The organism is Ectobacillus polymachus, from assembly GCF_048159605.1.
GTDB lineage: Bacteria > Bacillota > Bacilli > Bacillales > Bacillaceae_G > Ectobacillus > Ectobacillus polymachus.
On the sequence record NZ_JBLREB010000002.1, the window covers coordinates 576,713 to 634,383 of the forward strand.

Below are 57,671 nucleotides of genomic sequence, written 5' to 3' on the forward strand. Positions count from 1 at the left end.
CATTAAAAGCGAACCCGTGGAGGAAATTATTTTTTCTTCGTGGGTTTTTTCGCTTTTAGAAAACATACAAAAGCCCACAAAATCACTTACAATTTTGTGGGCTTTCCGTTTAACGTACTATTTATTTCTTCGCAACGATTTTGTCAATCAAACCGTATTCTAGTGCTCTTTCTGCTGTCATGAAATTATCACGCTCTGTATCACGTTGGATAACTTCTAAAGGTTGACCTGTGCGTTCTGCTAAAATGCCATTCAATTTATCACGTAAGAAAAGAATCCGTTTTGCAGCAATTTCAATTTCTGTTGCTTGACCTTGCGCACCACCAAGCGGTTGGTGAATCATAACTTCACTGTTAGGAAGTGCAAAGCGTTTGCCTTTTTCTCCTGCAGCTAATAAAAATGCACCCATAGATGCTGCCATACCGATACAAATGGTTGAAACAGGAGCTTTAATAAATTGCATCGTATCATAAATAGCCATACCAGCTGTAATGGAACCACCAGGGCTGTTAATGTATAAATGGATATCCTTTTCAGAATCCTGTGCTTCTAAGAACAAAAGCTGTGCTACAATTGAGTTTGAAACATTATCATCAATGGCACTACCAAGCATGATGATACGGTCTTTTAAAAGACGAGAGTAAATGTCATACGCGCGTTCTCCGCGGTTTGTTTGTTCAATAACTGTAGGAATTAAATTCATTCGTATTCCTCCTTTAATAGAAAAAATCTTTCATCCTTATGATACAATTATGGTCAAAAAAGGTCAAACGAAACCACTTAGAATTTAACCTTTTATAAAATATGTATCCATGTACTTGTATTCGCTACTTGGGACGGTATCCCTTCTTTTCTACTATTCATCATCATAACCGAATGAACTGATTTTAAACATTGCATTTTTGTCAAAAAGTCTTTATAATATCGTTATGACCATTTGCGCTCGTAGCTCAGTTGGATAGAGCGGTGGTTTCCGGTACCACGTCTGTCGGGGGTTCGAATCCCTTCGAGCGCGTTCAAAAAAACTCAACCTATCGTAGGTTGAGTTTTTTTATTTTAAGTAAGAGAGACTTCTACGGTCAATTTCAAGCTGGAACGGTTTTATTTGTAACCACCGCCTAGCGGCCATACATATAATGTAAGAAGATTTCAATCATTTTTGTGCGATTTTTTTGACAATTTATTGTACAATATATGGTAAGCTTTGTTATGAAGTGTATTTCCCTTTTTAAAAATTTGCCGTTCATTACATTGTAAGGGAGAGATGAGCTTGAATCTGGTCCTTTCGCAGGAACAATCATTGCGGTTCGTGATGACCCAGGAATTACGCCAGTCCATTACGATGCTCCAATACAATGCGCAAGAGCTAACAGAATTTCTGTACGAGCAGATACTAGAAAACCCATTGGTTGATCTTAGCAGCTTTCATCAGAGAAAAGAAAAACGTGTCGTGGATAACCAAATGGATATATATAGTGCGCGTCCTGTTACCCTTTTGCAACATTTACGGAGTCAATTAAGTGAGATGGCCGTGCCGAGTTATTTGCGGAAAGTAGTTGTATGTCTGATTGATAGCTTGAATGAAAGCGGATATCTAGAAGAGACTGAGGAAGAGCTTGCTGCTTTATTACAAGTATCACATGCTGAAGTAGAACAAAGTATCGAAATTTTACAAATGCTGGAACCTGCAGGGGTTGGAGCACGTTCCCTTCAGGAATGTCTTGGTTTACAATTAAAGCGTTTACAAAACCGAAATACGTTAGCGGAGCAGCTTGTTTTTCATTATTTTCAAGAGGTAGCAAGAAGGGATTGGAGACGTCTTTCGCAGGAACTACATGTGAAAATGTCAGAGCTCCAAGCGGCGGTGGATACCATATTGTCCTTGCAGCCGAAGCCAGGTCTAGCCTATAGTCAAGAACTGCCACAGTATATCATTCCTGATATACGAGTTGAAAAGGTGAAGGATACGTATGTAGTAGAATTGCAACAATCTTACATTCCAAAGGTGAAAATTCATTCTGACTATCGAGATCTTTTAGCGAAAAGTACAGAACGAGATGTTACGACCTATTTATCAGACAAATATCAACATGTGAATTGGATTCTACGAAGCTTAGAGCAGCGAGATCGTACGCTGCTGCAAGTTATGGAAGCTATTGTTCGTAGACAGGAGGATTTTTTTCAAAAGGGTCCATCCTATATTAAGCCGCTTTCATTAAAAGAAATTGCGAATGAATTACACATTCATGAATCAACCGTTAGTCGTGCTACAAGGCATAAATATGTAGCGACACCTTATGGAGTTGTTGAAATGAAATCGTTTTTTAGTTATGCTATCCATTCGGCTGCGGAAGAGATTTCGACGAAACGAGTGAAAGAACTAGTAAAGGGTTTTATTGAAACTGAAAATAAGAGGAAGCCTTACTCGGATCAGAAGCTTGCAGGGCTATTAGAATCATCGTATGGCATTTCTCTCTCGAGAAGAACAGTGGCAAAATACCGTGAACAATGTAACATTCCTTGTGCTGCCCACCGCAAGCAGATTGGATCGTGATTATCGATGAAACTTGTATTGTATGGAAAAAGAAATTGTGGTCTATGTGAAGAAGCAAAATTCATATTAAATCAATTGAAATATGCATACAAATTTGAATACGAGGAAATAGATATATACGAGGACGAAAGCTTGATTGAGCGCTATGGAATGATGATCCCGGTTATAGAAATGAACGGTGAAATAGTAGAATATGGAGAGATTCACAAATGTGTCATAAGTAAGCGCTTAACCAAAGAGTTGCGGGTTGAATAAGAGAAAAGCCCCTGTTATAATAATAACCGTAGCAGGGATATTTTTTTAGAACATGTGGGACACAATATGTCACCACGGGACGTATAGTGCCCAACTCAATGAACGATGTAAGTGAGGAGAAAAGCAATGCGTTCATGGATTGAATACGCAAACAAATTATTACCTGATCTGCTACCTGTTATGCAAACTAGAATGAAAATTTTGCAGTACATACGGCTTTCACAGCCGATTGGCCGCAGAAACTTATCAGCTAGTTTACACATGACAGAACGAGTTTTACGAAGTGAAGTTCAAGTGTTAAAAACACAAAACCTGATTCACGTTACATCTTCAGGTATGTCTGTTACAGACGAAGGTGAATCCCTTGTGCTAGCCCTTGAAGATTTTATTCGCGAAATATCCGGCTTGAAAGTGTTGGAAGAAAAGCTTAAAGAAAAGCTTGGTTTACAGGATGTTTTCGTGGTTGCTGGCGACAGCGACGAATCGAAGTGGGTGAAACAAGAAATGGGACGTGCAACTGTTTCTTGCATAAGGAAGCGTCTGGAAGCACACAATATTGTTGCTGTGACTGGTGGAACAACGCTTGCATCTGTAGCTGAAATGATGGACATTGACCTTAAAAGCTTAGACATTTTGTTTGTACCTGCACGTGGAGGTATCGGAGAAAGTGTTGAAAACGAGGCCAATACAATCTGTGCCAAGATGGCAAAGAACACGAACAGCAGCTATCGTCTACTGTATGTCCCAGATCATGTTGGTATTGAGGTATACTCATCCATTATGTCAGAGCCATCTGTGAAATCGATTTTAGAATTGATTCATTCTTCGTCGATTGTGGTTCATGGGATTGGTGATGCATTTACGATGGCACACAGACGTAAAACACCTGAAGCAAACTGGAACAAAATTGAAGATGGCAAGGCTGTTGGAGAAGCATTTGGGTATTATTTCAACGAGCAAGGCGAAGTGATTCACAAAGTATTAACGGTCGGCATGCAGCTAGAGGATTTAGAACATATTCCTCATGTCATTGCAGTTGCTGGCGGTACTTCAAAGGCGAAAGCAATTCAGGCAGTTATCAGGCAAGGGCACACTTCACTGCTTGTGACAGATGAAGGTGCAGCAAAAGAGTTACTAAGGGGAAACCCTTAATATAATATTTATTCATTTTCTTGAGGAGGAATATCAAATGGTTAAAGTTGGTATTAATGGATTTGGACGTATTGGTCGTAATGTATTCCGCGCGGCTCTAAATAATGCAAATGTAGAAATTGTAGCAATTAACGATTTAACAAACGCTGCAACATTAGCACATCTTTTACAATATGATTCAGTACATGGTTCATTAAAAGCTGAAGTTTCTGTAAACGGCGACAGCATTGTTGTTAACGGTAAAGAAATTAAGGTTATTGCTGAACGTGACCCAGCTCAACTTCCTTGGAGCGATTACGGTGTAGAAGTAGTTGTTGAATCTACTGGCCGTTTCACGAAAAAAGAAGATGCTGAAAAACACTTAGGCGGATCTGTTAAGAAAGTAGTTATCTCAGCTCCTGCTAGTGGCGAAGATATTACGATCGTAATGGGCGTTAACCAAGACAAATACGATGCAGCTAGCCACAATGTTCTTTCAAACGCTTCTTGTACTACAAACTGCTTAGCACCATTTGCTAAAGTATTAAACGAAAAATTCGGTATCAAACGCGGTATGATGACTACTATTCACTCATACACAAATGACCAACAAATTCTAGACTTACCACATAAAGATTTACGTCGTGCACGTGCAGCTGCAATGAGCATGATCCCTACAACAACTGGTGCTGCTAAAGCCGTTGCTCTTGTATTACCTGAACTTAAAGGTAAATTAAACGGTGGTGCTGTACGTGTTCCAACTCCAAACGTATCACTTGTTGACCTAGTTGCTGAACTTGACAAATCTGTAACAGTTGAAGAATTAAATGCAGCATTCAAAGAAGCAGCTGAAGGCGAATTAAAAGGAATCCTTGGATACAGCGAACAACCACTTGTATCAATTGACTACAATGGTTGCACAAACTCTTCTACAATCGATGCACTTAGCACAATGGTTATGGAAGGTAACATGGTAAAAGTACTTTCTTGGTACGATAACGAAACTGGTTACTCTAACCGTGTAGTTGACCTAGTTGCTTATATCGCTTCTAAAGGTCTTTAATTCTTAGCCAATCATATATGACTTCTTAGGGAAGAGAGGGACTGTTCCCTCTCTTTTCTTTATTTTCAATCTGGCTTACATGGAAAAGAGCGACCGTGTTTGCTTTATGTTCATGCTTTTCTAAACAAAACCCCTTCGTATTATTCAACTTTATAGAAAATTGTGATAAGCTGATGAATGGGTTTTGTAAGTCCTATTAAAGATGGAGGAAATCCAAATGAACAAAAAATCAATTCGTGATGTAGATGTAAAGGGCAAACGTGTATTTTGTCGTGTTGACTTTAACGTACCTATGAAAGACGGTCAAATTACTGACGAAACTCGTATTCGCGCTGCGCTTCCTACTATTCAGTTCTTAGTAGAAAAAGGTGCGAAAGTGATTCTTGCAAGCCATCTTGGTCGTCCAAAAGGTCAAGTGGTAGAAGAAATGCGTTTAACACCAGTTGCAAAGCGTTTAAGCGAGCTTCTTGGAAAAGAAGTGAAAAAGACTGACGAAGCGTTTGGACCTGAAGTACAAGCTGTTGTAAACGGCATGCAAGAAGGCGATATTCTTCTTCTTGAAAACGTACGTTTTTATCCTGGAGAAGAAAAGAACGATCTTACGCTTGCAAAAGAATTTGCAGCATTAGCTGACTTATTTGTAAACGATGCATTCGGTGCTGCTCACCGTGCACACGCTTCTACAGCTGGAATTGCAGAATTTTTACCTGCCGTATCTGGACTTCTAATGGAAAAAGAACTAGAAGTGTTAGGAAAAGCATTATCAAATCCAGAACGTCCTTTCACAGCAATCATTGGTGGAGCAAAAGTAAAAGACAAAATTGGTGTAATCCGCAACTTGCTTGACATGGTAGACAATTTAATTATTGGCGGCGGATTAGCTTATACTTTCGTAAAAGCACAAGGACATGAAATCGGAAAATCTCTTTGTGAAAACGATAAATTAGATCTTGCAAAAGAATTTATGCAATTGGCTAAAGAAAAAGGAGTTAACTTCTATATGCCAGTTGACGCTGTTATTGCTGATGAGTTTGGTGAAAATCCAAATACAGATGTAGTAGACATCGATGCAATTCCAAGTGAATGGCAAGCATTAGATATCGGTCCAAAAACAGAAAAGATTTATGCTGATGTTATCAAAAACAGCAAATTAGTAATTTGGAATGGACCTATGGGTGTATTCGAATTTGATAAATTTGCAAATGGTACAAAAGCAGTAGGTGTAGCTTTAGCTGAATCTAAAGATGTATATTCTGTAATTGGCGGCGGTGACTCTGCAGCAGCAGTAGAAAAATTCGGTTTAGCTGACAAAATGAGCCACATCTCTACAGGCGGCGGCGCATCTCTTGAATTCATGGAAGGAAAAGAACTTCCAGGCGTTGTTTGTTTAAACGATAAGTAATCAAAAGGATGGTGCATCTCATGCGTAAACCAATTATCGCTGGTAACTGGAAAATGAACAAAACATTATCTGAAGCAGTGAGCTTTGCCGAAGAAGTAAAAGGACAAATCCCTTCTTCAACATTAGTAGACTCTGTTGTATGCTCACCAGCTCTATTTTTAGAACGCCTAGTTGCAACTGCAGCAGGTACGGAATTAAAAGTAGGCGCTCAAAACATGCATTTTGAAGAAAGCGGTGCGTTCACAGGCGAAATTAGCCCAGTTGCATTGCAAGATTTAAAAGTAAATTATGTTATCCTTGGTCACTCAGAGCGTCGTGAAATGTTTGCAGAAACAGACGAAACAGTGAACAAGAAAACGAAAGCAGCGTTTGCTCATGGTTTAACTCCAATCGTATGTTGCGGAGAAACGCTAGAACAACGCGAAAGCGGCAAGACATTTGATCTTGTAGGAGATCAAGTGAAGAAAGCATTAGAAGGCTTAACAGAAGAACAACTTAAGGCTACTGTTATTGCTTATGAACCAATCTGGGCAATCGGTACTGGAAAATCTTCTTCGAAAGAAGATGCAAACGAAGTATGTGCTCATATCCGCAGTGTTGTTGCAGCTACATTCTCTACAGATGTTGCTGAAGCAATCCGTATCCAATACGGCGGCAGCGTGAAGCCAGGTAACATCAAAGAATATATGGCGCAACCAGATATTGACGGAGCATTAGTTGGCGGCGCAAGCTTAGATCCAGCTTCGTTCTTGCAACTATTGGAGGCTGTAAAATAATGACTAGAAAACCAACTGCATTAATTATTATGGATGGTTTTGGTTTACGTGAAGAAACATATGGTAATGCTGTTGCACAAGCAAAAAAACCAAACTTTGACCGCTTATGGGCGAAGTATCCACATACAACGCTAACAGCATGTGGAGAAGCAGTAGGTCTTCCAGAAGGCCAAATGGGTAACTCTGAAGTAGGCCACTTAAACATCGGTGCAGGCCGCATTGTTTATCAAAGCTTAACACGTGTGAACGTTGCTATTCGTGAAGGTGAATTTGAAAGAAATGAAACCTTCCTAAATGCAATTAAAAACGTGAAAGAAAAAGGTACAAGTCTTCATTTGTTCGGACTTCTATCTGATGGTGGTGTACATAGCCACATCAATCATATGTTTGCGCTAATCCGCTTAGCTGCAAAGGAAGGCGTAAAGAATGTATACGTCCATGCGTTCCTTGATGGACGTGATGTTGGTCCGCAAACAGCAAAAGGTTATATTGATGCAACATATGATGTATTCAAAGAAACAGGAGTAGGACAATTTGCTACTGTTTCTGGACGTTACTACAGCATGGACCGTGATAAGAGATGGGACCGCGTTGAAAAATGCTACCGTGCAATGGTATACGGAGAAGGCCCATCTTACAAAGATCCATACGAATGTGTAAAGGATTCTTACGAAAACGGCATCTATGATGAATTCGTATTACCTTCTGTTATGACGAAGGAAGACGGTTCACCAGTTGCGACGATTTCAAATGATGACTCAATCATCTTCTATAACTTCCGTCCTGACCGTGCCATTCAAATTTCTCGTGTATTCACGAACGAAGATTTCCGTGAATTCGATCGTGGTGAAAAAGTACCACACATTCCAGAATTCGTGTGTATGACGAAATTTAGTGAAACAGTTGGCGGGTATGTTGCATTTAAGCCAACAAACTTAGATAATACATTAGGGGAAGTTGTTTCTCAAGCCGGATTAAAACAGCTTCGCATTGCGGAAACAGAAAAGTATCCACATGTTACCTTCTTCTTTAGCGGAGGTCGTGAGGCAGAATTTCCTGGAGAGGACCGTATCCTTATCAATTCTCCGAAAGTCGCTACATACGACTTAAAACCGGAAATGAGCATCTACGAAGTAACAGATGCACTTGTTAAGGACATCGAGGCAGAAAATCACGATGTGATCATCTTGAACTTCGCAAACTGTGATATGGTAGGTCACTCCGGAATGATGGAACCTACGATCAAGGCAGTAGAAGCAACAGATGAATGCGTAGGTAAAGTTGTTGATGCCCTTCTTGCTAAGGGTGGTACTGCTCTTATTACGGCAGACCATGGTAATGCCGATGTAGAGTTAACTCCTGAAGGCAAGCCAATGACAGCTCATACAACAAACCCTGTTCCTTTCATCGTAACAGATGAATCTGTGAAGCTTCGCGATGGCGGAATTTTAGGTGATATTGCACCAACTATTCTGACTGTTTTAGGTGTAGAACAACCAAAAGAAATGACAGGTAAATCAATTATCGTAAAATAATTTTTTAATTAAAAGGAGAGATTTTTTATGCCAACAATCGTTGATGTTTATGCTCGTGAAGTACTTGATTCCCGCGGTAATCCAACTGTAGAAGTAGAAGTTTACACTGAATCTGGTTCATTTGGCCGTGCTTTAGTACCAAGTGGTGCATCTACTGGTGAATACGAAGCAGTAGAACTTCGTGACGGTGACAAATCTCGTTATGGCGGTAAAGGTGTAATCAAAGCTGTAAATAATGTAAATGAATTAATCGCTCCTGAAGTTGTAGGTCTTGACGTAACTGACCAAGCTTTAATCGACCGCGTTATGATCGAATTAGACGGAACTGAAAACAAAGGTAAATTAGGCGCTAACGCAATCCTTGGCGTATCTATGGCAGTAGCTATCGCAGCAGCTGACTATGTAGGTCTTCCATTGTACCGTTACTTTGGTGGATTCAACGCAAAACAACTTCCAACTCCAATGATGAACATCATCAACGGTGGATCTCACGCTGACAACAACGTTGACTTCCAAGAATTCATGATCCTACCAGTTGGAGCTCCAACATTCAAAGAAGCATTACGTATGGGCGCAGAAGTATTCCATACACTTGCTAAAGTACTTAAAGGCAAAGGCTTAAACACAGCAGTTGGTGACGAAGGTGGTTTCGCTCCTAACCTTGGATCTAACCGTGAAGCACTTGAAGTAATCGTAGAAGCAATCGAAAAAGCTGGCTATGTACCTGGTAAAGACGTATTCTTAGGAATGGACGTTGCATCTTCTGAATTCTACAACAGAGAAACAGGCAAATACGATCTAGCTGGCGAAGGCCGCACAGGTTTAACTTCTGAAGAAATGGTAACATTCTTCGAAGGACTAGTAGCAGAATTCCCAATCCTTTCAATCGAAGACGGCTTAGACGAAAACGACTGGGAAGGTCACAAATTATTAACAGAACGCCTAGGCAAGAAAGTTCAACTTGTTGGTGACGACTTATTCGTTACAAACACGAAGAAGCTTGCACAAGGTATCGAACAAGGCGTTGGTAACTCAATCCTTATCAAAGTTAACCAAATCGGTACACTTACAGAAACATTCGAAGCAATCGAAATGGCAAAACGCGCTGGCTACACTGCAGTTGTATCTCACCGCTCTGGTGAAACAGAAGATGCTACAATCGCTGACATCGCTGTTGCAACAAACGCTGGCCAAATCAAAACAGGTTCACTTAGCCGTACAGACCGTATCGCTAAATACAACCAATTACTTCGCATCGAAGACGAACTTGGTGACATCGCAGTATACGGTGGTTTAAAATCTTTCTATAACTTAAAGAAATAATAACTGCAGAAACCTTGTAGATAAAAACCTCCTATCATGTGCGCACATGATAGGGGGTTTTTTGTGTAATAAAACTGGAGCCATTTCATTTATTATCGAAACGCCAAGGTTTATTATCGAAATTCAAAATTTATTATCGAAACTAGCGTGTTTATTATCGAAATCGATTATTTGGCAAGCAGAATGATCGTGGCATCGAGGATCCGAGGAAAGATTCATCTACAAAGGTGAGTCTTTTTTTATAGGCTATGTAAGCACATTGTTGTTTTTACAGCTATGCCTGATTTGAGCGGAATGTGCGAGAGAAACAGGTTACAGGCGCATAGCCTCACCGCGAAAAAGCGAAATCAGACAGACAATTTTAATATATCCAGTATCAAAGATGTATGCTTGGTTGCTAGAATGAGTCTTATCAAGATTCATACTTTTTCAATAGGATTTTGACCAGAAAGGAACGAATACATATAAAAAATGAGCAAAAGGGGCTAACAATCCATGGATAAACAAACGCAAACTACTTCTACATCACCTATTAAAACGATATTTGATAACATTTTTAAACAAAAGGATGTCTCTTTAGTATACGGTGACCCGATTGTTTTAGAGAACAAACGCATTCTCCCTGTTGCAAAAGTTAGGAATTTTGGGGGCGGAGGCGGAGGTGGACGGCTTTCAAAAGAAGAAACTTCGCCTATTATACAAGGAGAGGGTGGAGGCGGCAGTGGACTTGTATCTGTAACGCCATTAGGGGTTTATGAAATTACAGAAGATGAAACAACATTCAAGCCGGTAGTAGACATAAAGTTTATCCTCGTTCTTTTATCTATGTTAACATTTGGTCTTGTGTGGATTTTTAAGAAATTACGGTGAGAAGAATTCTGCACCTCGTACAGACCGTATTGTAAAATACAACCAATTACCTCCTATCATGTGCGCACATGATAGGAGGTTTTTTCTATATGCCCTGAATCCTGAATTTGTTATAATTAGATATTAAAATTAAAAAGGGGTTATTTTTATTAGGACATCATGGATTCAACAAAATACATCGTCTACCTTACATAAAGTCGCAGTTAGCGTTTTTGGCGTTTCTGCATTTCTATCCTTTTATTCTATGATTTTTCCGGTGATCGGATTGGTAGTATTCTTTTGCTTTACTGCATTACCTAGGTTATGGAGAATGTTACTATTCTTAGCTATCACCGCTGCTATTGTAACCATCCTGCCTTTCTTGGCTCCTGTAGCAGTTATTTTGATGATCGTCTTTTTCTTTATGCGATTAAACTATATTTTTCAAAATTGGAAGGCTATCATTGGCGGAATTCTTGTATACGGTTCATTTTTCTGGATGATTTCTAACGCCTCCCATGTCTACCTTAATTTTTTGCAGGCACTAATTGCCTGTGGGTTAGGATCTGTTTTCCTTCATTTTTATATGAAAGTTCTTTACAATCATGGATATAGCGCAAGTCAGGCATTGGAAATTATGGGCGCAGTGCCAGTTGTACTACTAGCGTTACTTTTACCTTTCTTAAAGATGTTTGATTTCGCCGACCTTACTCTGTTTCATGGTCACTTTTCTGATGGCACTACACATGTAACGGGAGCACAAACAGAAGTACCTGCAGCGGGAGTTCATCATGTAAACTCTTATATGAGAACCGCCCCGGATGGAATCGTTGAAAACAATTTATCCTACCATGGCCCAGGTAAAATTCCGAATACACCCACCGTTCATGTGGATTCATATGTAAGTACAAATCCGGATGGAATCGTTGAAAATAACTTATCTTATCATGGCTCTAGCCATACAGCTGAATCGAGTGACAGCTTGACTGTATCCCCCGATGCTCACCCTAGTGGAAGTGACGTACATATAGGAACGGGTGTTATTGTTAATGAGAAGGAAAATGGGAATAAAAGGGTGTAAATGAATAAAAAGAACACGAATTCTAACGGATTACGTGTTTTTTTTATACGTGCAAAATGTGTAATGTAAGTTCATAGACGGATGATCATTTATTTTTTAAAGCTCGTAAATCCTACTTTTATTATCTCCCGTAAAGGAGAGATTCATAGAAAGAAGCAACCGTTTTGTGGTAGCCGAAGAGGGTAATTGTAAAAATTGTCTTGCTTGGCGATTTGTAATGGTAGACCCAATAAGAAGTTTGTAGTCGGTAAGTGCGTTGACATGAGCTTCTTTCCAGCTGTTTTTACATCCGGGACAAAACCATGCTCCATGAATTTTTGTTAAGGGATTGAATTGACAGGAGGGGCAGAAAACGCCGATAATCAGTTCGTTTGGGGATATTTGATATCTATCTAAAATTGAGGTATCAGCTTCCGTATGGTGTTTCTTCAGTAGGCGAACAACTTTTTTTAATTCTCTTTCTGAAAGAGTAGGTTCTTGTATTTTTTGCTCCATTTGCTTGATTGTTACGGGGAGTACATCTCGGTGAATAAGTTTTTGAGAAAGATTACGGTATTTAGATGAAGTTCGAATAATAGTTTGCGGATTACTAATTACCACTAGTGAAAAGATTGGAACGTTTTTTAGTTTTTCTCCAATCCAGTTCTTCAGTTGATGTTCTTGGCGCTGGATTTGGAGAATTGGATTTGGAAAAGCGGTCTCCTCGCCATCTTTAGTACGAATCATTTGTTGGAATAAAGGATCGAAGTATAAGGTACCAGCAATATTTTTTACTTCGATAATAAGAACAAATTTAGAAGATACCAACAATGTGTCCATTTGAAAAAAATGTGCTTGATCCTGTAGTCGAAGATCATGAAAAATAAAATAGTTGTTCTGATCAAGAAAGCTTAGCTGATAATCAATTGCACATTCCCCGTTATAGCCGGATTGTCGTTTTTTGAGTTCTTCAGTTAAAACTGGAATCTTCGGATGATGGAGAGGGGGTCTTCGAAGTAAAGCTTGTAATTGTAATAGAATAAGAGGAACTTCTCGTTTTTTAACGATCATTTCATCACTCCACAATTTGATTTATAAAAGGAATTCTTCATTAGTATGACAAATCTTTCTAAAAATGTATACTAAAAGTAGTATATTGACGAAAATTAAAATTTATCGACGAAACAAACTGTTTTATCGACGAAAATTAAAATTTATCAACGAAAATCACGTGTTTATCGACGAAAATGGGGTGTTTATCGATTTTTCGACAAAAGTACAACTGCATCATATAAAGAATCCTGTTCAAAAAAGGAGAGACAACCAATGGTAATACTTTACCTAGCAAGACATGGGGAAACACTATGGAATACACAACAAATCATGCAAGGTTGGAGTAATTCAGAGTTAACGGAAAGTGGCATTCGCCATGCTATTTCATTAGGAAATAGATTAAAAGACGTACCATTTCAAGCTGTGTACGCAAGTCCAAGTAAAAGAGCGGTACATACAGCTGAGTTAATTATGCAAAATAGAAATACACCTTCTATTATAGTGAATGACAATCTTAGAGAGTTAAAACTAGGAGAGTGGGAAGGGAAGACGCAATCTTATGTTGAAGAACATTATCCGACAGAGTACCATGATTTTTGGTATGCACCAGCTCGTTTTACTGTAGTAGGTGGAGAGAGCTTTACTGATTTTCAAAAAAGAGTGTTCCTCTTTTTAAAGCAAATGGAACAGCAAGAGGGGAATGTACTGGTTGTCACGCATACGGTTGTTATTAAATATTTATTAGCTTATTTTAAAGATATCCCGCTTGAAAAATTGTGGGATCCCCCTTATATACATGATACGAGTCTTACTGTTATAGAACGAAATGGAGAGATGAATCAAGTTATGTTAGAAGGAGATCATTCACATCGCTAACGCAGTATGACTACTTGTGACAAACCCTTCTTTGTGTTACAGTTAAGCTAACTTATTGTGTCTATATATAGGAGGTTTATCGCGTGCATACGTTTTTATCAATCTTATTGGTCATCGTATCCGTAGTGTTAATTGTACTTGTTCTGCTTCAATCTTCTAATAGTTCAGGGCTTTCAGGTGCGATTTCAGGCGGTGCAGAGCAATTATTTGGCAAGCAAAAAGCGCGTGGTATCGAAGCGGTGCTGCAACGCATAACGGTTGTATTTTCGGTATTATTTTTTGTATTAGCAGTAGCAGTGGCTTATTTTAAATTTTAAGATAAGCTACTTATCTTAAATCTTTGCTCGTGGAAAGGATTCATCTAATAAGATGGGTCTTTTTTTATTGTACGGATGTAACCTACAGTGTGTATCAAAGCGGACTATGATACACTAGAAGTAGCTAAAATGCGTCATTTTTTTAATAGAGAAAGAGGACAACGATTATGAAAATAAAGGCTCCCCAACCGTTCACGTTTGAAGGCGGCGAACGGGCCGTATTAATGCTACATGGGTTTACTGGACATTCCGGCGATGTACGTATGCTCGGAAGATATTTAGAGCAGCGAGGCTATACGTGTCATGCCCCTATTTATAAGGGACATGGTGCAGGACCCGAGCAGCTTGTACATACAGGACCAGAGGATTGGTGGAAGGATGTTAGGCAGGCCTACCAATTTCTAAAAGAGATGGGTCACGAAAAGATTGCAGTAGTCGGGCTATCATTAGGTGGTGTATTCTCGTTAAAGCTTGCTTACTCCGTTCCTGTAATTGGGGTCGTTCCGATGTGTGCTCCGATGACGATTAAAAGTGAGGAAGTAATGTATAAGGGTGTGCTAGCGTACGCAAGGGAGTATAAACGCCGTGAAGGAAAAGCGCCGCACCAGATTGAAAAAGAAATGCTAGCATTTCAAGAAACACCGATGAGTACATTAAGAGCGTTGCAGCAGTTAATTCGTGATGTGCGAAATAACGTGGATATGATCTACGCGCCAACATTCGTGGTACAAGCTCGTCATGATGAAATGATTAATCCGGAAAGTGCGACGATTATTTATAATGAAGTCGAATCGAATGTAAAACAAATTAAGTGGTATGAAGAATCCTCACACGTCATTACAATGGACAAACAAAAGAACGAGCTTCACGAGGATGTGTACCAGTTTTTAGAACGGCTTGACTGGTAAAAGCAAAGGGCCTTGCCGAGTTTCTTATACATATTGTGAAAATTGGTCAAAATAGATACTAGCTACCTCGAAAGGGAGGGATTTTTATGGAAGAAACGATTCAGAAACTACTTGTTTTTATGAAGGAAGATGCCTATAAGCCACTTACGGTACAGGAGCTGGAATTGGCATTTGGAATAGAGAGTGCAGCAGATTTTAAAGAATTTATAAAGGCACTTGTTACGATGGAAGAGAGAGGTCTCGTCGTTCGTACACGCAGCAATCGCTTCGGATTACCGGAAAAAATGAATTTGGTGCGTGGTAAGGTGATTGGACATGCACGTGGCTTTGCCTTTGTACAGCAAGAAGAAAAAGGGCTGGACGATATCTTTATTCCGCCAAATGAATTAAATAGTGCTATGCACGGTGATGTCGTGCTCGTTCGTGTGAGCACCGAGCATGGCGGCAACCGGAAAGAAGGAACAGTTGTCCGCATTCTAGAGCGGGGAATTACAGATGTAGTAGGTACATATACAGAATCGAAAAATTTCGGTTTTGTAATTCCGGATGATAAGCGGATTGGCAGTGATATCTTTATTCCTAAGGCAGCGTCAATGGGAGCTGTTGATGGACATAAGGTTGTTGTTCATATTATAAGCTATCCGCAGCACAAAAATAGTGCCGAAGGGGAAATCATTCAAATACTTGGTCACAAAAATGATCCAGGTGTTGATATTTTGTCCGTTATCCATAAGCACGGGTTGCCGCAAGAATTCCCTCCTGAAGTAATGGAACATGCAAACAGTGTACCAGATACGATTAGTGACGAAGATCGTAAGAATCGCCGAGATTTACGCGATGAAATGATTGTTACAATTGATGGTGCAGATGCAAAGGACTTAGATGATGCTGTAACAGTTACAAAGCTAGACAATGGAAATTATAAGCTTGGGGTTCATATTGCTGATGTTAGCTATTATGTAACAGAAGGTTCACCAATTGACAAAGAAGCCGCAGATCGTGCTACAAGTGTGTACCTTGTTGACCGTGTGATTCCAATGATTCCGCATCGTCTGTCGAACGGAATATGCTCGCTCAATCCGAAGGTAGATCGTCTTACTTTATCCTGTGAAATGGAAATTACGGATAGCGGGGAAGTAGTAAGTCATGAAATTTTCCAAAGTGTCATTAAAACGACGGAACGTATGACGTACTTTGATGTGAACCGCATCCTAGAGGATCATGATGAAGAGCTCATCACTCGCTATGAGCCGCTCGTACCGATGTTTCAGGATATGGCCAAGCTTGCAGAAATTCTTCGTGAAAAACGGATGAGACGTGGTGCCATTGACTTTGATTTTAAAGAAGCAAAGGTGCTCGTTGACGAAGAAGGACATCCGACAGACATTGTACTTCGCGAACGTTCCACGGCGGAAAAGCTAATTGAAGAATTTATGCTAGCAGCAAATGAAACCGTTGCTGAGCACTTTTTTTGGCTGAACGTACCGTTTATGTATCGTGTGCACGAAGATCCGAAAGAAGACAAACTCGAACGTTTTTTCCAATTCATTACAAACTTCGGTTACGCAGTAAAAGGAAAAGCAAACGATATTCATCCTAGAGCGCTTCAGCAAATATTAGAACTAGTAAAAGGTCAGCCAGAAGAAATGGTCATCTCAACTGTTATGCTTCGAAGCATGAAGCAAGCGCGCTATGATGAAAACAGTCTCGGTCACTTTGGTCTATCGACCGAGTATTATACACACTTTACATCACCAATTCGGCGTTATCCAGATACGATCGTACATCGTCTCATCCGGACGTATTTAATTAATGGGAAGATGGACAAGGCTACACTAGAGGATTGGCGAGAAAAACTGCCGAATATTGCAGAGCACTCCTCCAATATGGAGCGCCGCGCTGTTGAAGCAGAGCGAGAAACAGACGATCTTAAGAAAGCCGAATATATGCTTGATAAAATCGGAGAAGTATACGATGGTATCATTAACTCCGTTACCAATTTCGGTCTATTCGTAGAGCTTCCGAATACAGTAGAAGGTCTCGTTCATGTCAGCTATCTAACTGATGATTACTATCGTTATGATGAGCAGCACATGGCCATGATTGGAGAACGTACCGGACATGTATTCCGTATTGGCGATGAAATAACCGTTCGCGTTGTAAATGTAAATAAAGACGAACGCTCCGTTGACTTTGAAGTTGTCGGAATGAAAGGCAGCCGCAAGCGTGAATTCAAACCACGTCCAGTAGTCGTTGAGTCTGGAGGCGGAAGACGCAAGAAGAAAAATGACAATGGATCAAATCATAAAGACCACGGCCATAGCCATCGTAAAGAAGGAAAAAATAAGAAGAAGAAAGCCTTTTATGAAGGCGTCCCAGGCGTGAAACGAAAAAAGAAGAAAAAATAAAGAGGAAAGAAAAAAACGGAGGATCTCATCCTCCGTTTTTTTCTATGAATGCTGCAATCCAAGCAAATAAGTTCGTAGTAGTCGATCGAGACTTTCATCATGATCTAAAGATAAGCCAAATCCGCCTACTCGTTCAAGTGAAGCAAATCCATGAAGTAGACTTCGGACTCCTCTTATAATGTGATAGGCATCTTCAGTTGTAAGATTGTATTCTTCAAGGACTCGAAGTAATAATTGGATAATCGTATCACCTGCTGCTCCTATGTCAGGATCTACGGATGCAGAAAGAGTTGCTTCGTATAAGCCGGGATTTTCCCTAGCAAAGGCCACGTAGGCAAAACCGAGGGAATGTAACGCTTTGTCCCCTGCCTTACCGATAGAAGCTACCACCATCCGGTCATAAAGCTCCTTCATCCCATATAAAGCAAGTTGTTTTCGAAGCCCGTTCATCCCATCAATATGGTTATATAGCGAAGGTGTTTTAATGCCGAGTTCGTTAGCAAGGGCGGCAAGTGTCACATTCGCCAGTCCATTTGCATTTGCGAGCTTCACAGCTGTTTGAATAATAGTTGGTAAATCAATTGCTTTTCTTGCCATTTTGTGCCTCCAAACGTTTTATAGCTGCTGAAATAGCAGTTTCCATCTGTTGTATCGGTTCTGCTAGCATTTTCCCATGTCCAACTGCTAACAGCTTCGGGTTCTTTTGCACGAGCTTCTTAGCACTTTCGATTGCAACTTCGAAATTCCAGGTTGCAAATGCTGGGAACGGAAAGGTGAGTTTCATCTTTCCAGATACCGCAATGCCGCCGCGCGTTTGCATAGCGTCACCGGCAATTAAAAAACTGTTTCGCTCATCAAGGAACGCCATGAGTCCAGGTGTATGACCAGGCGCAGCGATTGCGATTAAAGAGCCAATACGATCCCCATCCTGCAGGAGAATATCTGGACGAGTTTGCAGAGACTTTGGTACTCCCCCTTTAATTGGTGTTTGCGGCTCATGTTCATCAAGAGATCGATCATTTTCCATTAGTCTCGCATCTCGCTTTGAAATATATACCTTTGCATTGGGAAGTGCTTTTTTTAGTACATCAAGCGATCCAACATGGTCTTCGTGAGCATGGGTTAAAACAATACGTGTAATTGGCTTACCAATGGTTGAAGCAGCTTGTAAAATAGCTTTATGACTGTATGATAAGGCTGCATCAATTAACGTTAACTCCTTATCTTCTTCTATAAGATAGCAATTCACAGGAAATACATTCGGCAAAAAAATAAGTTGGTATAAATACCCGTTTTGTATAAGACGCATGTAACCCCTCCTTGCTTATATTCTAATCTAATTAGTATTTTAACTAATATTATTAGTTTGGTAAAGACCTTTTTTTCATTTTTGTGAAAACGTATTGTTACATTGTGAATAAGCGTTGTTTTTGTTAAAATAGGATGAATAAAGGAGGGATAACCTCATGCCAAAAGGATACGGAAAAACAGTCGCACAAAACAAAAAAGGATTCCATGATTATTTCATTGAAGAAACATATGAAGCCGGTCTCGTCCTTCAAGGAACCGAAATTAAATCGATTCGTGCTGGCCGTGTGAATCTAAAGGATTCCTATGCGCGTGTGCAAAACGGAGAAGTGTGGGTGTACAGCATGCATATTAGCCCATACGAACAAGGAAATCGTTTTAACCACGATCCACTTCGTCCGCGAAAGCTGCTTTTACATAAAAAAGAAATTGCCAAGCTTATGGGTGACACAAAAGAAGTTGGATACACATTAGTGCCGCTAAAAATCTTTTTGAAAAACGGCTACGCTAAGATTAGTCTTGGACTTGGAAAAGGGAAGAAAAACTACGACAAACGTGAGGATATAAAGAAGAAAGAAGCAAAACGTGAAGTGGAACGAGCATTCCGCGAGCGTCAAAAAATCTAATACAGTATTTTACAATTGCGTCCGTAACAATCATAGGCTATAATATGAAATGTACCAAACAGCTGAACTTTGAAAAATAGCTCATAAAGCTACACTTTCTCGTAAGGCTCCCTTTTATAATGGGGACGTTACGGATTCGACAGGGGTAGTTCGAGCTTAGGTTGCGAGTCGAGGGGATCGGCCTCGTAAAAACGTCAACGCCTATAACTGGCAAAAATAATTTAGCTTTAGCTGCCTAATAAACGCAGCTGCTCCTCCCTCCATTGTCTGTGTGGTAGGGTAAGGGGCTCACTCTAAGCAGACTACGCCGGCGCCCACCGTCTGAGGGCAAAGGAAGAGAACAACCAGACTAGCGAGCCCTGCCGCCTGTCGATAGGCAAAAGAGTTCGCGAAGCGCCAATATGTCGACTACACTCGTAGAAGCTTAAGTGACGATATTTCTGGACGTGGGTTCGACTCCCACCGTCTCCACCAATACATAGTTTGGTGGTTAAACTGATACTATACGGACTTGCTGCTTGCGGCGAGTCCGTTTTATTGTGGGTATTTTCAAGAGTGCTTTTGCAAAAACAGAAGGTTTCGCATTCAGAATCCTCAAAGTATCCCTCCATACGTTTCCTCTTAAAAAACGTACGTATACCACATTTAACTTATATTACATAGAAAATACACTATATATCGTAATAAAAAATGTTTTAGCTACTGTATATTGATATTAGGGACTATGTGTGATAAGTTTAGAATGCATTTTAAAAAACGAATATATAAGTTAGGAAAGAAAAAATAGAGAATTGAGAATCAAAGGAGAGGTAATGATGCCTGTTTTATCTAAAGAAGAAATGACAATTAACGTTGACAGATTAAATAAAGATATTTCTTTATTTCCTCAAGTTCATCCCATTACATCAGATATGAACCTTACCCATAAAGGGGTATCTAGACTTGTAATGATTGACCGTTATTCTTTTAAAGATACTGAAAAAGTAACACTAGCAGCTGGGGACTTTGTTGTATTAACCATAAAAGAAGATCCTACCTTTCCAGCAAGAGGCCTTGGTTTTATTAAAAATATAGATTGGGAAAACAAGAAGGCAAGCGTTTGGATTGAAGAGGAATATCGCGGTGTGCTTACAAAGCCTGAAGAGATTGAAACGGGTATCATTACTCGATCTTTAGATGTAATTGAGAAACCTCTTGAAATATATTATGAGCAAATTGCAAAACGAAATGCAGCAGGTCTTTCTGCGGTAGAAGAGACGGAAGAAAATCGTAAAAAATGGTTCGATTCCTTTAATAAAGAATTAGCAGATTTGAACTTTATTCCTGCTGGACGGGTACTGTACGGAGCAGGCGCAGATACGGATGTTACATATTTTAACTGTTATGTGATGCCGTTTGTACCGGATTCGAGAGAAGGCATTTCCGAGCATCGCAAGCAAGTGATGGAAATTATGAGCCGTGGCGGCGGGGTCGGAACAAATGGTTCGACGCTTCGTCCAAGAAATACATTGGCAAAAGGGGTAAACGGAAAGTCATCCGGATCTGTTTCATGGCTTGATGATATTGCAAAGCTGACGCATCTTGTAGAACAAGGGGGAAGTAGACGCGGCGCGCAAATGATTATGCTAGCAGACTGGCATCCAGATATCATCGAATTTATTATCTCTAAGATGCAAAATCCGCGTATCCTTCGCTATTTAATCGAAAATACGAACGATGAAATGATTAAGAAGTATGCGAGTGAAAAATTGAAATTCACGCCGCTTACGGAGCAAGAGAAAGAGATGTATGAAGGTATTGTAGCCTTTAAACATGGATTTAGCGAAAGCATTCGCAAGGAAGCGGAAGAAAAGCTACGTACGGGTGGCAATTATAGCGTCCATCATCCTGAATTTTTAACAGGTGCAAATATTTCCGTTTGCTTGACGAAGGAATTTATGGAAGCTGCTGAAAACGATGAAAGCTATGAACTTCGATTCCCAGCTACCGAAAGCTACAACCAAGAAGAAATGGAATTGTACAATGCACAGTGGCATAAAATTGGTGATGTTCGTGAATGGGAAAAGCTTGGCCATCAGGTTCGTGTTTATCGTCAAATTCGTGCGAAAGAGCTATGGAATTTAATCAATATATGTGCGACGTATTCAGCAGAGCCTGGTATTTTCTTTATCGATAATGCTAACGATATGACTAATGCTAAGGCATACGGTCAGCAGGTTGTCGCAACGAATCCATGCGGAGAGCAGCCGCTTGCTCCGTTTTCCGTATGTAATCTAGCTGCCGTAAATCTAGCTGCCATGGCTGATAAAAAGAATAAAACGGTTGATTTTGCTAAATTACAGAAAACGGTAGAAATCGGCGTACGTATGCAAGATAACGTAATCGATGCAACTCCTTATTTCTTAGAAGAAAATAAAAAACAAGCATTAGGGGAACGACGTGTTGGTCTAGGTGTTATGGGACTACATGATTTATTAATCTATTGTGAAACAGAATACGGATCTGAGGAAGGCAACCAACTTGTTGATAAAGTATTCGAAACAATTGCAACGACGGCTTATCGTACATCTGTAGAGTTAGCAAAGGAAAAGGGAAGCTTCCCGTTCTTGATTGGCTCAACGGATGAAGAAACACAAGAATTGCGTAGAAAGTTTATCAATACAGGATATATGAAAAATATGCCAGAGGATATTCGCGAAAGCATTTTACAATATGGTATTCGTAATTCCCACCTGTTAACTGTTGCGCCAACCGGCAGCACGGGAACGATGGTCGGCGTTTCAACTGGACTTGAGCCTTACTTCTCATTCGTATACTTCCGCAGCGGACGATTAGGTAAGTTTATTGAAGTGAAAGCGGATATTGTGCAGGAATATTTAGATCAGCATCCAGAAGCGGATCCAAATCAGCTTCCAAAATGGTTCATTTCAGCAATGGAATTGTCTCCGGAAGCTCATGCGGATGTTCAGTGTATTATTCAGCGTTGGGTAGATAGTTCCATTAGTAAAACTGTAAATGCTCCGAAAGGATACTCAGTAAATCAAGTAGAAAAGGTGTACGAACGCTTGTATAGAGGCGGAGCAAAGGGCGGTACGGTGTATGTAGATGGTAGCCGTGACAGCCAAGTGTTAACCTTGAAAGCAGAAGAAAATGAAATGGATCATCATCATCATGAACACGAAACGAGTACAAAAGAGAACAAGGTAGTGCTCGTAGATACGATCAATGAACTACGTTCCACGAACGTAATCGGTTCTGAAGTAGGGGATACTTGTCCTGTCTGCCTCAAAGGAGAAGTAAAAGAAATCGGCGGCTGTAACACGTGCAACAACTGCGGCGTACAGCTAAAATGTGGATTATAATTCAAAATTATGAAAAGGCCCTAGAAGGATCTCCTTCTAGGGCCTTTTCGCATTTAAAATATAGGCTATGTTAAAGCTTGTTGTTGATTTTGCCATGATGTTGATTGGAGCGGAAGGTGCGAGACTCCTGCGGGAAAAACGGGTTAAGGGAGACCCCGCAGGCGCATAGTGCCGGGGAGGCTCCCGAGCCGCCCGCGGAAAGCTCGCACCTGGAGCGGAAATCAACAAGCGAATTTAACAGAGCCAAAATATAAAATATAAGGACAGAAATAAGTTAAGGGAAAATTAAGCTATCCTTCTCATAATAAACATGTTCCAGTAAGAATGAGGAGGTATTATGATGGAGAAACAAAAATTGATGGTAATTTTACTTACTGTTAGCATGGTGTTTAGCGCATTGTCAGCGATTGGGGTAGGATATTTAGTTGTGAAACAAAATCAAAAACCAGCTTTTTCGCAACATGCAGGAGCAAGAGGCGGACAGTTTAAGAATCCGAATGGAAATTCACAAAACAATGACAGCACGCAAAGCCAACCTTCTACAACACAGCAATAATTCTATTTTTTTAACAAAATCTATTTGCTGAATATCTCATGCCTGATAGCTTTACACATATAAGGTTATAAGATGAAACGATCGTATCTTGCGATCGTTTTTTTATGTGCTCCTAAGTGGGGTCGGGCTAACTTTATAAGTCAGCGATAAGTTGGGGATAACATGAAAGGAGGTTATCATATGAGAACGTGAAAGTCTCGCTATCATTCATTGTATGGTATATTGTTCACATTAGAGGAGGGAAGCATGATATGCGAGTGCGTCAATTTGTGCATACAATAGGTATGATTGTTTTATATATACTGCTTACATTTTATATAGGATGGAACGGATGGGCTTGGTTACATACAACGTTTTCCTTGCCATACTGGGCAGGATATCCGATTGTCCTGGCAGTTCTCTCTTGTTCCTTTTGGTTAGGACGATTTGTACCTGTCTTTCGCGTTATTGGTTCGTATTGGTTCGCCATTTTACAATATGCAGTATTGCTATTACCAATCGCAGATGGAATTGTATTTTTCTTACGTTTGCTGTCTTTCTCAAAGGAGCAGGCTGTTTTTTGGTCAGGCATCGTAACGATTCTTGCATTTATTATTATTTTTGCCTATGGAACGTGGAATGCGTATAGTCCGATTATTCGAACCTATGAGGTACATATTCCAAAGCAAGTAACGAACCGTACATCTTTACGAATTGCAATGGCTTCCGATATGCATTTTGGTCAATTGTCGGGCATAGCTCATCTGAAACGATTGGTACAGCATGTAAATAAAATGAAACCAGACATCATTTTGTTACCTGGCGATATTATTGATGATCGTCCAACGTATTTTATAAAAAGGAATATGGGACAAGTGATGAAACAGATGCATGCACCCCTTGGTATATATGGAGTTTTAGGCAATCATGAATACTATGGCGGGGAGATTCCAGTGTTTTTACAAGAAATGAAGAACATTGGGGTACACATCTTACTCGATGAAGTTGTACGAATTGATGATAGCTTTTTACTTGTGGGTAGAAAAGATAAAACAGACCGAAATCGCCAAAGCTTTGAAGAAATCATGCGTTCTCTAGATAAATCTCTCCCCATTATCGCTATGGATCATCAACCAGCTGAACTGAAGCAAGCACAAGCAGCAGGGGTGGATGTATTATTATCTGGACATACGCATAGAGGACAAATGGCGCCAAATCATCTAATCACACAAAGAGTCTTTGAATTAGACTGGGGCTTTCTCAAGCGGGACACCTTCCATGCCATTGTTTCATCTGGCTTTGGATTTTGGGGTCCACCTTTGCGGCTCGGCAGCAGATCCGAGATTATTCAAATCGAGATAACGTTTAGATGACCGGAAAAAGGAATTTTTTGTGATATAATGAAATATAATACCTTTTCCATTCATTATTGCTATAGAATGAAGAATAGGGAGAAGTACTTTAGCCAGTCTCCTACGAAGAAATGCCTAAAAAAAATTCGTTCTAATCATTGCAGAAACCGTCTTATAGGAAAGGGTATCTTGAATGCGTACAATCCATTATATAAGTAGTATGGTGATGGCTGCTTTCCTCGTATTGTTTAGCAGATCATTACCTCAGATTCCTACTATCCATTTACAACTACATTTTCCTAAAATCGTAGATGCCAAGCAAGAAAAGCAAGATGTCAAACAAGAGATTAGCACTCCAACGCAAAGCCAGCCCGTTTTAAAGAATGAGCCGATTTCTATATCGAAGCGGGCATTCGTAGATACCGTTCCATTTATAAAGCAGCTTCCTGAGCTAGAACGTGGCTGTGAGGTAACGAGTCTTGCGATGTTGATTCAATCCTCGGGAGTTTCAGTTGATAAAATGACATTAGCAAATGAAATTCCGAAAGTTCCGTTTCATCAAGGAAATCACTATGGGAATCCAAGTGAAGGATTTGTCGGGGATATTTATTCTCATACGAAAGCAGGGCTTGGTGTCTATCATGGTCCACTTTTCCAATTAGCAAAAAAATACTTACCGCGGCCAGCCATAGATTTAACAGGACAAGATATAAAAAAAATCTATAATATGCTTGATCAAGGAGTACCTGTACTGGTAATTACCAATACAACATTCTCACCGCTGAATGATAATCAATTTGAAACATGGGATACGAGCTCTGGAACAATTAAAATTACATATTATGAGCATAGTGTTGTAATTGTAGGCTATGACGAACAGAATGTATACATAAATGACCCGCTTGCGGATTCACCAAGAACGATTGTGCCTCGGCAAAGCTTTGAACAGGCATGGGTGCAAATGGGGAGCCAAGCAATAAGCTATGAGCCGATTTAGAAGAAGGAAACAATTGGAAGTCGATTGTTTCCTTCTTTTTTGCATTTTTTAAGCAAAAATTAAGCTGATTATTTGAAAATATAGATGTAACAGAATATCGTAATGATAAGGAAGTGACAGAAGCTATGCGTTCTCATCGGTTCCTATATAGTATCGGATTCTTAATTATTCTGCTTATTTCAGCAGGCGTATATATATATCATGACTTATCTTTAAAAAAGATAGCTACCAATCAGGCACAAGCAGTAAGCCATCCAAAAGAAACGACAGCACCAGAGAATAAGGACGTGGTACAGGCATCAGAGAATAAAGAAGGAGTACCAGCTACCGAGAATCAACCGGTCACGGAAATGAAGCAGTCTACGGTAACAGACGCCCAAACAAGCTCAATGGTGAGCAATGTTCCGTTTATTCAGCAATTGCCAGAACTTGAGCGCGGCTGCGAGGTGACGAGTCTAGCGATGCTTCTCCAATCAGCAGGTGTATCTGTAGATAAAATGACGCTTGCCAAAGAGATTCCAACCGTTCCTTTTATGGATAATGATGATGTGCGCGGGAATCCTAATGATGGGTTTGTTGGAGATATATATTCTTTAGATAACTCAGGCTATGGCGTCTATCATGGACCTATATTCCAATTGGCACAACAATATTTGCCATCACGTGCGGTTGATTTGACAGGAAAAGATGTGAAGGAATTATATACGTATATAGACAAGGGAGCGCCAGTTTGGGTTATTACGAATAGTACCTTTGCGCCGCTAAGTGATGATGAATTTACCACTTGGAATACAAATGATGGTGATGTCAAAATTACGTACAGTGAACATAGCGTTGTAATCGTAGGCTATGATGAACAATATGTATATATTAATGACCCTCTTGCAGACGGTCCCAAAACAGCGGTATCACGGCAAGCATTCGAACAGGCATGGGTACAAATGGGCAGTCAAGCAATTAGTTATACCTAATCATTTCGATAAGATTATTAAGCAAAGTAATAACTTTTACTAATATAGGAATATCAAGTATGAAATAGTAGTAATTTGCATAGTTAAGCTAGAATTGATGATAACAGTTGATCCGTCTCATTCAAGCAATTACAAGGAAAATCAGTGGAGTGAAAATGAAAGAATGAAAGACTATCAGTCATGATAGTCTTTTTCTTGTGTGTCTAGGAATATTTTGTATAAAGATTATATCTTTACATAGGAGTGATAGTATTGTAAAATAATTCATATGAATATTTTTATATTTTAAATTTTCTGTAAATTCTAAACTTTTTGCATAGTATGCATCTTAACTATTTAATAAGGAGTTATGATATATGAACTTGTTTCGGAAGAAATCAATTACCATGTTGCTGTCAGGTAAGGCAGAAACGCGTTTAAAGCAATCACTTGGAGCGTTTGATTTAACGATGCTCGGGGTTGGTGCGGTAATTGGCACAGGTATTTTTGTTTTAACAGGAGTCGTAGCTGCAGAGCATGCTGGTCCTGCTATTATTCTTTCCTTTATCCTATCAGGATTAGCCTGTGTATTTGCTGCACTGTGTTATGCAGAATTTGCCTCTGTTGTCCCTGTATCTGGAAGCGCGTATACGTATAGCTATGCTGTATTTGGCGAGCTGATCGCTTGGATTCTTGGATGGGATCTCGTATTGGAATACGGACTTGCCTGCTCGGTCGTAGCAAGTGGCTGGTCTGGATATTTTCAAGGGCTCCTTTCAGGCTTTGGCATTTCCATTCCGACTGCAATTAGCAATGCCTACAATCCTGCAAAGGGAACGTATGTAGATGTTGTTGCTATTGTGATTATCTTAGTGTTAGCTTCAATTTTAACAATCGGAACGAAAGAATCAGCACGTTTAAATAATATTATGGTAATTATTAAGATTTCGGTTGTATTGTTGTTTATTGTAGTAGGGGCTAAATTTGTAAAGCCAGCAAACTGGACGCCGTTTATGCCATTCGGATTTTCTGGCGTTATTAATGGGGCAGCTACAGCCTTTCTTGCTTATATTGGTTTCGATGCGGTATCATCAGCAGCAGAAGAGGTTCGAAATCCGCAGCGGAATATGCCTATTGGTATTATCACTTCCTTACTCATTTGTACAGTGTTATATGTAGGTGTATCTGCTGTATTAACAGGGATGGTTCCTTATACGCTATTGGATGTGAAAAATCCTGTAGCGTTTGCTCTCCAATATGTTCATCAAGATTGGGCAGCTGGTCTCATCTCGCTTGGTGCAATTTTAGGGATTACTACCGTATTGTTTGTTATGATGTATGGACAAACCCGTCTATTCTTTGCGATTAGCCGTGATGGACTTTTACCGAAGGGTTTATCTACTGTTCATCCGAAAACGAAAACGCCGACGAAGAGCATTTGGGTCACGGCAATTATGGCATCTATTTTCTCTGGACTTATTCCAATTGGACAACTTGCAGATTTAACGAATATCGGTACGTTGTTTGCTTTCATTGTCGTATCGATTGGTGTAATTGTTTTACGTAAAACAAATCCGGATTTAAAACGGGGATTTCGAGTTCCGTTCGTACCAATTATTCCTCTGTTAGCTGTTTTTTCTTGTGGCTATTTAATGGTTCATTTATCCGTCATTACATGGATTGGATTTTTCATTTGGTTTGTGATAGGGATTATTTTCTACATGCTGTATGGATATAAGCATAGTAAATTATCAAAATAAGCATCCGTTCTCTTGACGGAAAAATTAGGAAGTACTACCATGAATGAAAAAGATGGAGGGCTTCCTATGAATCCGTTATTGATTGAGGTACCAACTGAATTGTATACAGAGCGGCTCTATATTCGCATGCCAAGGCCAGGAGATGGCAAAGCGGTGTATGAGGCGATTATGGAATCTATCGAGGATTTAAAACCATGGCTACCCTTTGCAAGCGAGGAACAAACGGATCAAAAAACAGAGGAAAATCTGCGTGAAGCCATTATTCAATATTGGAAGCGTGAAGATTTACGACTTCTTGTCTTCTTGAAAGAAACAGGAGAGTTTGTGGCATCCTCGGGGCTGCATCGAATTGATTGGAGCGTACCGAAGTTTGAAATCGGGTATTGGATTCGTTCGACTAAGAGCGGGCAAGGATATATCACAGAAGCGGTGGAAGGCATAAATCGTTTTGCGATGCAGGAGCTAGGAGCAAGACGTATAGAAATTCGCTGTGATTCAAACAACTTGAAGAGTCGTAGAGTTCCAGAACGCTTAGGATTTATATTGGAAGGTATATTAAAGAATGATATGGTCTCTATCGATGGAACGGGCTTGCGAGATACTTGTATCTATGCGAAAACGAGATAAGATGAGTTATAGATTACTAAGATTCCTGAAACAAATTGTTTCAGGAATTTTTTTGAGGAGATTTTTAAGTATAAAAATTAATTTTATATATAATTTTAATTATTTTACTTGATTATAGTTAGGGGTATAGATATTCTTAAGGTAATAATAAGAACGGAGGATTACAATGCTACAAAGAGAACGGCTTAAGCAGATTATGGGAATACTAAAAATCAAACCGGAAATTAGCATGGAAGATATTATTGATGTATTTCATGTTTCTCGTGATACAGCAAGACGAGATCTCGTAAAACTTGAGGAAACAGGAGCCATTGTTCGTATTAAAGGCGGAGCTATTCCTTCAAGTCACCCCCAACTTACTTCGTATTTACAGCGAGAGATATCAAGTAGGAAGGAGAGAATTGCAAAAGCAGCAAGCTTGTATATTCACGATGAAGATACGATTTTGCTTGATACGTCAACTACGGTCGGATTAGTTGCACATCAGATTGGGGAACGGAGGGTGAAAGTCGTTACAAATTCTATCGATATCGTAACGGTGCTTAGTGATAATGAGAATGTGATACTTTATGCGCTTGGCGGTAAGTTTAATCCATTTCATCGGAACTTTATTGGGCCGCGCACAACGGAAGAACTTCGTTCATATCGTGTAAATACATTGTTTTTAGGTACTTGCGGGATAGGAATTCAAGGATTAACATCCCCAGATGAGGAGGAAGCCTACGTAAAAAAAGGCATGATTCAAGCAGCAAATCAGGTTATTTTAGTAACGGACCATTCGAAATTTCAAAAAGAATTTTTACATAAGGTAGGCAGCTGGCAAGACATTGATGTTGTAATAACCGATGAGGCACCGCCAGAAGAATTACAAGCAAAGTTACAAGAATATCATATTACGCTTATCATTACAGATGAAACACAGGAGGAAACGAAATGAATGCAATTAAAGTTGGTCTAGTCGGATATGGGTTTTCAGGTGCTACCTTTCATGCGCCCTTTTTACGCGTGTTAGATGAATTTGAGCTAGTAAAAGTGATGTCAAGCGATGCGGAGAGGGTTAGCCGTGATATAGAAAAGGTTGAGGTTGTTTCTACAATAGATGAGATCCTGCACGATGATTCAATCGAACTAGTTGTTATAACAACGCCTAATGTGCTTCACTACGAAATGGCAAAACAAAGTATTATGCACGGCAAGCACGTGATTATAGAAAAGCCGATGGTTATTGATCCTAAAGAGGCCGAAGATCTGATTACATTAGCAAACGAACAGGGTGTTATGGTTAGCGTATATCAAAATAGACGCTGGGATCATGATTTTCTAACGATAAAAAAATTGATGAAAGAAGGTACATTAGGAGAGATTACGACTTACGAAGCTCATTTCGATCGCTTTCGTCCGAATGTACGGGATCGCTGGAGAGAAAGAGCAGAACGAGGATCCGGCATGTTATATGATCTAGGCGCTCATTTAATTGACCAAGCCTTGCATTTGTTTGGCATGCCGCAGTTTGTGATGGCAGACGTATTTGCCCAGCGTAAAGGCGGACTTACTGATGATTATTTCCATATTATTATGGGCTATGAGACCTTGCGTGTTTTGCTTCATTCTGGTTCAATTGTAATGGGCCAAGGACCAAAATTTCTAGTACATGGAAGCAAAGGAAGCTTTATTAAGTACGGATTAGATGGTCAAGAAAGCAAACTGAAGGCTGGAGAAAATCCAACAAAAAAGGACTTCGGTAATGATGATCCAGAGATGTATGGACGCCTTATAACGGAAGAGGACGGGACAGAAACCCTGCAACAAATTGAAACGGTACCTGGCAATTATGCCGCCTACTACAGAGGAATTTTTGAGCATATTCGTTTTGGAAAGCCCAATCCCGTTACGCCAGAGGAAGGCTTACAAACGATTCGTATCATTCATGCAGCTATGCAAAGCAGTAAGGAACGCCGTGCTATCCAGTTACAAAACTAAGCTTTGGGCGGATAACTCAAAGTTAGTTTCACTTTATCTTTCTTCTTTGCAATCTGTTTGTCATGAACTAGTCATATAGATTTCATGAAAAGTTCATAAGAATTTGATACAGTATAAGTAGTATCAGAAAATAGAAGAAAAGGTGATACATGTATGCGTCAAATGATTCAAGAACAAATTGCAGAATGGAAGAATTTTTTATTTATATATAAATTCGCATTAGATGAAATAGATACAAAGTTAACCATACTAAATGAAGAATTTCAATTTGTACATCAGCATAATCCAATTGAACATATTAAATCGAGAATTAAGAGCCCTGAAAGCATCGTCAACAAACTGGAACGCAAAGAGCTAGAGATAACAGTAGCGAATGCAAAAGAACATATTCATGATATTGCTGGTGTTCGTGTTACGTGTTCCTTCGTTTCGGATATCTATGAAATTTTTGAAATTATTCAGAGCCAGGATGATATCAATATTTTACGGGTGAAGGATTATATTCAGCATCCAAAGCCAAATGGCTATCAAAGCTTGCATCTTATTGTGGAAATACCAGTGTTTCTTTCAACACGAACGGAGCATGTGAAGGTGGAAATTCAAATTCGAACGGTAGCGATGGATTTCTGGGCAAGCCTAGAGCATAAAATTTATTACAAGTTTGATAAGACGGTTCCGGAGCGGCTGACCAATCAATTAAAAGAAACTGCGGAAATGATTCAATATTTAGATGCAAAGATGAAACGAATTAAAGATGAAATGGAACAAATAAAGGGTAAAGAGGAGCAGGATTCTCCTAGTCAGCAACTAATCGGAAGATCTATCTTAAACCTCATGTAACAAAACGAGCATCGGAATAATCCGATGCTCGTTTTTTAGATGGTTGATGTGTTAAGTTTGCGCCCGCAAGAATTCAGAAGGCTTCCTTTCCCTTCGATGAATTGCCTGCAGTAGCTTACAATGAGGTCCTTATCAAAATCCATTGATGCAACATGGTAGGAATTCATTAGAGGAATAGATTTTTTTTCGGTAGAGCCAATCGTATCATAGACTTGATGTGCAGATGAGGCAGGGACGACATGATCTTCTACCGAATGAAGCAGTAAGACAGGACAGAGAACGGATGATAGGCTTGTTTTTGCATCCTGTATAAAGCGAAGGAGCTGTCTAATAGATGACACAGGAACTGTATCGTAAACAATCTCATGCACAGAAGAGTCTTTCGTGTCTGGAAGTGATTCATCAATATATTTTGGTGAGCTTGTAGATTCATAGGCTTCATAGCACGGAACCGAGAATGCAGCATTAATGGTAATTACGCCAGCAAATCTATAAGAACTGGCGAGCGTGAGGGCGAGTGTGCCGCCCATAGATTGTCCGACAATGTAAATGTACTTACAATGCTTTGCAAGGCGTTCATACCCTTCCTTAAGGCTTTGCATCCAATCCTCGTAGCAGCATCGCTCCAAATCCTTGTAATGCGTACCATGTCCCGCCAACCTAACTCCTAAAACAGTATATCCACTTTCTGCAAGCCTTTCTCCAACGTATCGCATGCTTTGTGGTGTGCCATTAAATCCGTGCGAAACTAAAATACCAATGTCATTGCCTGCAAAGAAAAATGGTTCTGCTCCTGATAGTATCGAATATGAGTTTTTCATATGCATATCCTCCTTATTAACAAAATAAAAAACTCTCTCTGCTTTTGGTTGCAAAAAGAGTTTCCTCCATTTTTATCAACCAAAGCAGTTGCTTTGCTGGTAGGAGCACCTTTCCTAAAGGAGGTTGCTGTGAAGTCATAGAGCCAGATCTCTCGTTCACTCTTGATAAAATTACAAATATTCATATTGGTATAGTTGGTTTTATCCTATCATCTCTTTTCATGAAAGTCAATAAAGTGATTCGTATTCATTTAGATGAAAAGTACAATTCTAGATCTCATGTAATCCTCCCTTTAATTGAGGTATACTAAGAAATGGAATGTAGTACACCGTTCTCAAAATTCTTTTTTGAACGGAATAAAAGGAGTATATAGTATGTCTGATCAATTGGATTTAAAAAAATTCGAGAAGAAGATTCTAATTCGTAATATTGAAAATAAGGATATCGATAGTATTATTGCTATGCAAGCTTCTTGTTTTCCAGGAATGGATCCATGGACAAAGGGGCAATTAGAGAGCCATATCGTGCATTTTCCAGAAGGACAATTTTGTGCAGAATTCGAAGGAAAAATAATAGGATCTTGCTCTAGTTTGTTAATTAACTTTGATGAATATGATGATCGCCATACATGGGATGATATTACAGATAACGGTTATATTACAAATCACAATCCGGATGGCTACAATATGTATGGAATTGAGGTTATGGTACATCCTGAATACCGTCGTATGAAAATTGGCTATCGCTTGTATGAGGCGCGTAAGGATCTAGCTCGCATGCTGAATTTAAAGAGTATTATCATTGGCGGGCGGATTCCTAATTATCATAAATATGCAAATACCTTATCTCCGAGAGAATATGTAGATGAAGTCATTCATCATAAAATATATGACCCCGTTTTATCCTTTCAAGCATTAAACGGTTTTATGCTGATGCGAATTAACCCAGGATACCTTCCTGATGATAAAGCATCGAAGCAGTATGCTACCTTGATGGAATGGAATAATGTGGATTATCAGCCGAATACAAAGCGTTATTATAAAACTTCATTACCAGTTCGAATTTGTGCAGTCCAATATATGATGAAGCAAATTCATTCCTTCGAAGAATTTGCAACGCAGGTAGAATATTACACTGGTGTTGCTTCTGATGCGGGCTCTGACTTTGCTGTATTTCCAGAAATATTTACAACCCAGCTGATGTCGTTTATGCAGGAGAAGTCTCCAAGCCTTGCAGTTCAACGGATTAGCGAATATACCGAGGACTATATTAACTTGTTTACTGATTTAGCTGTGAAATATAACGTCAATATTATAGGCGGCTCCCACTTTGTCGAAGAGGATGGGGAAATATTCAATATATCCTATCTATTCCGCCGGGATGGAACGATTGAGAAGCAATACAAACTTCATATTACACCAAATGAAACAAAATGGTGGGGAATTAGTGAAGGCGACGAAGTGAAAGTATTTGATACGGATTGTGGGAAAATTGCTATTCAAATATGTTATGATATCGAATTCCCAGAACTGGCTCGCATTGCAGTCGATAAAGGAGCTCGAATCATTTTTACGCCGTTTTGCACAGAAGATCGTCAAGGTTATTTGCGTGTCCGCTATTGTTCCCAAGCACGCGCAATCGAAAATCAAGTATATACGGTTATCACAGGCACAGTCGGAAACTTGCCACAGGTTAAAAATATGGATATTCAATATGCTCAATCAGCCATTTTCTCGCCGTCTGATTTTGAATTTGCACGCGATGGTATTGTCGGAGAATGCAATCCAAACATTGAAATGGTTGTTATAGGAGATGTTGATTTAGAGATTTTGCGAAGACAGCGTCAGTCTGGTACGGTGCGTCAGCTTAAAGATCGTAGACGTGACTTGTATTCGATTCATTATAAAAAGTAAGGAATGTTTTTATTCCTAGATGCTAAAGAAAAACCGTTAGCTAGCACCTTATATTTCAAAGATGCTCTAGCTAACGGTCTCTTTTTATTATAAAATTGGATTAATTATCCATTTTTACTTCATATTCGTTTAAATCGGCCTACTACCTCAACTGTTTCGGTAATATTAATAAACGCAGTTGGATCCACCTCACGAACGAGTCGCTTTACTTCACCTAATTCGTAACGGGTGATAACGGTGTAGATGACTTTCTTCACATGATCAGTATACGCTCCGACAGCATCTACCATCGTGATGCCGCGAATGCATTGATTGAGTAATGTTTGTTTCACAGCTGCACCTTGTTCTGTCACAATCATAACTGTTAATTTAATATGCTTCGTATGAATCGTGTCCGTTACTTTACCAACAACGAATCTACTAATCAATGTGTATAGTGTAATATCCCATCCAAAAATAAATCCAGCCACTACTAGCAGTAAACTATTAAAGATAAAAATAAGCTCACCAATCGAAATATCTCTGCGTTTTGCTACCAATAGTCCGATAATATCAAAGCCCCCAGTAGAGGAAGCATATCGAAATATGATACCAGTTGATGCTCCGCACAAAATACCACCAAAAATAGAGGATAATAAGATATCATTCGAAAGCTGTTGTACGGGAATAACTGCCATGGCGATAGTTGATACCGCAATAAAATAAATAGTTAAATACGTAATTTTTTTCCCTAAATATTTATAACTAAAATAAAATAAGGGAATGTTTAACATGAAAATCAACGTTCCTATATTGGCATGTGTGAGATACCCAATAATCATCCCGATTCCTGCAAAACCACCACTAATCATTTTGTGAGGAATAAAAAACATATTCATTGATATTGCATATAGAATAGAGGCAATGAATATGACAGCCAGCTGAATAATAAGCTCTGCGTGTCTTGTTTTCAAGATGGGTAAGGATAAGAAAGATGTCTCAGGAACGAAGTCGGCATCGCCTAAATGCGCCATAAAAATTGTCATCTCCAAGTTCTTTTTTTAAAGATTAAGAAAGAATATAGTTTTAGAATTTTCTAGCGAACGATGTCCGCTTTTCATTCTACAAGACGAGAATAAATCTTTTTGCCAGTTAACACAACTACTTTTCATTAAGGCGGAATTATTTTAATCTTCATATAATTTTTGAAAACCCTTTCAAGGAATTTACGTACAGAATAGGAAAGATTTTTTTGCATCGTTTTTACTAAAAATCAACCAAATTGTGAAACATAATTGTATGTGAGATTTTTTTTTTCATAATATCGGAATCCACTCGTACTTTGCTAAGAAGGAAGGAGAGATCAGATGAAGTTCTCGCTGCATAAAGAATATATGCAAGTCGAAAACTGGTATGTGATTGATGAGGATTTTCCGTGGGAGATTGGGCAAGTAAAAACTGACATTATGTCTTTATATCCGCACTACGATGCTCCTGTTATATTCTGTGATACTTGTGATGCCAACGAAATATTGCTGGCGCTTGGAGAAGAGGAGGAGGAATTTCTTCTTCCTATGAATGGCTTCTACCATCTAGGAAAGAAAATTATTTTTATTTTTGCTTGGGATACTTACGAGCAGCTGCTTGTTACACTTCTTCATGAAATTCATCATCATATTGAGTATCAGAGCAAACACGGACAGAAACGATTTAAAATGGAACGCTATCTTCCATACGAAGCGAGAACGATGGAGCGTGATGCTAGGGACTTTGCGAGGGAGAAAATGATGCTATATGTACCGAAAGTAAACAGAGCGTATCATGCAAATGATCCATTCTTATTAAAAAAAGAAGATAGATGATTCTATCTTCTTTTTTTTACTATATATAAGGAAGAAATAAACCGTATGATTGCTGATGCTAGGCCAAGTATAGGTTGGATGCTTTCGCTTATGCAAAGGATTGCAGAATGTCTGTTACGATTTGTTGAGAACTTTCATGACGATGCAAATGATTTAAAGCTTGGCGCATTTCTGTTAGTTTATTGGAATGATTTAATAGGTACAGTGTTTCTGTAACGATGCTTTCTTTATCTCGAACAGTAACGGAAGCGCCGATTTTACAGAAGTAAAGTGAATTTTCATTTTCTTGGCCAGGTACTGGCTTATATAAAATAGTAGGAAGATTTGTCGCAATCGATTCCGATAAGGTAATGCCGCCTGGTTTTGTAATCATAATATCCGCTAACTCGTATAATTCGTGAACATCATCGACATAGCCAAATAATTTCAACTGATTATCATAACGGCTTTTTAATTTGCTTAATTGATTGTAAAGCTTTTGATTACGGCCGCATACAATAATCATTTCCATGTCACTGCGGTCTAAGAGCTGGGATGCAATCCACTTTAAATCTTTTACAACCCCTTGCGCACCTGCCATAATAAGAAGCTTTTTCTTATTTGGGTGTAATTGATATTTCTGTAATAGAGAAGAGATGTCTCGCTCCGTTTCAAATGCTTTGCGAATCGGAATACCGCTGACATAAATCTTTTCTGCAGGAATACCGCTTTGAACAATCTTTTGTTTTACATCTTCCGTAGCAACATAATAACGATCAATTTCAGAATGTACCCAAGTACTGTGCAGGCAATAGTCTGTTACAACAGTATAGATACGAAATTTATTTTGCGATTTTCTTCGCCATTCAGGTACGGTTCCTACAGGGAAAGTAGTAATGACAATGTCAGGCTGCTTGGATTGAATAATGGTCTCCAATTGTTTTTCGCCTAGCTTACAATACAGCTTTCCAGCTTTCGTAGTGTACATTTTATTCATACCATAGAAAAACATTTTATAAAGGGAAGAACCAATCGAGAAAGATTGCTTGTATAAAAATTTCGCAGCTTCATTCCAATACGGATAAGCTTCGGCATATAGGTCAAAAATTTCAACAGTGCCAATTCCAAATTCCTCAAACGTATGTTTTAACGCATGAGATACTTGGTTATGGCCGTTCCCAAAGCTAGCTGTAATGAGTAGTACTTTAGGCTGTGCTCTCATTTTGTCCTCCTTGAAGGATTTGAATTATAGTGTTCATGATTCATTGTATAGCAAAAAGCTAAAGAAATTGTAACATAATCCTTAAGAATTTCTGAAGATTTCCATAAACTTGCTATTTTATTCAGGTATTGCTTATTAAAACGTGTATATCTAATAGATAGAATAAAAGACTTTTTCTCACTCTAGCTTGTATAAAGGGAGGAGAAAAGTCTTTTTATAGTATGCTAACGAAGGCTGCTTGTTCAATAACATATGGATAACTTGGTTCTTTTTCATTTTATGAAACGTCTCACAAGTATATGTGAATTTCAGTTTAGATGATGAAATAGATACACTTAGTTGTTTCTTCTAAACAAAAAATCTATATAAATATACTACATGATGTTCATACAAGTGGGAAGAAAAAATTATAGGAAATTTTCCTACCTATCTGTAGGGACATACAGGTTTTCACGCTACCTTATGTTTTTAGAAAATGAAATGGTAAATATTGTGTATAAAAAAAGCGAAAAAATATGTAATTTTGTATTGCTCTAAAGAATTCGTTGTGTTACATTAATGTTACAAAAGTTACAGGAGATAAGATTACGTAACAGAATCTTGATAAATTCTAATAAACATTACAAAAATAAAACCGTGAGGAGAGCGAGAAGCATGGAAAACGAACAAGTATTAGTAAGCAAAAAAATGGATTGGATTGGATATGGTGGAGCAACAGCGGCACTTTCAGCTATTATCGTAGTGTTTTCTGTTCTTTTCGCTTAATAAATAAATCTCATTTAAAAATAGAGCGTACAATTCAAAGAGGCGACCATTTGGGTAAGCCTCTTTTTACATTCTCTCATCTCTTGCGTTACAATGAATAGCGAGTGAGTAGTAGCACTGAAAGAAGAATAAGGAGGAATTAAGAGTGGCTATTGTTGACATTAGTATTATACCTATTGGCACAGGCTCAACGAGTGTAAGCTCATATGTTGCAGAGGTGCATAAAGTGCTGGAGCAATATGCAAATCGTGTGAAATATAAGCTTACTCCAATGAACACGGTAATAGAAGGAGAACTACCCGTTTTAATGGAAGTAATCCAACAGATGCATGAAGTGCCGTTCCAAAAAGGCGCAGCTCGTGTTTCTACGACGATTCGTATTGATGATCGACGTGATCAGGAAAGTACGATGGAAAAGAAGCTTCAATCTGTACAGTCAAAACTTAAATAATGAAACTTTTGCAAAGGGGATCTTCCCCAGTTAATAGGGATATATATTGAATAACCGCTACATAGACTTCTGTATAGCGGCTATTCCTGCTTCTATCCAATTCCCAATATAATAGAAGTAACGAAAGGATGAAAAGAATGGATCAAACATTTCAGGAGCAAATCGACGGTTTACTGGAAAAATATACAGAGCTTTTACTAGGGGAAAGCAGTGAGGAATGGAAGGAGAAAGTGAAAATTTGGGCTTTATATTCACAAATTGCGAAGTCTATGCCAGCGTTAGCGAAGCATTGGAATACAGAGTACCCAGAAGCGAAAAACATGATGCTGCATATCGTGCAAGAGATAAAAGAAAAGAATGAAGAAAAACGTAACAAGAAGTAAGAAAGTAGATGGATACTGATTCGTTTGTAACGATCTTACGCACAGAGGTGAATGAAATGAATCAGCTGCTTCACGACTTTTTTTTGCTATTATCTAAAAATAAAACGTTAATAAAAATAGCAAAGCGGTTTGGCTTACGCTTCGGTGCATCACGCTTTGTTGCTGGTGAAACAATTCAATCTACGATTGCGGTGATTCGAAGTTTAAATAAAAAGAATTTGGCTGTAACCGTTGATTATTTAGGAGAGTTTATTAACGATGAGCATGAGGCAAGAGAAATGGCAGATCAAGCGATTGCAGCTATTTACGCAATAGGGAAGCTGTCATTACAGGCACAGCTCTCAATAAAATTAACCTCATTGGGACTCGATCTTTCTGAAAATCTTGCTTTATTTCATATGCGTCGCATATTAAAGGCTGCGAGGGAAAACGGAGTCTTTGTAACGATTGATATGGAGGATTATACTCGCTGTCAAAGAACATTGGATATTTTTAGATTATTAAAGGCGGAGTATGATAATGTAGGAACTGTTCTGCAAGCTTATTTATTTCGGTCGGAAAAAGATATGGAAGAATTGAACGAGTATCATCCCAATTTGCGCATTGTAAAAGGGGCTTACAAAGAGTCGCCGCAGGTAGCATTTCCAGATAAAAAAGATGTGGATGAAAACTATAAGCGATTAGTTCGGATTCATCTTCTTAATGGTAACTTTACAGCTATTGCGACCCATGATGATTCCATCATCGAATATGTAAAGCAGTTTACCCAGGAGTATCAAATTCCACGTTCTAGCTTTGAGTTTCAAATGTTGTATGGAATTCGGCCAGAAAGACAAGCTGAGCTTGCAAATGAAGGCTATAATATGCGTGTATATGTACCATACGGAAAGGATTGGTATGGTTATTTTATGCGTCGCCTTGCAGAGCGACCTGCAAATGTTAAGTTTGTCTTGAAAAGTTTGTTTAAAAAATAGGCTCTGTTACATTCGCTTGTTGATTTCCGCTCCAATCAACCTCGTGGCAAAATCAACAACAAGCTTTAACATAGCCAAAAAATAAGAAAAATAGACCGGAGTGGTCTATTTTTCTTATTTTAGAGCATAGTGAGCCATTTTTTCTGCGTCTTGGTAAAGATGGTCCTTATCTGACTTTAAGAGGACTGTAATAATTTTTCGACCATTTTTTTCTTCAATGGCAACGAGAGTGTAACCAGACATGTCGGTTCGTCCGCTTTTACTAGCAATGGCATAGGGATCATGAAAGAGAGCTATTCTCCCGCTGTTTGTAATTTCTTTTTGTTGCTCGGATGTATGAACCGTCGCTGATACCATACCCATTGCTTGCAGTACTTCGGGATGAATAATGGCTTCTTTCGTAATACAAGCAATATCATAGGGAGTTACTTGCATACCTAATGCATCTGCACCACTGGCATTACGAAAGCTTGTGTTCATTGCACCAAGCTCTTTCGCACGTTCATTCATTAGCTGAACAAACTTTTCTTTAGAGCCAGCTATATGCTCAGCAACCGATTCTGCTACTTGATCTACACTAATCGTTAGCATAAGCTTTAATGCTTCATCCCGTTTTAGCTTTTCACCTGTATGCAGTGTAAGCTTCGAAGTACCTGCCTCTGTATCAATTGCATGCTTGGTTATCGTGATTTCTTCCTCAGGTCCTACTTTCTCTAGTAACAATAAGGCGGTCATCACTTTAGCTAGACTTGCAGGGGGAGAGGAGGACCTTTCATTTTTTCCGTACAGGATCTCCCCAGAAGCAGCATCCATTACAACACCGTATTTTCCCGTAATATCTGGCTCAGAAGGGAACGCCCTCGTTTCCGTTCTTACAAAGAAGAAAAAGGAAAGGAGTATAAAAAAGAATACCATCCCGCTTATCCAGATCAATTTCCGCATCATCATGTATTCACATCCGCTCGTAAAAAGTCAAAGCTCTAAATTCCATTATGCATGAGTTTCGCCTATTCTTCTCCCATATTTTGCTTCCCGTACTGCTGGTTGTTGCTTTGTCGTCCTTTTTCTACTGGCTGCTTTCCAAAAGAAGCACTTCCTTTTGCGCTTGCTGCACTAATAGCACCTTTAGAAGGATTTTTTTTCATTTTGGCCATTACGATCACCTCCCGTTTGTATATTCACCAAACAAAGTTAAATTATGTAAGCTTTGATAAAATTTATTAGTGAATATATTGCGAATTTTCAGCCGATGGATTATATTTTAAAGTAGATAACTCATTCAATAGAGCAGCATTTTTTTTACAGAAAAAATGAATGAGTATTCATTCAAGTGTTAAGGGGGAAAAGGGATGTTTCAAATTCAAAAGGCTGCTGTTCTTGGTTCAGGTGTAATGGGGTCTGGAATTGCAGCGCACTTAGCAAACATAGGGATTCCGACACTTTTATTAGACATTGTTCCGAAAACGCTTACAGATAAGGAAATTGTCAAAGGATTAACACTGGAGAGCAAAGAAGTACGTAATCGATTCAGCCTTAGCGCTATAGAAAAGTTAGCGAAACAAAAGCCCGCACCTCTTACTGCGAAAAAAAATAGTATCTTGATTGAAGCAGGGAATATCGAAGATGATTTGGTCCGCCTGAAAGATGTCGATTGGATTATTGAAGTTGTGGTGGAGAAGCTGGAAGTTAAGCAGCAATTATTTGAAAAAATAGATCGTGTTCGTAAGCCAGGCACGATTGTAAGCTCGAATACTTCCGGTATTTCTATAGAAGCAATGGTAGAAGGTCGTTCAGAAGACTTTCAAGCACATTTTTTAGGTACACACTTTTTTAATCCGCCTCGATATTTAAAATTACTTGAAATGATTCCAACACAGAAGACAAATCCTAGCGTAGTAGCATTTATGAAAAGATTCGGAGAAGATATTCTTGGTAAAGGTGTTGTCATTGCAAAGGATACACCGAATTTTATTGCAAACCGTATAGGTACTTACGGCTTACTCGTGACTGTACAGGAAATGGTTGCACGAGGATACAGTGCAGGCGAGGTTGATTCTATCACAGGTCCGCTAATTGGACGTCCAAAAAGTGCAACATTCCGTACACTTGATGTTGTTGGGCTTGATACATTCGTTCATGTATCGAATAACGTGTATGAAAATGTTCGAGAAGAAGAACGTAATATATTCAAAGTACCGGAATTCATGCTGACGATGCTTAAAAACAATTGGCTTGGCAGCAAATCAGGGCAAGGATTTTTCTTGAAGCAAGGGAAAGACATTCTCGAGTTGAATCCAAGTACGCTTCAATATGAGCCAAGAAAGAAACTTGTTACCGATTCGGTTGAAATGAGCAAGCAAGAAAAGAAAGTAGAAAACCGGATTAAAGCACTTATCTATGCAGAAGATCGTGCAGGTAAATTGCTGCAAGCTATTATTATGCCAACGCTGCTGTATGCAGCAAAATTATATAAAGATATAGCAGATTCCATTGTTTCTATTGATCAGGCGATGAAATGGGGATTTGGCTGGGAGCTTGGTCCGTTTGAAACGTGGGATGCTATCGGTGTTCGCCGTTCCGTAGAGAAGATGAAAGAGAACGGTATGAAAGTACCAAATTGGGTCGAGGAGATGCTGGCAAAAGGGTTCGAAACATTTTATAAACAGGATAATGGAAATACCTTTTATTATGATACCGGTGCATATAAAGCAGTCGAACAAAATAAAAAGAACATTGTACTGCGGCAAGTAAAAGAAGGTGTAATAAAGAAGAACAGCGGTGCAAGCTTGATTGACATCGGGGATGGAGTACTATGCCTTGAATTTCATTCCCAAAATAATGCGATTGGAACGGATATTACACAAATGCTTTCCTATGCAATCGACGAAGTGGAACGGAATTATAAAGGACTCGTAATCGGAAATCAAGGGAAGAATTTCTGCGTCGGGGCAAATCTTGCGATGATGTTAATGGAAGCACAGGATGAAAACTATGATGAAATTAGCTTAGTAGTTAAGCAATTTCAAAATACTCTTATGAAAGTAAAGTATAGTTCGAAGCCTGTTGTCGTAGCTCCGCATGGCATGACACTTGGTGGCGGCGCTGAAGTTTGTTTGCCGGCCGCCAGCATCCAAGCTTCTAGTGAAACGTATATCGGTCTTGTTGAGGTCGGTGTAGGATTAATTCCTGGCGGCGGAGGCAATAAGGAATTGTATATCAAGCATCTTAATAAAATGGCTAACGGGGTAGATTTTGACTTGCAGAAGGTTGCAAATAAAGTATTTGAAACGATTGCAATGGCAAAGGTGTCGACATCTGCACAGGAAGCGATAGCAACGAACTTTTTAGGAGATAAGGATGCGATTAGTGTTAATCCTGATCATTTATTATATGATGCGAAGCAGAAGGCTCTTGCTTTGTACGAAGCCGGCTATAAGCCGCCAGTACGAGGAAAGATTCCTGTAGTAGGAGAAACGGGGTACGCAACGTTAGTAATTGGTGCACAAGCGATGTACCAATCTGGATATATTTCTAAGTACGATTTGGAAATTGCGAAAAAGCTTGCTTATGTCATTGCTGGAGGAAAGGTCCCATATGGAACAGAGGTTGATGAGCAATATTTACTCGATTTAGAGCGTGAAGCATTTGTAAGTCTCATTCAAGATATGAAATCACAAGCAAGAATGCAGCACATGCTAATAAAAGGAAAACCGCTACGTAATTAGGGGGATGAGTAGATGAGAGAAGCTGTAATTGTTGCAGGTGCGAGAACGCCAGTTGGAAAAGCAAAAAAAGGGGCGCTTGCTACCGTTCGTCCAGATGACTTAGGTGCGCTTGTTGTAAAGGAAACGTTGAAAAGGGCAAATAACTATGAAGGAGACATCGATGATATTATTTTCGGCTGTGCTATACCGGAAGCTGAGCAAGGGATGAATATGGCTCGTAATATCGGAGCGCTGGCAGGTATCTCACATACCGTTCCTGCTGTTACCATCAACCGTTTTTGTTCATCTGGCTTACAAAGCATTGCTTACGGTGCGGAGCGGATTATGCTAGGGCATGCAGACACGATTCTTGCAGGAGGAGCAGAGTCGATGAGTCTTGTGCCGATGACGGGACATGTCGTAAGGCTTAATAGTAAATTAGCAGAGCATGCACCTGAATATTATATGAGCATGGGACATACAGCGGAACAAGTCGCGAATAAGTATGGAATAAGCCGTGAGGATCAGGATACATTTGCAGTTCGAAGTCATCAGCGTGCAGCAGCAGCACTAGAAAACGGAAGATTTGACAAAGAAACGGTTCCGGTTGAAGTAACCATTCGAGGAGTAGATGACCGTAATAAACCATATGAAAAAACATTTACGTTTACGAAAGATGAAGGAGTTCGTCAGGAGACAACCCAAGCGATCCTTAGTCAGCTTCGTCCATCCTTTCATGTACGTGGATCTGTTACAGCTGGAAATTCTTCACAGTTGAGCGACGGAGCTGCCGCTGTTCTACTGATGGACCTGGAAAAGGCGATAGCAGAAGGTCAACAGCCGCTTGCGAAATTTCGTTCGTTTGCTGTAGCAGGAGTTCCTCCAGAAGTTATGGGGATTGGACCGGTTGCTGCGATTCCGAAAGCACTGCGTCTTGCAGGTTTAGAGCTTTCCGATATTGGCTTATTTGAACTTAATGAAGCCTTTGCATCGCAGTCTATTCAAGTTATACGTGAGCTCGGCCTAGATGAAGAGAAGGTAAATGTAAATGGCGGGGCGATTGCTTTTGGCCATCCACTTGGATGTACAGGTACGAAGCTTACGCTATCTCTTATCCATGAAATGAAACGCCGCGGCGAGCAATTCGGTATCGTGACGATGTGTATTGGCGGAGGAATGGGCGCAGCTGGTGTATTTGAGCTATTGTAATGCCAAATAGATTGAATCCAATAAGGAGGAGTATGAATGGAAAGAACGGTTGGAAGTGCAGTCAAGGGCGGAAGTTTTCTACTTGATGAAATTACACCACAGCAAGTGTTTACTCCAGAGGATTACACAGAAGAGCATGAATTAATTGCGAAAACCACGGAGAACTTTATCGTAAATGAAGTGTTGCCTGAGCTTGAGTATTTGGAACAGCATGAATTTGACCGCTCTGTACGATTATTAAAGGCTGCTGGTCAGCTAGGGCTTCTTGGGGCAGATGTGCCTGAGGAATACGGTGGAATCGGACTAGATAAAATTAGTTCTGCTTTAATTGCAGAAAAATTTTCTCGTGCAGGAGGGTTCGCTATTTCCCACGGAGCACACGTAGGTATTGGATCATTACCAATTGTCTTGTTTGGTAATGAAGAGCAAAAGAAAAAATACTTGCCAGCTCTTGCAACGGGTGAAAAACTAGCCGCTTATGCACTTACCGAGCCGGGTTCCGGATCGGATGCACTCGGTGCAAAAACGACAGCACGTTTGCATCCGAATGGCACGCATTATATTTTGAATGGAGAAAAGCAGTGGATTACAAATTCGGCATTTGCTGATGTTTTCATCGTATATGCGAAAATTGATGGCGAGCATTTTACAGCCTTTATTGTCGAACGAGAATTCCCTGGTATCTCCACTGGTTCAGAAGAAAAGAAAATGGGAATTAAGTCGTCATCAACTCGTACGGTAATCTTTCAGGATGCACTCGTACCGGTAGAAAATGTATTAGGAGAGGTTGGAAAAGGACACATCATTGCCTTTAATATTTTAAATATTGGTCGCTATAAATTAGGGGTAGGCACAGTCGGTTCATCGAAGCGCGCCCTTGAAATTTCGGCACAATATGCAAAGCAACGGCAGCAGTTTAAGCAGCCAATTGTGAACTTCCCGCTTATTCAAGAAAAATTAGCAAATATGGCGATGAAGATCTATGCAGCGGAAAGCTCGGTCTATCGTACGGTCGGACTGTTTGAAGCGCGTATGGGTACGCTAACAGATGAAGAAGTGAAAAACGGAAAAGCAGTTGCAGATAGCATTGCAGAATATGCGATTGAATGTTCATTGAATAAAATATTCGGCTCGGAAGTCCTTGATTATGTTGTAGATGAAGGTTTGCAAATTCATGGCGGCTATGGCTTTATGGCTGAATACGAGATTGAAAGAATGTACCGTGATTCTCGTATTAACCGCATTTTTGAAGGTACGAATGAAATTAACCGCCTGCTCGTACCAGGTACATTTCTTCGCAAAGCGTTAAAAGGTGAATTGCCATTGTTGCAAAAAGCACAGCAGCTGCAAGAAGAGCTTATGATGCTAGCGCCAGAAGAGGTAGGAGATGCACCACTCGAACAAGAGAAATATCTTGTTCGCAACTCCAAAAAGATCGGTATTCTTATTACAGGCCTTGCAGCGCAAAAGTATGGAAAGCAGCTCGATAAGCAGCAGGAAATCCTTGTTAATATTGCCGATATTGTCAGCAATATATATGCGATGGAATCTATCTTGCTTCGGACGGAAAAAGCCATTGCTAGAAAAGGACTTGAAAAGAGCCGGCAAAAGCTTCTCTATACGGAAGTATTTTGCCAAGAGGCATTCTTGCAAATTGAAGCACATGCGAAGGAAACATTAGTAGCAGTCGAAAGCGGAGATTCTCTCCGGATGATGCTAGCCGCGCTTCGTAAATTTACCCGCTTTACGCCAGTAGATGTGATTACGAAAAAGCGTGCTATCGCTGCAAAGATAATTGAGGAAGAAGCATTCGCGTTGTAGTTTTGTAGAAGCTACATCTAATAAGAACTGAAGAGGTAGCTCTAAACGTGACCCATGGTGAAAATCCTATTTTCGCCGTGGGTTATTATGTTTTTCAGGATTACGAATATTTTGTGAAATAGCTGTATAGGAAAAATAGATATACGTATGATAGAATGGATGATAAGAAAAGGTGGGTGAAAGAATGACGGTAACATTCTATACATATCCAAAGTGTGGAACGTGTCAGAAAGCAAAAAAGTGGCTAGATGCGAATCATGTTTCCTATGAGGCAATTCATCTAATAGAAAATCCGCCAAGTAAAGAATTGCTACAGCAGTTCTATACAAAAAGCGGTTTAGAGCTTAAGAAATTTTTTAATACGAGCGGTATGAAGTACCGGGATCTTGGATTAAAGGATAAGGTAAAGGCAATGAACGAAGATGAGATGCTGGAACTGCTAGCATCAGATGGCATGCTAATTAAACGCCCAATCATAACAGATGGTAATCATGTAACAGTAGGTTTCAATGAAGAACAATTTGGGGATATGTGGAAAAAATAGTTAGTGATCACCGATTTGGTATTACTATAATTTTAACGTTATATGGAGGGGAATTGGATGAGTATTCCAAAAGAATATCGTTATTCTGAAGAACATGAGTGGGTAAAGGTTGATGGTAATAAAGTAGTGGTAGGTATTACGGATTTTGCACAACATGAATTAGGCGATATTGTATTTGTAGAACTACCTGAGGTTGGCACAGAATTGAAAGTAAATGAGCCATTTGGCAGCGTAGAATCTGTGAAAACTGTTTCTGAATTATATGCGCCTATTAGCGGTAAGGTTATAGAAATAAACGAAGAATTAAATGATAGTCCTGAGCTTGTTAACGAGTCTCCATATGAGAATGCTTGGATGGTTGTGTTAGAGCCTAGTAATGCTAGTGAGTTGGAAGATCTTCTTTCAGCTGAAAAATACGAAGCATTAATAAGCGAAGAATAGAATAGGAATATTGGCGTGGGTGCTGTTTACCCAAGCAAAAGAGGAAGCAGCACATGTGCTGCTTCCTCTTTTGCATTTATACGTACATGATGGTCCCAAAGATATTTGCTATCTGATTCGGAAAAATCAAACAGGAAACAACATGAAAAGAAAGAATATACTATATACTAAAGGTGAACTATAGTCCATATTAGTCAGGTGATGCTGCGTGAAAGAAGTAGAAAAAGTAATTATTGTAGAAGGTAAATCTGATAAACAAAAAATTGCATCGATTATTAAAGAGCCTGTTGAAATTGTATGTACAAATGGAACGATTAGTTTGGCAAAGCTTGATGAATTAGTTGATGAAGTTCAAGATAAAGAAGTATATATACTGGTAGACTCAGACGATTCCGGAGAAAAGCTGAGAAAACAATTTATGCGGGAGCTTCCAGAGGCAGAGCATTTATACATTGATCGGTCGTATCGAGAAGTTGCAACGGCCCCACTTCAGCATCTTGCAACCGTATTAGTAAAAGCGGATATCGACATTTATCCGGAATATTTATAGTAAGGATGATTACCATGCATGAATGGACAGCAGATGAAGTTACGGAACGAATTGAACAGGATGAGCTAGCAATATTGTATGTGTACACACCTTTATGTGGGACATGCCAGCTTGCTAGTAAAATGATCACGATAGTCGAAGCCACCTTGCCATCACTGTCTATCGGAAAGATTAACCTAAATTATGCACCTCATCTTGCTACTACGTATCAAATAGAGAGTGTTCCGTGCTTGTTTATTTTTCAAAATGGTCAGTTACAAAAAAGGGTATATGCGTTTCAATCAGTAGAGTATTTGTATTATGAGTTAAAATCATTAATTGCATAGGCGACATCTATTGTCGCTTCGACATATTTCTTAGGAAATAAAGTGAAACTTCCCTCGGTTAGCAAAGGCCAATACGGACTTTTACGGGCAGTTGTCCCCCACTTAGCCTTCTCGCATTTCTATAAGCATTGAAGTGGGGGTCTTACTGCCCGTTAAAGCGGGATAATAAGAAAGAAGTGACAAGAACCGCTACAATCTAAGCATGCGGGAGTGAATAAAATGAAACTTTATTCATTATTGCAAGTCTTTGTGGGTGATGCAAATGAACAACAGCTTATTCAACCTCTTCTTCCTTCAGAGCCATTTCATGTAATACTTCGATACGAGGAGGAACGCTATAATCTGCATATTTCTCAGTACGGCCTTTCTGTATTTAAGGAAGAACCTGCCACCTATACGTTACATATTAAAACAGAACGCGATCTTCATTCTTTATTTACAGGAGAGATTCCTTTACAAACATTACTTCGAAGGCAGGGAATCGTTTATGAGGGTTCACTTCGTATCTTACTTTTATTAGAGTCCGTATTCTTTATTTGTCATAATTCTACTAATTGTACGTAAATGTTACATCAACATATTGACATCTAGTTATAAAATTGATAGAATATTAAAAATGCAATCGTGAAAATTTCATAACAATACGAAATCAGACGTAACAATCTGATTTGCTCTTATCAAGAGAGGTGGAGGGACTGTGCCCTGTGAAACCCGGCAACCGTCAGCATTCGGCTGATATGGTGCCAATTCCTGCAAAGCAAGTATGCTTTGAGAGATGAGAGAAAGGATATAGAATGCTTTAACCCTTTCTGCTCATTTTTTGTAGAAAGGGTTTTTTATTATTCTTAGACAGCTTGGGGGGAAATACAAATGATTCTATTAGAACAAGTACAAAAGTTGTACCGTACGAAAAATAGCAACATTACAGCAGTACAAGATGTGAATTTAGAAATTCATCAAGGTGAAATCTTCGGTATTATCGGTTATAGCGGTGCGGGAAAAAGCTCTTTATTACGTATGCTAAATCAATTGGAACAACCTACTGAGGGGAAAATTACAGTAGCAGGACGGGTTATTTCGGCTATTAAAGGAAAAGAATTACGCCTTGCACGCAGGGAAATCGGGATGATTTTTCAACATTTCAATTTGCTTTGGTCAAGAACAGTTTGTGAAAATATAGCTTTTCCTTTGGAAATAGCTGGTGTAGGCAAAGAAGAACGGGAACGAAGGGTAAATGAATTAATTCATCTTGTAGGACTAGAAGGACGCGAAAATGCTTATCCTTCGCAACTGAGCGGTGGTCAAAAACAGCGGGTTGGCATTGCTAGGGCACTAGCCAATAATCCAAAGGTGCTGCTATGCGATGAAGCAACCTCTGCGCTGGATCCGGAAACGACTGATCAAATTTTAGATTTACTTCTCGATATAAATAAACGTCTTGGCTTAACTATTGTGTTAATTACCCATGAGATGCATGTCATTCAAAAGGTTTGTAGCCGTGTAACTGTTATGGATGCAGGAAAGATCGTGGAAATCGGCGAGGTATTAGAAGTATTTCGCAAACCACAACAAGAGATTACGAAACGTTTTGTATCGCAAGTTACAACGACTTCAGGTGCAGAAGAAACGATTGAAGCATTGTTACAAAAATATCCTAGTGGTGTTGTCCTTCGCTTGCAATTTGTACGGGATCATATTCAGCAACCTTTTATTACTGAACTCATTCGTAACACCGTAGTTAACGTCAGTATTTTACAAGGTAAAATCTCTCCAACATCAAACGGCTCTTATGGCAATTTAGTCGTTCATTTGAATGGATCATCGGAAGAAATTGAACAGGCACTGAGCTACATTAAACAGCAGAAGATTGAGATGGAGGTAATTTACCATGGATAGTCTATTTCCAAACGTTGATTGGGGCGACATATGGCAAGCTACAGGTGAGACCCTATACATGACAGCCATTTCAACATTGGCAACCTTTGTGTTTGGACTTTTACTTGGATTGCTACTATTTATGACAGCAAAGGGAAACCTATGGGAAAACAGTGTGCTCAATAAAATAATTGGCGCTTTTGTAAATATCTTTCGTTCCATACCCTTTATTATTCTCATTATTTTACTCATACCATTTACGAAGTTGATTGTAGGTACCATGCTTGGAGCAGAAGCAGCATTGCCAGCCTTAATTATTGGCGCTGCCCCGTTTTATGGACGGATGGTGGAAATGGCACTCCGTGAAATTGATAAAGGAGTGATTGAGGCATCAAGAGCAATGGGAGCGAAAACGAGTACGATTATTTTTAAAGTACTTATCCCAGAATCACTTCCTGCATTGGTATCAGGTATTACAGTAACAACAATTGCACTCGTTGGCTATACAGCGATGGCCGGTGTTGTAGGTGCTGGAGGATTAGGAACATTAGCTTATTTAGATGGTTTTCAGCGTTCTCATAATGATGTAACATTCGTTGCAACTATTTTGGTTTTGCTTATTGTTTTTATCATTCAATTTATTGGCGATTTTATTACAGCTCGTATTGATAAACGGTAAATACTCTAGTAACTTCTAGAGCTTTTATATAAAAAGGTAAAAGGGGAGTATGCAAATGAAAAAACTATTATCTTTAAGTCTTATTGCAATTATTGTATTCGCGTTATCAGCTTGTGGTAGTAGTACTCCGCAAAAGAAATTAGTAGTCGGTGCGTCGAACGTTCCGCATGCTGAAATTCTTGAGCAGGCAAAGCCAATATTAGCTAAAGAGGGCATTGATCTGCAAATTAAGAAATTCCAAGATTATGTATTGCCAAATCAAGCATTAGCGGGCAAAGAACTAGATGCAAATTACTTTCAACATATTCCATATTTAGAAAAGGAAATGAAAGATAAGGGGTACGATTTTGCAATAGCAAGCAAAATTCATCTTGAACCAATTGGATTCTACTCTCAAAAATATAAGAATATAAAAGATCTACCGAATAATGCATTGATCATTATGAGTAACTCTGTTACAGACCACGGCCGTGGATTAGCTTTACTACAAAAAGCTGGGGTAATTAAACTAAAAGACGGCGTAGATCCTGTTAACGCAACTTTTAAAGATATTGCAGAAAATCCTAAAAACCTAAAATTTAAAACGGATGTTGAACCTGGTTTATTGCCTCAAATTTATAAAAATAACGAAGGCGATGCCGTTATGATTAATTCGAATTACGCGATTGATGCTGGTTTAAACCCTGTAAAAGACGCAATTGCACTTGAAGGACAAGATTCTCCTTATGCAAACGTACTGGTAGTTCGAAAAGGTGATGAAAATAAACCAGAAGTGAAAGAACTTGTAAAAGTATTGCATTCAAAAGAAATCCAAGACTTCATTAACACGAAATATAAAGGTGCCGTAATTCCTGTAAATGAATAATTTAAAAAAGAATGAAGCCAAGATTGACTCGGGTAGAGCTATCTTGGCTTTTTCTATCGGGATGTTTTGAATTGAAAAGAATGGATAAATATATTTATGAAATGTAAAGAGTTTCACAAGATGAATTTTGAATTTTTTTTAACATTTTTCGGTTTGATAAATCTTTTCATTTGATATAATATTGTATTGAGAATACAATGAGAATTAGAAACGTTTTAAACTAATTATCATTTTAGATAGAGATAAATGGAGGTAATATGATGGCTAGTTCTACTTTAACGATTAAAGACTTGCATGTATCCATTGATGGCAAGGAGATTTTAAAGGGAGTTAACTTGGAAATTAAGGGCGGAGAAATCCATGCAATCATGGGACCGAACGGAACAGGTAAATCTACTCTATCTTCTGCAATTATGGGACATCCAAAATATGAAGTTACATCTGGAAGCATTACGCTTGACGGCAAAAATGTATTAGAAATGGAAGTAGACGAACGTGCTCGTGCAGGTCTATTTTTAGCTATGCAATACCCAAGTGAAATTAGCGGAGTAACAAACGCAGACTTCTTACGTTCTGCAATAAATGCGCGCCGTGAAGAAGGCGATGAAATTTCTCTTATGAAATTTATTCGTATGCTAGATAAGAAGATGGAATTCCTTGAAATGGATTCTGCGATGGCACAACGTTATTTAAATGAAGGATTCTCTGGTGGCGAGAAAAAACGTAACGAAATTCTACAAATGATGATGATCCAGCCAAGATTTGCAATTCTTGATGAAATTGACTCCGGTCTTGATATCGATGCACTAAAGGTTGTTTCCAAAGGTGTTAACGAAATGCGCGGAGAAGAGCTAGGCTGCTTAATTATCACTCACTATCAACGCTTGTTAAACTACATTACTCCAGACTTTGTACACATCATGATGAACGGAAAAGTTGTGAAATCTGGCGGTTCTGAGCTTGCAGAGCGTTTGGAAGCAGAAGGATACGATTGGATTAAAAAAGAACTAGGAATTGAAGACGACGTAGAGCAAGAAGCGTAAGTGAGGAGGATAACCATGACAATCGGTACAGCACAGGATCAAGAATATATTCGTCAGCTAGCAAGCACAGAGCCAGCTTGGTTGACAGAGTTCCGTTTGCAAGCTCTTGCACAAGCTGAAAATCTACCAATGCCAAAGCCTGACAAAACAAAGATTGATAAATGGAACTTTGTTGGTGTAAGTAAGCCATCCAACCAAGAGCCTATTCGTTCTTTAGATGAGCTATCTGATGATATAAAGAAGCTATTAACTGAAGATACAAAGAATATACTTGTACAACGTAGCAATACGAAAGCTTATGTAGAATTATCTGCTGAGGCAAAAGAAAAAGGCGTTATTTTTACAGATATTCTTACAGCAGCACAAGAGCATAGTGAATTGTTGCAAAAATATATCATGAAGGATGCAGTAAAAGTAGATACAAATCGTCTTTCTGCACTACATGCAGCATTTTTAAACGGCGGAGCGTTCGTTTATGTTCCAAAAAATGTTGTATTAGAATCCCCTCTTCAAGCGATTTATATTGTTGATGGAGAGGTAGCAAACGTTTACAACCATGTGTTAGTTGTTGGGGATACTAATAGTTCCTTTACTTATGTAGAAAACTATATAGCAAATGAATCCATTACAGGTGTTGCAAATATTGTAGCTGAAGTTGTGCTTGAGCAAGGTGCCCAAGTGAAATTTGGCGCAGTAGACTTGCTTGCGAAAGGGATTACAACCTATGTGAATCGAGCTGGTATTGTAGGTCGCGATGCAAGACTAGAGTGGGCACTTGGATTAATGAATGATGGCAATACGATTTCCGAGAACACAACGCAATTAAAAGGCGACGGTTCATTTGGAGATACAAAAATGGTTACAATCGGCCGCGGTGAGCAAACGCAAAACTTTACAACAAAAATCATTCACCATGGAAAGCATTCTGAAGGATTTATTTTAAAACATGGTGTTCAAAAAGATAACGCAACAGCTATTTTTAATGGAATTGGGAAAATTGAACATGGCGCATCTAAAGCCAATGCAGAACAAGCATCTCGTATTCTTATGTTAAATGAGAAAGCACGTGGTGATGCAAATCCAATGCTTCTTATTGATGAAGATGATGTAATGGCTGGCCATGCAGCATCGGTTGGTCGTGTAGATCCTACACAATTATACTATCTTATGAGCCGAGGCATTCACAAAGTAGAAGCGGAACGTCTAGTCATTCATGGTTTCTTAGCTCCAGTTGTGAATGAATTTCCAATCGAAGGAGTGAAAACTCAGCTTACTGAGGTTATAGAAAGGAAAGTTCGCTAATGGATGTGCAAGCAATACGTAAGCAGTTTCCTATATTAGATCAACAAGTCAATGGAAAAAAGCTTGTTTATTTAGATAATGCGGCAACGTCGCAAAAGCCAATTCAAGTGATTGAAGCGCTTAGTACGTACTATAAAGAATATAATTCTAATGTACACCGCGGGGTGCACACATTAGGAACAAAAGCAACAGATGCTTATGAAGCAGCTCGTGAAAAGGTTCGAAACTTTCTTAATGCTCGTCAGGTAGAAGAAATTGTATTTACTCGTGGAACAACGACTTCTATAAATATGATTGCCAGCAGCTACGGTATGGACAATGTTCATGAGGGCGATGAAATTGTCATCTCTTACATGGAGCATCATGCAAACATTATTCCATGGCAGCAGGTTGCAAAGAAAAAGGGAGCAACGTTAAAATATATCCCTCTTCAAGAAGATGGAACAATCTCTCTTGAGGATGCAGAAAAAACGATCACTTCGAATACGAAGATTGTTTCGATTGCCTATGTTTCCAATGTTCTTGGCACAATCAACCCGATTAAAGAGCTTGCGAAGATTGCTCATAAAAATGGGGCTGTTATGGTAGTCGATGGTGCGCAAAGTACTCCGCATATGAAAATCGATGTACAGGATTTAGATTGTGATTTCTATGCCTTATCCAGCCATAAAATGTGCGGTCCTACTGGTGTTGGGGTTATGTACGGAAAGAAAGCAATCTTAGAAAATATGGAGCCAGCTGAGTTTGGCGGAGAAATGATTGATTTCGTTGGATTATACGAGTCAACCTGGAAAGAACTTCCTTGGAAGTTTGAAGCGGGAACTCCGATTATCGGCGGAGCTATTGGACTTGGTGTTGCGATCGATTTCTTACAGCAAATTGGTATGGAAAACATTGAACAACATGAGCATGAAATGGCTCAATATGCTATGGAACGCTTAAAAGATATAGATGGACTTACCATATATGGTCCAAAACATCGTGCGGGTCTTGTTACATTTAATATGGATGACGTTCATCCGCATGATGTAGCAACTGTAGTAGATATGGAAGGCGTTGCTATTCGTGCCGGTCACCACTGTGCACAACCGTTAATGAAATGGCTTAATGTTTCGGCAACAGCTCGTGCAAGCTTCTATTTATATAATACGAAGGAAGAGATCGACACATTTGTTGAATCACTAGTTAAAACAAAGGAGTATTTCACAAATGTCTTTTAATAATCTCGATACATTATATCGACAAGTCATCATGGATCATTATAAAAAACCGCGTAATCGTGGTGTTTTAGAAGATAATGCACTTGTTGTGAATATGAATAATCCAACATGCGGGGATCGCATTCAGCTTACAATGAAGGTAGAAAATGATATCGTAACGGATGCGAAGTTTGAAGGCGAAGGCTGTTCCATCTCGATGTCATCTGCATCGATGATGACACAAGCAATTAAAGGTAAGAAAGTGGAAGATGCACTGCATTTAGCAACCGTATTTTCTGACATGATGCTTGGAAAAGAATATGATGACAATATAGATTTAGGTGATATAGAAGCGTTGCAAGGTGTTTCCAAATTTCCAGCACGAATTAAGTGTGCGACACTTGCTTGGAAAGCGATGGAAAAAGGATTGCATGAGCACCATTAAGAATCACAAGGAGGGATAAGAAATGGCGAAGCAAATGCCTGATATTGGTGATTATAAATATGGTTTTAGAGATAAGGACGTTTCAATTTTCCGTGCGAAGCGAGGTCTTACAAAAGAAATCGTAGAGGAAATTTCTCGAATGAAAGAGGAACCTGCTTGGATGTTAGACTTCCGCTTAAAGGCGTTAGATACATTCTATAAGCTACCCATGCCACAATGGGGCGGGGACCTTTCTGATTTAAACTTTGATGAAATTACGTATTATGTTAAGCCATCTGAAAAATCCGAGAAGTCTTGGGATGAAGTGCCAGATGAAATTAAAGCAACATTCGATAAGCTCGGTATCCCAGAAGCTGAACAAAAGTATTTAGCAGGTGTTTCAGCGCAGTATGAATCAGAAGTTGTTTATCACAATATGAAGGAAGATCTTGAAGCACAAGGGATTGTCTTTAAAGATACAGATAGTGCCCTTCGTGAAAATGAAGACATCTTCCGCGAGCACTTCGGAAAAGTTATTCCGCCTACAGATAATAAATTTGCAGCACTTAACTCTGCAGTTTGGTCTGGCGGCTCTTTCATCTATGTTCCAAAGGGTATCAAGGTTGAAACACCTCTTCAAGCATACTTCCGTATTAACTCTGAAAATATGGGTCAATTCGAACGTACTCTTATTATCGTAGATGAAGGTGCACACGTTCACTACGTAGAAGGTTGTACAGCACCTGTTTATACAACGAATTCCCTTCATAGCGCTGTTGTTGAAATTTTCATTAAAAAGAATGCATACTGCCGTTATACAACAATTCAAAACTGGGCAAATAACGTATTCAATCTTGTTACGAAGCGTGCAACCTGTGATGAAAATGCTACAATGGAATGGATTGATGGAAACATCGGTTCTAAATTAACGATGAAATATCCAGCTGTTATCTTAAAAGGCGAAGGTGCACGTGGTTTAACCTTATCTATTGCCATCGCTGGTAAAGGACAACACCAAGACGCTGGGGCAAAAATGATTCACCTTGCTCCAAACACTTCTTCTACGATTGTTTCCAAATCGATTTCTAAGCATGGCGGTAAAGTAACGTATCGTGGTATTGTTCACTTTGGCCGTAAAGCAACAAACTCTCGTGCTAATGTTGAATGTGATACGTTAATTATGGATAATCAATCTACATCTGATACAGTGCCATATAACGAAATTTTAAACGATAATATTTCGTTAGAGCACGAAGCAAAAGTATCAAAAGTATCAGAAGAGCAATTGTTCTATTTAATGAGCCGTGGTATTTCAGAACAAGAAGCAACGGAAATGATCGTAATGGGCTTCATTGAACCATTCACTCGTGAGCTTCCAATGGAATACGCAGTCGAAATGAACCGTCTTATCAAGTTCGAGATGGAAGGTAGTATCGGTTAAGCTTCATCATCATGTCATTTGTTCGAAAACATCTCGTTTCAATTAGAAAAT

57 protein-coding genes, 1 tRNA gene, 1 other RNA gene and 2 riboswitches (1 of these 61 cut by a window edge) are annotated in these 57,671 nt (G+C 39.3%); of the genes, 50 read left to right on the forward strand and 9 right to left on the reverse strand.

Going from position 1 to position 57,671, the window contains the following annotated elements; all coding sequences use genetic code 11:
• A protein-coding gene (locus ACM5BR_RS13400; protein WP_416828461.1) for an HPr family phosphocarrier protein crosses the window boundary here: on the forward strand, positions 1-6 show its end. 252 nt of this gene lie to the left of the window's left edge; 6 of the gene's 258 nt are visible here — the last part of the coding sequence; its start codon lies beyond the left edge, outside the window; it ends in the stop codon at positions 4-6.
• A gap of 115 nt (positions 7-121) precedes the next feature.
• On the opposite strand, the gene clpP is transcribed toward ACM5BR_RS13400, so the two are convergent.
• Positions 122-703 carry an ATP-dependent Clp endopeptidase proteolytic subunit ClpP gene (gene clpP / locus ACM5BR_RS13405; RefSeq protein ID WP_416828462.1) on the reverse strand — a complete coding sequence of 194 codons (582 nt, stop codon included), beginning with the start codon at positions 701-703 and terminating at the stop codon, positions 122-124.
• Between the two features lie 236 nt (positions 704-939).
• Between clpP and ACM5BR_RS13410 the strand changes: the two genes are divergently transcribed.
• The 12 genes from ACM5BR_RS13410 to ACM5BR_RS13465 all read left to right on the forward strand — a co-directional run bounded on the left by ACM5BR_RS13410 (position 940) and on the right by ACM5BR_RS13465 (position 11,969).
• A tRNA-Arg gene (locus tag ACM5BR_RS13410) sits at positions 940-1,015 on the forward strand.
• Positions 1,016-1,270: 255 nt separating this feature from the next.
• The gene (rpoN, locus tag ACM5BR_RS13415; protein WP_416828463.1) at positions 1,271-2,554 is read left to right on the forward strand and encodes an RNA polymerase factor sigma-54; all 1,284 of its coding nucleotides are present in this window, start codon (positions 1,271-1,273) and stop codon (positions 2,552-2,554) included.
• A gap of 6 nt (positions 2,555-2,560) precedes the next feature.
• Positions 2,561-2,809 (forward strand): glutaredoxin family protein, encoded by a 249-nt coding sequence (locus ACM5BR_RS13420; protein ID WP_416828464.1) that lies wholly within the window; start codon positions 2,561-2,563, stop codon positions 2,807-2,809.
• Positions 2,810-2,935: 126 nt separating this feature from the next.
• Positions 2,936-3,961, forward strand: coding sequence for a sugar-binding transcriptional regulator (locus ACM5BR_RS13425; protein ID WP_416828465.1), 1,026 nt, complete (start codon positions 2,936-2,938; stop codon positions 3,959-3,961).
• A 37-nt stretch (positions 3,962-3,998) separates the two neighbouring features.
• Positions 3,999-5,003: a type I glyceraldehyde-3-phosphate dehydrogenase gene (gap, locus tag ACM5BR_RS13430; RefSeq protein WP_416828466.1), complete on the forward strand. Its 1,005-nt coding sequence runs from the start codon at positions 3,999-4,001 to the stop codon at positions 5,001-5,003.
• Between the two features lie 217 nt (positions 5,004-5,220).
• Entirely contained in the window at positions 5,221-6,405 is a 1,185-nt protein-coding gene (locus ACM5BR_RS13435; protein ID WP_416828467.1) for a phosphoglycerate kinase, read from the forward strand.
• 20 nt (positions 6,406-6,425) lie between these two features.
• The gene (tpiA, locus tag ACM5BR_RS13440; RefSeq protein WP_416828468.1) at positions 6,426-7,181 is read left to right on the forward strand and encodes a triose-phosphate isomerase; all 756 of its coding nucleotides are present in this window, start codon (positions 6,426-6,428) and stop codon (positions 7,179-7,181) included.
• Positions 7,181-8,716: a 2,3-bisphosphoglycerate-independent phosphoglycerate mutase gene (gpmI, locus tag ACM5BR_RS13445; RefSeq protein ID WP_416828469.1), complete on the forward strand. Its 1,536-nt coding sequence runs from the start codon at positions 7,181-7,183 to the stop codon at positions 8,714-8,716. Before tpiA ends, gpmI begins: the two co-directional genes overlap by 1 nt.
• A gap of 27 nt (positions 8,717-8,743) precedes the next feature.
• Positions 8,744-10,039: a phosphopyruvate hydratase gene (gene eno, locus ACM5BR_RS13450; protein WP_416828470.1), complete on the forward strand. Its 1,296-nt coding sequence runs from the start codon at positions 8,744-8,746 to the stop codon at positions 10,037-10,039.
• 61 nt (positions 10,040-10,100) lie between these two features.
• Positions 10,101-10,226, forward strand: a complete 126-nt coding sequence (locus ACM5BR_RS13455) for a hypothetical protein (protein WP_416828471.1) — start codon at positions 10,101-10,103, stop codon at positions 10,224-10,226.
• Positions 10,227-10,534: 308 nt separating this feature from the next.
• The gene (locus ACM5BR_RS13460) at positions 10,535-10,909 is read left to right on the forward strand and encodes a spore germination protein GerW family protein (protein ID WP_416828472.1); all 375 of its coding nucleotides are present in this window, start codon (positions 10,535-10,537) and stop codon (positions 10,907-10,909) included.
• Between the two features lie 310 nt (positions 10,910-11,219).
• Entirely contained in the window at positions 11,220-11,969 is a 750-nt protein-coding gene (locus tag ACM5BR_RS13465; RefSeq protein ID WP_416828473.1) for a hypothetical protein, read from the forward strand.
• A 96-nt stretch (positions 11,970-12,065) separates the two neighbouring features.
• Here the strand turns inward: ACM5BR_RS13465 and ACM5BR_RS13470 are convergent, their stop codons facing one another.
• A complete protein-coding gene (locus ACM5BR_RS13470) occupies positions 12,066-13,019 on the reverse strand; it encodes a nuclease-related domain-containing protein (protein WP_416828474.1) in 954 nt (317 codons plus the stop codon).
• Between the two features lie 255 nt (positions 13,020-13,274).
• On the opposite strand from ACM5BR_RS13470, the gene ACM5BR_RS13475 reads away from it, so the two are divergent.
• The 4 genes from ACM5BR_RS13475 to rnr all read left to right on the forward strand — a co-directional run bounded on the left by ACM5BR_RS13475 (position 13,275) and on the right by rnr (position 17,510).
• Positions 13,275-13,877 (forward strand): histidine phosphatase family protein, encoded by a 603-nt coding sequence (locus ACM5BR_RS13475; RefSeq protein ID WP_416828475.1) that lies wholly within the window; start codon positions 13,275-13,277, stop codon positions 13,875-13,877.
• 83 nt (positions 13,878-13,960) lie between these two features.
• Positions 13,961-14,194: a preprotein translocase subunit SecG gene (secG, locus tag ACM5BR_RS13480; protein ID WP_416828476.1), complete on the forward strand. Its 234-nt coding sequence runs from the start codon at positions 13,961-13,963 to the stop codon at positions 14,192-14,194.
• 164 nt (positions 14,195-14,358) lie between these two features.
• Positions 14,359-15,102 (forward strand): alpha/beta hydrolase, encoded by a 744-nt coding sequence (locus ACM5BR_RS13485; RefSeq protein ID WP_416828607.1) that lies wholly within the window; start codon positions 14,359-14,361, stop codon positions 15,100-15,102.
• 86 nt (positions 15,103-15,188) lie between these two features.
• Positions 15,189-17,510 (forward strand): ribonuclease R, encoded by a 2,322-nt coding sequence (gene rnr / locus ACM5BR_RS13490; RefSeq protein ID WP_416828477.1) that lies wholly within the window; start codon positions 15,189-15,191, stop codon positions 17,508-17,510.
• A gap of 42 nt (positions 17,511-17,552) precedes the next feature.
• On the opposite strand, the gene ACM5BR_RS13495 is transcribed toward rnr, so the two are convergent.
• Both ACM5BR_RS13495 and ACM5BR_RS13500 read right to left on the reverse strand, forming a co-directional pair.
• On the reverse strand, positions 17,553-18,107 hold the full coding sequence (locus ACM5BR_RS13495) for a TetR/AcrR family transcriptional regulator (RefSeq protein ID WP_416828478.1): 555 nt from the start codon (positions 18,105-18,107) through the stop codon (positions 17,553-17,555).
• Positions 18,088-18,819 (reverse strand): MBL fold metallo-hydrolase, encoded by a 732-nt coding sequence (locus ACM5BR_RS13500; RefSeq protein ID WP_416828479.1) that lies wholly within the window; start codon positions 18,817-18,819, stop codon positions 18,088-18,090. The genes ACM5BR_RS13495 and ACM5BR_RS13500 overlap by 20 nt, the downstream gene beginning before the upstream one ends.
• Positions 18,820-18,976: 157 nt before the next feature.
• Here ACM5BR_RS13500 and smpB point away from each other — a divergent pair, with 157 nt between their 5' ends.
• The 12 genes from smpB to ACM5BR_RS13560 all read left to right on the forward strand — a co-directional run bounded on the left by smpB (position 18,977) and on the right by ACM5BR_RS13560 (position 31,847).
• Entirely contained in the window at positions 18,977-19,444 is a 468-nt protein-coding gene (gene smpB / locus ACM5BR_RS13505; protein ID WP_416828480.1) for an SsrA-binding protein SmpB, read from the forward strand.
• A gap of 121 nt (positions 19,445-19,565) precedes the next feature.
• Positions 19,566-19,918: a transfer-messenger RNA gene (ssrA, locus tag ACM5BR_RS13510) on the forward strand.
• A gap of 341 nt (positions 19,919-20,259) precedes the next feature.
• Complete coding sequence (locus ACM5BR_RS13515; RefSeq protein WP_416828481.1) at positions 20,260-22,806, forward strand: vitamin B12-dependent ribonucleotide reductase; 2,547 nt, start codon at positions 20,260-20,262, stop codon at positions 22,804-22,806.
• A 340-nt stretch (positions 22,807-23,146) separates the two neighbouring features.
• A complete protein-coding gene (locus tag ACM5BR_RS13520; protein WP_416828482.1) occupies positions 23,147-23,362 on the forward strand; it encodes a hypothetical protein in 216 nt (71 codons plus the stop codon).
• Between the two features lie 251 nt (positions 23,363-23,613).
• On the forward strand, positions 23,614-24,714 hold the full coding sequence (locus ACM5BR_RS13525) for a metallophosphoesterase (protein WP_416828483.1): 1,101 nt from the start codon (positions 23,614-23,616) through the stop codon (positions 24,712-24,714).
• A gap of 172 nt (positions 24,715-24,886) precedes the next feature.
• Positions 24,887-25,690: a C39 family peptidase gene (locus ACM5BR_RS13530; RefSeq protein WP_416828484.1), complete on the forward strand. Its 804-nt coding sequence runs from the start codon at positions 24,887-24,889 to the stop codon at positions 25,688-25,690.
• A 125-nt stretch (positions 25,691-25,815) separates the two neighbouring features.
• The gene (locus tag ACM5BR_RS13535; protein WP_416828485.1) at positions 25,816-26,661 is read left to right on the forward strand and encodes a C39 family peptidase; all 846 of its coding nucleotides are present in this window, start codon (positions 25,816-25,818) and stop codon (positions 26,659-26,661) included.
• Between the two features lie 356 nt (positions 26,662-27,017).
• Positions 27,018-28,400, forward strand: coding sequence for an amino acid permease (locus ACM5BR_RS13540; protein ID WP_416828486.1), 1,383 nt, complete (start codon positions 27,018-27,020; stop codon positions 28,398-28,400).
• Positions 28,401-28,466: 66 nt separating this feature from the next.
• Entirely contained in the window at positions 28,467-29,027 is a 561-nt protein-coding gene (locus ACM5BR_RS13545; RefSeq protein WP_416828487.1) for a GNAT family N-acetyltransferase, read from the forward strand.
• A gap of 166 nt (positions 29,028-29,193) precedes the next feature.
• Positions 29,194-29,964, forward strand: a complete 771-nt coding sequence (locus ACM5BR_RS13550) for a DeoR/GlpR family DNA-binding transcription regulator (RefSeq protein ID WP_416828488.1) — start codon at positions 29,194-29,196, stop codon at positions 29,962-29,964.
• Positions 29,961-31,007, forward strand: a complete 1,047-nt coding sequence (locus tag ACM5BR_RS13555) for an oxidoreductase (protein ID WP_416828489.1) — start codon at positions 29,961-29,963, stop codon at positions 31,005-31,007. Before ACM5BR_RS13550 ends, ACM5BR_RS13555 begins: the two co-directional genes overlap by 4 nt.
• A 153-nt stretch (positions 31,008-31,160) precedes the next feature.
• Positions 31,161-31,847, forward strand: a complete 687-nt coding sequence (locus tag ACM5BR_RS13560; protein WP_416828490.1) for a GTP pyrophosphokinase — start codon at positions 31,161-31,163, stop codon at positions 31,845-31,847.
• 35 nt (positions 31,848-31,882) lie between these two features.
• On the opposite strand, the gene ACM5BR_RS13565 is transcribed toward ACM5BR_RS13560, so the two are convergent.
• Entirely contained in the window at positions 31,883-32,668 is a 786-nt protein-coding gene (locus ACM5BR_RS13565; RefSeq protein WP_416828491.1) for an alpha/beta hydrolase, read from the reverse strand.
• Between the two features lie 69 nt (positions 32,669-32,737).
• A riboswitch (SAM riboswitch) is annotated at positions 32,738-32,840 on the reverse strand.
• A gap of 203 nt (positions 32,841-33,043) precedes the next feature.
• Here ACM5BR_RS13565 and ACM5BR_RS13570 point away from each other — a divergent pair.
• Positions 33,044-34,582, forward strand: a complete 1,539-nt coding sequence (locus tag ACM5BR_RS13570) for a GNAT family N-acetyltransferase (protein WP_416828492.1) — start codon at positions 33,044-33,046, stop codon at positions 34,580-34,582.
• 119 nt (positions 34,583-34,701) lie between these two features.
• Here ACM5BR_RS13570 and ACM5BR_RS13575 read toward each other — a convergent pair whose 3' ends face one another.
• The gene (locus tag ACM5BR_RS13575) at positions 34,702-35,595 is read right to left on the reverse strand and encodes a YitT family protein (RefSeq protein ID WP_416828493.1); all 894 of its coding nucleotides are present in this window, start codon (positions 35,593-35,595) and stop codon (positions 34,702-34,704) included.
• 333 nt (positions 35,596-35,928) lie between these two features.
• On the opposite strand from ACM5BR_RS13575, the gene ACM5BR_RS13580 reads away from it, so the two are divergent.
• Positions 35,929-36,423 carry a DUF3920 family protein gene (locus ACM5BR_RS13580; RefSeq protein ID WP_416828494.1) on the forward strand — a complete coding sequence of 165 codons (495 nt, stop codon included), beginning with the start codon at positions 35,929-35,931 and terminating at the stop codon, positions 36,421-36,423.
• Between the two features lie 88 nt (positions 36,424-36,511).
• Here ACM5BR_RS13580 and ACM5BR_RS13585 read toward each other — a convergent pair whose 3' ends face one another.
• Positions 36,512-37,624, reverse strand: a complete 1,113-nt coding sequence (locus ACM5BR_RS13585; protein ID WP_416828495.1) for an MGDG synthase family glycosyltransferase — start codon at positions 37,622-37,624, stop codon at positions 36,512-36,514.
• A gap of 910 nt (positions 37,625-38,534) precedes the next feature.
• Here ACM5BR_RS13585 and ACM5BR_RS13590 point away from each other — a divergent pair.
• The 3 genes from ACM5BR_RS13590 (at position 38,535) to ACM5BR_RS13600 (ending at position 40,197) form a co-directional block, all read left to right on the forward strand.
• Positions 38,535-38,840 carry an MTH1187 family thiamine-binding protein gene (locus tag ACM5BR_RS13590; protein WP_416828496.1) on the forward strand — a complete coding sequence of 102 codons (306 nt, stop codon included), beginning with the start codon at positions 38,535-38,537 and terminating at the stop codon, positions 38,838-38,840.
• 137 nt (positions 38,841-38,977) lie between these two features.
• Positions 38,978-39,223 carry a DUF2573 family protein gene (locus tag ACM5BR_RS13595; protein WP_416828497.1) on the forward strand — a complete coding sequence of 82 codons (246 nt, stop codon included), beginning with the start codon at positions 38,978-38,980 and terminating at the stop codon, positions 39,221-39,223.
• Between the two features lie 56 nt (positions 39,224-39,279).
• Positions 39,280-40,197 carry a proline dehydrogenase family protein gene (locus tag ACM5BR_RS13600; RefSeq protein WP_416828608.1) on the forward strand — a complete coding sequence of 306 codons (918 nt, stop codon included), beginning with the start codon at positions 39,280-39,282 and terminating at the stop codon, positions 40,195-40,197.
• A 114-nt stretch (positions 40,198-40,311) separates the two neighbouring features.
• Here the strand turns inward: ACM5BR_RS13600 and ACM5BR_RS13605 are convergent, their stop codons facing one another.
• Entirely contained in the window at positions 40,312-41,142 is an 831-nt protein-coding gene (locus tag ACM5BR_RS13605; protein WP_416828609.1) for a D-alanyl-D-alanine carboxypeptidase family protein, read from the reverse strand.
• 62 nt (positions 41,143-41,204) lie between these two features.
• Positions 41,205-41,351, reverse strand: coding sequence for a YuzL family protein (locus ACM5BR_RS13610; RefSeq protein WP_416828498.1), 147 nt, complete (start codon positions 41,349-41,351; stop codon positions 41,205-41,207).
• Positions 41,352-41,546: 195 nt separating this feature from the next.
• On the opposite strand from ACM5BR_RS13610, the gene ACM5BR_RS13615 reads away from it, so the two are divergent.
• The 16 genes from ACM5BR_RS13615 to sufB all read left to right on the forward strand — a co-directional run bounded on the left by ACM5BR_RS13615 (position 41,547) and on the right by sufB (position 57,620).
• Positions 41,547-43,922 (forward strand): 3-hydroxyacyl-CoA dehydrogenase/enoyl-CoA hydratase family protein, encoded by a 2,376-nt coding sequence (locus tag ACM5BR_RS13615; RefSeq protein ID WP_416828499.1) that lies wholly within the window; start codon positions 41,547-41,549, stop codon positions 43,920-43,922.
• A 12-nt stretch (positions 43,923-43,934) separates the two neighbouring features.
• Positions 43,935-45,110: an acetyl-CoA C-acetyltransferase gene (locus ACM5BR_RS13620; RefSeq protein WP_416828500.1), complete on the forward strand. Its 1,176-nt coding sequence runs from the start codon at positions 43,935-43,937 to the stop codon at positions 45,108-45,110.
• A gap of 36 nt (positions 45,111-45,146) precedes the next feature.
• Entirely contained in the window at positions 45,147-46,931 is a 1,785-nt protein-coding gene (locus tag ACM5BR_RS13625) for an acyl-CoA dehydrogenase family protein (protein WP_416828501.1), read from the forward strand.
• 184 nt (positions 46,932-47,115) lie between these two features.
• Positions 47,116-47,475: an arsenate reductase family protein gene (locus tag ACM5BR_RS13630; protein WP_416828502.1), complete on the forward strand. Its 360-nt coding sequence runs from the start codon at positions 47,116-47,118 to the stop codon at positions 47,473-47,475.
• A gap of 57 nt (positions 47,476-47,532) precedes the next feature.
• The gene (gene gcvH / locus ACM5BR_RS13635; protein WP_416828503.1) at positions 47,533-47,916 is read left to right on the forward strand and encodes a glycine cleavage system protein GcvH; all 384 of its coding nucleotides are present in this window, start codon (positions 47,533-47,535) and stop codon (positions 47,914-47,916) included.
• A 208-nt stretch (positions 47,917-48,124) separates the two neighbouring features.
• Entirely contained in the window at positions 48,125-48,466 is a 342-nt protein-coding gene (locus ACM5BR_RS13640; RefSeq protein ID WP_416828504.1) for a toprim domain-containing protein, read from the forward strand.
• Between the two features lie 14 nt (positions 48,467-48,480).
• Positions 48,481-48,792 (forward strand): thioredoxin family protein, encoded by a 312-nt coding sequence (locus ACM5BR_RS13645; protein WP_416828505.1) that lies wholly within the window; start codon positions 48,481-48,483, stop codon positions 48,790-48,792.
• Between the two features lie 219 nt (positions 48,793-49,011).
• Positions 49,012-49,356, forward strand: a complete 345-nt coding sequence (locus tag ACM5BR_RS13650) for a hypothetical protein (protein WP_416828506.1) — start codon at positions 49,012-49,014, stop codon at positions 49,354-49,356.
• Between the two features lie 107 nt (positions 49,357-49,463).
• Positions 49,464-49,574, forward strand: a riboswitch (SAM riboswitch).
• A gap of 88 nt (positions 49,575-49,662) precedes the next feature.
• Positions 49,663-50,688 carry a methionine ABC transporter ATP-binding protein gene (locus ACM5BR_RS13655; protein WP_416828507.1) on the forward strand — a complete coding sequence of 342 codons (1,026 nt, stop codon included), beginning with the start codon at positions 49,663-49,665 and terminating at the stop codon, positions 50,686-50,688.
• Complete coding sequence (locus ACM5BR_RS13660) at positions 50,681-51,346, forward strand: methionine ABC transporter permease (protein ID WP_416828508.1); 666 nt, start codon at positions 50,681-50,683, stop codon at positions 51,344-51,346. The genes ACM5BR_RS13655 and ACM5BR_RS13660 overlap by 8 nt, the downstream gene beginning before the upstream one ends.
• Before the next feature lie 55 nt (positions 51,347-51,401).
• Positions 51,402-52,211 (forward strand): methionine ABC transporter substrate-binding lipoprotein MetQ, encoded by an 810-nt coding sequence (metQ, locus tag ACM5BR_RS13665; protein WP_416828509.1) that lies wholly within the window; start codon positions 51,402-51,404, stop codon positions 52,209-52,211.
• 260 nt (positions 52,212-52,471) lie between these two features.
• Complete coding sequence (sufC, locus tag ACM5BR_RS13670) at positions 52,472-53,254, forward strand: Fe-S cluster assembly ATPase SufC (protein WP_416828510.1); 783 nt, start codon at positions 52,472-52,474, stop codon at positions 53,252-53,254.
• A 15-nt stretch (positions 53,255-53,269) separates the two neighbouring features.
• Positions 53,270-54,556 carry a Fe-S cluster assembly protein SufD gene (gene sufD, locus ACM5BR_RS13675; RefSeq protein WP_416828511.1) on the forward strand — a complete coding sequence of 429 codons (1,287 nt, stop codon included), beginning with the start codon at positions 53,270-53,272 and terminating at the stop codon, positions 54,554-54,556.
• Positions 54,556-55,776: a cysteine desulfurase gene (locus ACM5BR_RS13680; RefSeq protein WP_416828512.1), complete on the forward strand. Its 1,221-nt coding sequence runs from the start codon at positions 54,556-54,558 to the stop codon at positions 55,774-55,776. The genes sufD and ACM5BR_RS13680 overlap by 1 nt, the downstream gene beginning before the upstream one ends.
• Positions 55,766-56,200 carry a Fe-S cluster assembly sulfur transfer protein SufU gene (gene sufU / locus ACM5BR_RS13685; protein WP_416828513.1) on the forward strand — a complete coding sequence of 145 codons (435 nt, stop codon included), beginning with the start codon at positions 55,766-55,768 and terminating at the stop codon, positions 56,198-56,200. Before ACM5BR_RS13680 ends, sufU begins: the two co-directional genes overlap by 11 nt.
• A 22-nt stretch (positions 56,201-56,222) precedes the next feature.
• The gene (gene sufB / locus ACM5BR_RS13690; protein WP_416828514.1) at positions 56,223-57,620 is read left to right on the forward strand and encodes a Fe-S cluster assembly protein SufB; all 1,398 of its coding nucleotides are present in this window, start codon (positions 56,223-56,225) and stop codon (positions 57,618-57,620) included.
• The last annotated feature ends 51 nt before the right edge of the window (positions 57,621-57,671 follow it).

Excerpts from the sequence above, each read along its gene's own strand:
- ACM5BR_RS13555 (WP_416828489.1), top strand. The coding sequence starts at position 29,961 with ATGAATGCAATTAAAGTTGGTCTAGTCGGATATGGGTTTTCAGGTGCT.
- metQ (WP_416828509.1), top strand. The coding sequence starts at position 51,402 with ATGAAAAAACTATTATCTTTAAGTCTTATTGCAATTATTGTATTCGCG.
- ACM5BR_RS13605 (WP_416828609.1), bottom strand. The coding sequence starts at position 41,142 with ATGATGCGGAAATTGATCTGGATAAGCGGGATGGTATTCTTTTTTATA.
- ACM5BR_RS13595 (WP_416828497.1), top strand. The coding sequence starts at position 38,978 with ATGGATCAAACATTTCAGGAGCAAATCGACGGTTTACTGGAAAAATAT.
- gcvH (WP_416828503.1), top strand. The coding sequence starts at position 47,533 with ATGAGTATTCCAAAAGAATATCGTTATTCTGAAGAACATGAGTGGGTA.
- gpmI (WP_416828469.1), top strand. The coding sequence starts at position 7,181 with ATGACTAGAAAACCAACTGCATTAATTATTATGGATGGTTTTGGTTTA.
- ACM5BR_RS13470 (WP_416828474.1), bottom strand. The coding sequence starts at position 13,019 with ATGATCGTTAAAAAACGAGAAGTTCCTCTTATTCTATTACAATTACAA.
- ACM5BR_RS13600 (WP_416828608.1), top strand. The coding sequence starts at position 39,280 with ATGAATCAGCTGCTTCACGACTTTTTTTTGCTATTATCTAAAAATAAA.
- ACM5BR_RS13540 (WP_416828486.1), top strand. The coding sequence starts at position 27,018 with ATGAACTTGTTTCGGAAGAAATCAATTACCATGTTGCTGTCAGGTAAG.
- ACM5BR_RS13550 (WP_416828488.1), top strand. The coding sequence starts at position 29,194 with ATGCTACAAAGAGAACGGCTTAAGCAGATTATGGGAATACTAAAAATC.
- ACM5BR_RS13570 (WP_416828492.1), top strand. The coding sequence starts at position 33,044 with ATGTCTGATCAATTGGATTTAAAAAAATTCGAGAAGAAGATTCTAATT.
- ACM5BR_RS13565 (WP_416828491.1), bottom strand. The coding sequence starts at position 32,668 with ATGAAAAACTCATATTCGATACTATCAGGAGCAGAACCATTTTTCTTT.
- ACM5BR_RS13680 (WP_416828512.1), top strand. The coding sequence starts at position 54,556 with ATGGATGTGCAAGCAATACGTAAGCAGTTTCCTATATTAGATCAACAA.
- ACM5BR_RS13545 (WP_416828487.1), top strand. The coding sequence starts at position 28,467 with ATGAATCCGTTATTGATTGAGGTACCAACTGAATTGTATACAGAGCGG.
- ACM5BR_RS13420 (WP_416828464.1), top strand. The coding sequence starts at position 2,561 with ATGAAACTTGTATTGTATGGAAAAAGAAATTGTGGTCTATGTGAAGAA.
- ACM5BR_RS13625 (WP_416828501.1), top strand. The coding sequence starts at position 45,147 with ATGGAAAGAACGGTTGGAAGTGCAGTCAAGGGCGGAAGTTTTCTACTT.
- ACM5BR_RS13655 (WP_416828507.1), top strand. The coding sequence starts at position 49,663 with ATGATTCTATTAGAACAAGTACAAAAGTTGTACCGTACGAAAAATAGC.
- ACM5BR_RS13535 (WP_416828485.1), top strand. The coding sequence starts at position 25,816 with ATGCGTTCTCATCGGTTCCTATATAGTATCGGATTCTTAATTATTCTG.
- ACM5BR_RS13575 (WP_416828493.1), bottom strand. The coding sequence starts at position 35,595 with ATGGCGCATTTAGGCGATGCCGACTTCGTTCCTGAGACATCTTTCTTA.
- sufD (WP_416828511.1), top strand. The coding sequence starts at position 53,270 with ATGACAATCGGTACAGCACAGGATCAAGAATATATTCGTCAGCTAGCA.
- ACM5BR_RS13610 (WP_416828498.1), bottom strand. The coding sequence starts at position 41,351 with ATGGCCAAAATGAAAAAAAATCCTTCTAAAGGTGCTATTAGTGCAGCA.
- clpP (WP_416828462.1), bottom strand. The coding sequence starts at position 703 with ATGAATTTAATTCCTACAGTTATTGAACAAACAAACCGCGGAGAACGC.
- smpB (WP_416828480.1), top strand. The coding sequence starts at position 18,977 with ATGCCAAAAGGATACGGAAAAACAGTCGCACAAAACAAAAAAGGATTC.
- ACM5BR_RS13620 (WP_416828500.1), top strand. The coding sequence starts at position 43,935 with ATGAGAGAAGCTGTAATTGTTGCAGGTGCGAGAACGCCAGTTGGAAAA.
- ACM5BR_RS13650 (WP_416828506.1), top strand. The coding sequence starts at position 49,012 with ATGAAACTTTATTCATTATTGCAAGTCTTTGTGGGTGATGCAAATGAA.
- ACM5BR_RS13580 (WP_416828494.1), top strand. The coding sequence starts at position 35,929 with ATGAAGTTCTCGCTGCATAAAGAATATATGCAAGTCGAAAACTGGTAT.
- ACM5BR_RS13460 (WP_416828472.1), top strand. The coding sequence starts at position 10,535 with ATGGATAAACAAACGCAAACTACTTCTACATCACCTATTAAAACGATA.
- ACM5BR_RS13495 (WP_416828478.1), bottom strand. The coding sequence starts at position 18,107 with ATGGCAAGAAAAGCAATTGATTTACCAACTATTATTCAAACAGCTGTG.
- ACM5BR_RS13520 (WP_416828482.1), top strand. The coding sequence starts at position 23,147 with ATGGAGAAACAAAAATTGATGGTAATTTTACTTACTGTTAGCATGGTG.
- eno (WP_416828470.1), top strand. The coding sequence starts at position 8,744 with ATGCCAACAATCGTTGATGTTTATGCTCGTGAAGTACTTGATTCCCGC.
- ACM5BR_RS13585 (WP_416828495.1), bottom strand. The coding sequence starts at position 37,624 with ATGAGAGCACAGCCTAAAGTACTACTCATTACAGCTAGCTTTGGGAAC.
- sufC (WP_416828510.1), top strand. The coding sequence starts at position 52,472 with ATGGCTAGTTCTACTTTAACGATTAAAGACTTGCATGTATCCATTGAT.
- ACM5BR_RS13560 (WP_416828490.1), top strand. The coding sequence starts at position 31,161 with ATGCGTCAAATGATTCAAGAACAAATTGCAGAATGGAAGAATTTTTTA.
- sufU (WP_416828513.1), top strand. The coding sequence starts at position 55,766 with ATGTCTTTTAATAATCTCGATACATTATATCGACAAGTCATCATGGAT.
- ACM5BR_RS13465 (WP_416828473.1), top strand. The coding sequence starts at position 11,220 with ATGTTACTATTCTTAGCTATCACCGCTGCTATTGTAACCATCCTGCCT.
- ACM5BR_RS13660 (WP_416828508.1), top strand. The coding sequence starts at position 50,681 with ATGGATAGTCTATTTCCAAACGTTGATTGGGGCGACATATGGCAAGCT.
- ACM5BR_RS13615 (WP_416828499.1), top strand. The coding sequence starts at position 41,547 with ATGTTTCAAATTCAAAAGGCTGCTGTTCTTGGTTCAGGTGTAATGGGG.
- ACM5BR_RS13425 (WP_416828465.1), top strand. The coding sequence starts at position 2,936 with ATGCGTTCATGGATTGAATACGCAAACAAATTATTACCTGATCTGCTA.
- tpiA (WP_416828468.1), top strand. The coding sequence starts at position 6,426 with ATGCGTAAACCAATTATCGCTGGTAACTGGAAAATGAACAAAACATTA.
- ACM5BR_RS13630 (WP_416828502.1), top strand. The coding sequence starts at position 47,116 with ATGACGGTAACATTCTATACATATCCAAAGTGTGGAACGTGTCAGAAA.
- rnr (WP_416828477.1), top strand. The coding sequence starts at position 15,189 with ATGGAAGAAACGATTCAGAAACTACTTGTTTTTATGAAGGAAGATGCC.
- ACM5BR_RS13525 (WP_416828483.1), top strand. The coding sequence starts at position 23,614 with ATGCGAGTGCGTCAATTTGTGCATACAATAGGTATGATTGTTTTATAT.
- ACM5BR_RS13515 (WP_416828481.1), top strand. The coding sequence starts at position 20,260 with ATGCCTGTTTTATCTAAAGAAGAAATGACAATTAACGTTGACAGATTA.
- ACM5BR_RS13500 (WP_416828479.1), bottom strand. The coding sequence starts at position 18,819 with ATGCGTCTTATACAAAACGGGTATTTATACCAACTTATTTTTTTGCCG.
- sufB (WP_416828514.1), top strand. The coding sequence starts at position 56,223 with ATGGCGAAGCAAATGCCTGATATTGGTGATTATAAATATGGTTTTAGA.
- gap (WP_416828466.1), top strand. The coding sequence starts at position 3,999 with ATGGTTAAAGTTGGTATTAATGGATTTGGACGTATTGGTCGTAATGTA.
- ACM5BR_RS13530 (WP_416828484.1), top strand. The coding sequence starts at position 24,887 with ATGCGTACAATCCATTATATAAGTAGTATGGTGATGGCTGCTTTCCTC.
- ACM5BR_RS13435 (WP_416828467.1), top strand. The coding sequence starts at position 5,221 with ATGAACAAAAAATCAATTCGTGATGTAGATGTAAAGGGCAAACGTGTA.
- ACM5BR_RS13475 (WP_416828475.1), top strand. The coding sequence starts at position 13,275 with ATGGTAATACTTTACCTAGCAAGACATGGGGAAACACTATGGAATACA.
- ACM5BR_RS13645 (WP_416828505.1), top strand. The coding sequence starts at position 48,481 with ATGCATGAATGGACAGCAGATGAAGTTACGGAACGAATTGAACAGGAT.